This window comes from Tenacibaculum sp. 1_MG-2023 (assembly GCF_030547425.1).
Classification (GTDB): Bacteria; Bacteroidota; Bacteroidia; order Flavobacteriales; family Flavobacteriaceae; genus Polaribacter.
Genome location: NZ_JAUORH010000024.1, coordinates 1 through 40,970, shown reverse-complemented (window position 1 = coordinate 40,970; position 40,970 = coordinate 1). Strand labels below are relative to the sequence as shown.

Sequence of the window (40,970 nt, the reverse complement as noted above, 5' to 3'; positions counted from 1 at the left end):
TAAATTCTTCATCAAATCTGACCTAAATAATAATTATTTATCGAAATTAGAGGTGTCCTAAAAAGGGGAAGCCTACAATGGCACGTTTTTAAATAAGGTTAATCTAATACATTGTAGATAAGGAAAAACAAACACTTCACTACTTACTCGGATTGGAATTGATTACCAGTCGTATTTTTTATGGGCATCTAAACGGATGAAAATAAATAGAAGTAGTGTAAACCCCCATAAAGAAGAACCTCCGTAACTAAAAAACGGAAGAGGAATTCCTACAGTAGGCAATAAACCTATTACCATACCAATATTAACAAGAATATGAAAAAAGAAAATGGAAGCTACACTATAGCCATATATTCTTGCAAATTTATTGGTTTGTGTTTCTGATAAATAAATAACTCTGTAAAGAAGCAACATAAATAAAATAATAACAAAAGAGCTGCCTAAAAACCCCCATTCTTCACCTACAGTACTGTATATATAATCTGTGTGTTGTTCAGGAACAAAATTTCCTTGCGTTCTATCTCCTTGTAAAAAGCCTTTTCCAGAAAAACCACCAGAACTAATAGTTTTTTCAGACTGATAAGAGTTGTAGCCAATACCTTTGTTGTCTTGAATCTTTCCTAGTAAAATATCAAATCTATCTTTCTGATGTTGTTTTAAAATGTTGTTATAGGTATAGCTGATTCCTAAAATAAAGAAGATTGCAAAAAGATAGGATCCAATTATTTTTAAAACGTTGAAGCGAAAAAATCGTTTGTCTTTATAAACACCATAAAAAACGACTAATGTGATTATAAGTAAACATGAAATAAGAACCCATTTTGCTTCAAAATAAACTGTTAATAAGAATAAAATAATAGATGTGGTTCCAAATAAAATATAAGCTAACGTAAGTCCTTCTCTGTTTAATACAAAAAAGAAAGCGAAGTATATTAACACAGAACCCATATCAGGTTGTAATGCAATAAAAAAGGCCGGTAAAAAGATAATAATAAAGGCTTTCGCTTGATTCTTTATTAGTTTAAGATTGTATTGCCGATCACTCATTAACTTAGCTAAAGCTAGGGCGGTAAAAGCTTTTGCAAACTCAGAAGGTTGTAGTCCTATTCCTCCAAAGTTGTACCAAGAGGTAGCACCATTAATTTTTTTACCAAATACAAGTACACCAGCTAATAGAACTAGAGAGAGAATGTACATTACACTCGAAAACTGTTTGTAAAACTTGGAATTAAAAAAGAGAATAAAGATGATAACTGGTATGCTAAGCCCTATAAAAATTAGTTGTTTTCCATATTTTGTAGAAAAATCAAAAATTTCTCTGGATTCTTCTGATGAGGATGCAGCATATATATTTACCCATCCAAAACCAACTAATATTACGTAGAGTAAAACAAGTAGCCAGTCAATTCCAGCAAAAATATTATTTCGTTCTTGTCGCAAGAGTATCGCTTTTTTGAATTAATAATTGATTCTCGTATCTTTCTTTAAGGCTCAGGTTAATCATACGGTCTTCAATGTGTTTTCTTGATATTGACTTGTTTAAATACTTTTCAATAAGTAAACTGGTAATGGGGGCAGCAATTGTAGATCCATATCCTCCGTTTTCTACAAAAATAGCGATGGCTATTTTCGGGTTATCTTTTGGAGCAAAAGCTATAAAAATTGAGTGGTCTGTTAATTGAACTTTCTTTTTATTTACTCTAATAAAGTTTTCTACGGTTCCTGTTTTTCCACATATTTCTATACCTTCAATTCTACTACGCCTTGCTGTACCTCTTGTAAAAGTTTCGTGCATTGCTTCAATAGCAATAGGAAAATGTTCTGGTGAAACAGTTGTATTTCTACGAGTTACATAAGTAGAATCGAGATTAGACTTGTCCTGAATCTTCTTAACAATATGAGGGGTGTAAAAATAGCCTTTATTAGCAATAGCTGCGGTCATATTTGCCAACTGAATAGGTGTGGTTTCTACTTCTCCTTGTCCGATAGCGTTTGAAATTGTAGTTGTAGCCCCCCACCTAAAATCATAATTTCTGTCGTAAAAACTTCCATTAGGAATTCTTCCTTTTTGACCAGAGGGAAGATCGTAACCTAAATAATTACCTAATCCAAAACTTTTCGCATGTTCACTCCAAGCATCAGTTCCTATTGTTGGGTTTTCATAGTTGTCTATAATTTTCCTGTAGGTGTTAGCGAAATAAGTATTACAAGATTTAGCAATGGCAGTTTTTAAGCGAACAGGTCGTCCGACAATTCTACAGTGGCACCCCATAAAAGCGTTAGGACGCTTACCGTAACGGTACCCATGTTGACAGTAAAATCCGGTATTTTCATCAATAACTGCTTCTTGTAAACCAATTAAGCCAGTAAGTATTTTAAAAGGTGAACCAGGAGCATACATTGCTTGCAGGCCTCTGTCAAAAGTAGGCATGTTAATGCTGTCGTTAAAAAGTCTTACAGAGTTAGGGGAGCGTTGCCTTCCGACTAGTAAGTTTGGATCGTAAGAAGGAGCAGTGATTAATGCTAAAATTTCACCTGTTTGAGGTTCTATAGCAACAATTCCACCTCTCTTACCAGACATCAATAATTCTCCATATTGTTGTAATTCACTATCAATAGTCAATGTTAAATCCTTACCTGGTACTGCAAGAGTATCGTATTTTCCATTTTTATAAGAACCAGTAATTTTATTTAAGTTATTTCTTTTAAAATATTTTTTTCCTTTAATGCCTCTTAGCTCTTTTTCATATTGCTTTTCAACACCAAGCTTACCGATTAACTCTCCTTGTTCGTAGTAATCGCTATTTTTGGCTATGTATTCGTTAACTTCACTAATAAAACCCAATACATTAGCTGCGGATTTTACGGGGTAATTTCTAATAATACGCTTTTGGATATAAAAACCTTTATATTTGGGTAACTTTTCTTGTAAAAAAGCATAGTCTTCTTTAGCTAATTGCTTTAAAAATACAGATGGAAGCCAACGGGCATAATTTTTCGCTTTTGTAAAGCGTTTTATAAAATCTTCTTTATCAATTTTTAATAGAGAGCAGAATTCTAGAGTGTCTAAAGCCTCAACTTCTTTTGGAATAATCATTACATCGTAGGATAATTGGTTAGCAACCAATAATTTTCCATTACGATCATAAATATAACCACGTTCAGGGTAATCATATTCAATCTTAATTGTGGCACTGTGAGTTAAACTCTGTTCACCTCCGTGCACTACTTGTAATTGAAATAATCTAGAGATATAAACAATTCCAATAAGAGTAATTAAAACTATAAGTAAGAAACTTCGTTTCATGTTAGCTTTTTCCTAAATATAAAACTTCCTAAAAAATACAACAGTAACGTAAAAACACTAGAAAATAGTGTGTTGATAAGTACATTTGAAATGTTATAAAAACTAAAGTTAGTTAAACTAAATAAAATGAAGTGATGAATTAATGTTAAAATTGCTGTATAATTAAATACTTTATCAAAAGATTCATGTCTTAGATTAAAGAGTAGGTAATCTGACGATGTTTTTTTGAATATAGCTTTAAAAGTAAATAAACGTATATAAGCTATGAATACAGTTGAAAAAGCATGAATTCCACCAGAGTTAGAAAACGCATCTACACATAACCCTAAAAGAAAAGCAACTAATAAAAGAGAAAACTTGTTTTCTTTAATAGGGAACAAGAAAATAAAAACGATATAAATGTAGGGGTTTACATAGCCTAAAAATAAAATATTATTTAGAATTAACACTTGTATTAACAAGAGGAAAACGAATAAAAATATTAAGTATACTGTTTTATTCATTATTATTTTCTACAGTTTTTATTTCTTCTTTATTTAAGTTGGTTATTATATAAACATGGCCTAAGTTAGACATATCGTTAAAGAGTTTAATGTTAATACTATTAACCGCAGATAATTCTTCAGGTACTTCTAAGACTGTTCCAATAGGTATCCCGTTTGGAAAAATAGTAGACCTTCCTCCAGTAACTACAGTATCACCTTCTTTAAAAGTTGCTTGACGTGGAATGTCGGTTAGTTGTACAATGTTATAGTTCTTACCGTCCCACGTTAACGTACCGTAGTGATTGTTGTTTTTAAATTTAGCGTTGATATTGCTTTTTGAATTTAAAATAGATTGTACTCTTGCGTATTTATTTGATGCATTATCAGTAATACCAATAATACCTTTACTGTTAATTACTCCCATTTCTTTAGAAACATTATAACTTTTACCTCTGTTAATTGTTATGAAGTTGTCAGCTTTATGAAAAGAGTTTTTAATTATATTTCCAGAAATATAGTTATAATTTTGGTTGAGTTTTAGGGTGTCGATTGTTTGATTACTAGAAATACTATCAAGATACGTAGTGATTTTTTCTAGTTTATTTTTTAGTGCTAAATTTTCTTCAACTAGTACAGCGTTTCTTTCCTTTAAGTTTAGGTACTCTGATATATTTGATGATTTTTGATATAGTCCTCCTGTAATAAAATTGGTAGAACTAATAAATTTACTTTTATGAAAAGAATGGTTGTTAATGATTAATACAACAGCTATAACTTCTAAGAATAGAAAAAATAAGAAATACTTATACTTCTGTAAGAAATAAATAAGCTGTTGCATAAATAGTCATTCAAATTTATTTGATTAATACAGTTTTGTATTTTTCTAAATTTTTAAGCGCAATACCTGTTCCGCGAACTACAGCACGTAACGGATCTTCAGCAACGTATACTGGCAAATCTGTTTTTCTAGATAAACGCTTATCTAAGCCTCTTAGCATAGAACCACCACCAGCTAAATAAATACCAGTGTTGTAAATATCAGCAGCTAATTCAGGAGGTGTCTTTGATAGCGTCTCCATTACTGCATCTTCAATACGTAAAATTGATTTATCTAATGCTTTAGCAATTTCACGATAAGAAACCTGTATTTGCTTAGGTTTTCCACTTAATAAATCACGCCCTTGAACCATCATGTCTTCAGGAGGTGTGTCTAAATCTTCTGTGGCTGAACCTATTTGTAACTTTATCTTTTCAGCAGTAGTTTCTCCAACATATAAATTGTGTTGAGTACGCATGTAATACATAATGTCACTGGTAAATAAATCTCCAGCAACTTTAACGGATTGATCACAAACAATACCAGCTAATGCTATAACAGCAATTTCAGTTGTACCACCACCTATATCAATAATCATATTTCCTTTAGGCTCCATAATATCAACGCCTACACCAATAGCAGCTGCCATTGGTTCATAAATCAAATAGATTTCTTTAGCGTTCATATGACGACCTGAATCTATAACTGCTCGTTTTTCAACTTCAGTAATTCCTGAAGGAATACAAATTACCATACGTAATGATGGTGGAAACAATCTTTTCTTTATGGCAGGAATTTGTTTTACAAATTCCTTTATCATTTCCTCTGAAGCTTGAAAATCAGCAATTACACCGTCTTTTAAAGGACGTATGGTCTTGATGTTTTCATGGGTTTTTCCTTGCATTCTACTAGCTTCATGTCCCGTAGCAATAATTTTACCAGTGAGCCTGTTTCTAGCAACAATAGAGGGGTTGTCAATAACTACCTTACCATTGTGGATTATAAGTGTATTTGCAGTACCTAAATCTACTGCAATATCTTCTGTCATGAAATCGAAAAAACCCATAAAGATTTCGTTATTTATATTTAATTTTAATGTATTCTCACAAATCTAATAAAAATCTGTGGGTATTTTACACTCAGTATAATTAATGTTTAAAATGTCTTGTTCCTGTAAAAACCATAGCTACATTGTTGTCGTTACAATAATCAATACTTAATTGGTCTTTAATAGAACCCCCTGGTTGAATTACACTTTTTATACCTGCTTTATCTGCTATTTCTACACAGTCAGGGAAAGGGAAAAAAGCATCACTAGCCATAACTGCCCCCTTTAAGTTAAAGTTGAAGCTGTTAGCTTTTTCAATTGCTTGCCTCAACGCATCAACTCTACTTGTCTGTCCTGTTCCACCAGCTAATAACTGCTTATCTTTTACTAAGATAATTGTGTTAGATTTGGTGTTTTTACATAATTTAGATGCGAATAACAAATCCTCTAACTCACTTTCTGATGGTTTATTGTTGGTAGGATATGATAAATCATCTAATTTATCAGTAATATAGTCTTTGTCTTGGATTAATACTCCGTTTAAAGCTGTTCTTACTGTTTGTTTAGGTAATTCAACTTTTTTTTGAATTAAAATTACTCTGTTCTTTTTCCCTTTTAAAATATCTAAGGCATCAGTATCATAAGCAGGAGCAATTACAACTTCACAAAATAATTTATGAATTTCTTCAGCAGTAGCTTTATCAATTTTTGTGTTTGATATTAAAATACCTCCAAAAGCAGAGACAGGGTCACCAGCTAAAGAATCAACATAGGCTTGATGAATTGTTTTACGTTGAGCAAAACCACAAGCGTTATTGTGTTTTAAAATGGCAAATGTTGGATCTTCACCTTTAAACTCTTCAATTAAGTTTACTGCGGCATCAACATCTAATAAGTTGTTGTAGCTTAACTCTTTTCCGTGTAACTTATCAAATATAGCTTCTAAATCACCAAAGAAAAATCCTTTCTGGTGCGGGTTTTCTCCGTAGCGTAATACTTTAGAAGTAGTTTCACTAGCTTTATACACAACTTCATCTTCATTAAAATAGTTGAAAATAGCAGTGTCGTAATGAGAAGAAATATTAAAAGCTTTGGCAGCAAACTTTTTTCTATCGTTTAACGAAGTATCTCCGTTATTTTTAGAAATAATATTTAAAAACTCTTCATACTGTTCCATTGAAGAAACAATTACAGTGTCTTTAAAGTTTTTAGCTGCAGCACGGATTAGTGAAATACCACCAATATCAATTTTTTCAATTATGTCTTGTTCAGAAGCACCAGAAGCAACTGTTTTTTCAAAAGGATATAAATCTACAATTACTAAATCTAATTGCGGAATATTGTATTCTTCCATCTCAGCAACATCACCTTCGTGATCTTGTCTATTTAAAATACCTCCAAAAACTTTAGGGTGTAAAGTTTTTACTCTTCCTCCTAAAATAGAAGGGTATGAAGTAACATCTTCTACAGGTACTACATCAATCCCTAAGTCTTTTACGAATTTTTCAGTGCCTCCTGTAGAGTAAATAGTAACACCTAGTTCGTTAAGCTTTTTAACAATAGGTTCTAACCCGTCTTTGTGAAAAACGGATATTAATGCTGATTTAATAGTTTTAGTATTGTTCATTATTGTTGTGTTGTTAAGCTTGCAAAGCTAGTAAAACAGTAGGCGTTACACAATAATTTTTTAAGTTTTTAAGATTGAAAACACCACCAAAAATAAAATAATTTTGGTGGTGTTTTTTTTTACAACAAAATCTTAAAATAAAAAATTATTCTGCAGTTTCTAAAAAGTTACGAAACCAGATAGTGAATTTTTCTACTAAAGATTGTTGAGATTTTGAACGAGCATTAGCATTACCTAATGCCGCATAAGAAGGATGTTCTCTACTGCTCATAATTTAAGGGGATTAATGGGGTTGTTAAAATCAGACCAAATAAAACAAAAAAAAACTTAATAATCAAGTGATTATATAAAAATTATATAAAATTAGCCACTTTTTTACAAATATACTCCAATAAAGCTTCATCATTTTGAGTAAATGGGTTAGCTGTATGAGAATCAATATCTATTTGACCAACGTTTTCTCCATTAACAAAAATAGGAATTACAATTTCAGATTTTACTTTCCATCCACATGATATGTAGTTGTCTTGTTCGCTTACGTCTTGTACTACAAAATTTTCATTGCTAACTGCTACTTGACCGCAAATTCCCTTTCCAAAAGGTATAATTGTATGATCTGTAGGTTCTCCGTTAAATTGTGCTAGCTTTAATTCTTCTTTATCTCCATTCTTAAAGTAGAAGCCAACCCAATCGTAATAAGAAATTTCTGAAGCTAAATAATCACAAATTTGCTGTAACTTTTCTTCTTTTGAAGAATTGTTGTTAACTATTCTATTTATATTGTTCTTTAGTTCTTGTAAATTCATAAAAGTGTTTTTATTTTATTCGTAAAGGGGACTTAAAGCTTACAAAAATAGTTGTATGAATTGTGATAAAAAACAGAATTTCGTTTTTTATAGTTTAAATGGAGTGTTTTAAGAGTTTTTTATGAAAAGGGGAAGGTTTCACGGTATATGTGAGAAAGATTCTTGTAGCTCTATAAAATGGCTTTATAAAAGAAAGCGGAAGTTTTAAATTTAATTTAAAACTTCTGCTTTTATTTTTGTCTTTTTCTATAAAAGAAAATGAATATAATTTAGGATTAAATTATTGTTGAACGTATTCACTGTGCCATACAGCATCTTCAGGTCCATCTCCTTTGTGTCCGTCTAATTGAATAACAAAACTTTTAGCAGGGAAATAAGGAGTGATGTGGATATCTAATAAAACGCGGTCTTTTTGATTTTGGTCTTGTTCTATTTTTATAACCTTGAAACGCTCAATTAACTTAGTAGGTCCTTGAATATCATCTAAGAATTTAACTATTTGGCGACGCAAATCAGCCTCAGTTCTAGAGCTCCAGTTTTCAAATGCACGTCTATTTAAGAAATCAAATAATACTTTTGTTATATGGTCAAATACTCTTACAACAGAGTAAGTCTGTAATCCTAGGTTATCTCCGTTAAATAAAGTTTTAGCAGAAAATGCCATTACTTTACTGTATTCATTTACCATAGGAACAAGTCCCATTTTTTCAATTTCTGAAATTTCACTCTTTTTAAGGTCGAATCGTACGCTTTCTACTTCGTTAATACCACCAAATTTTTTACCTGCTACTACTTGAGACATTAAAGTATGGTATATTTTACCAGCTAAAGCAGATGATGCGGGAACGTATAAGTTATCCTCTTCACCTACAGCATCCTCTTTCTTTCTGCCTAAAAGCCAGTTACAAGTCATTAAAGTGTTTGATTTGTGAACCTCTCCTCCTGAATGATTTGCGTTAGAGAACATGTCAACAATATCGTCGGCTGTTTCTAAATCTTGAAAATCGGTTAATAAAACAGCTTTGTTGTCATAGGCTATTTTAGACCATTTGTCTAACACTACGTTAGAGCCTAAATATCCAGGAACTACTAAAATAGAATAGTTGTCTTTTAAGTCTAATCTATCAAAGTTTTGTTTAAACTCATTTGATACATAATCTATAAAAAGAGGGTTTTCTAAATCTTTTAGTTGACTTAAATCGGCATTTAAGATAGTGATGTTTTTTACTTTATCTTTTTCAGTGTTTTTGTAGAATAAAGCTACAGATCTATATGAAGTTTCTAATTCCTTAGTTCTTTCTAAGGTTTTCTTAAGATTGTAATTTAAAACTCCTTCTATACTGGTAGACTTTTCTTTTGCCGTATCACACATCGATTCGATGTTTTCACTGCTTTTAAGAATTTCTAACCAAACAGAAAGTCTGTTTTTTAAGTTTTTTCTTTCTCCTTTCCACTGCTCGTCATTTAAAAATAGACTTTTTCTAGCTTTTCTTTTAGGGTTTAAGTTAGAGTATCCATCAACGATGTTTTCAATAAAAGAGAAACCTCCGTACTCTTTTATACCATCAATAGCGCTCGCTACTTCTTGACTAGGGGATTGTTGTTTAACCGCTTCTGACTGTTGCGTTTTTACTTTTGTAGACATAGCTAATTATGTTTTTTGTTTTTATTGTTCAGCTTGATCGATTTCTTTAATAGATTCTTCTAAAATCTTAATAAATGTATCTTTTGTTTCGGGGTTACTAAGAGCTTTCATTAGTGCTCTGTTAGAAGATAATTGTCTTGAAATTCTTAAGTACTGATCCTTTTCTATATCAAGTTTATTTAGAAAAGAGCTATTAGCCTTAATGTTCTCAACGTTAAAATCACTTAAATTATTGAAGTTTAAAGATTCTTTAACATCAGCGCCATTTTCATCGGTGTGTTCAAGTTTTACAGAAGGTGAAAACTTTTCAAATACAGCCTCGATAGTGTCTAAACCATAAGTAGCTTCAGGGGTTGCCGGAGCTTCGTCGGTAAGTTTTTGGATTAATAGGGTTTTGTTGGAAGAAATGTTTGCGATTGACTCATTAGCATCAACTTTAACTTCATTACCTCCAATTCCGTAATTGTACATTGCCATAATAATTTTTTTTATTCTGCTACGAATCTATTAAATATTTGATAAAAAAAATTATTTTTACAGAAAAAAATTAAGGAAAAATGAATTATTTGAAGATCCCCCTAGACTTTTCCAGTATAACAAAAACAAATAAAGAGAATAATAGATTGGGCTGTACGCTTGAAGAATCCATAGCTCAGCACCTCATGATAATTGCTACTTCAAAACAAGGTGAGGTTTTTGGAAGACCTAATTATGGTTCCGATATTTGGGATTTAGAGTTTAATCAGTTGGTTAAAATTAATAAATGGGAAGAAAAAGTTAAAGATTCTTTATATTACGCCTTTATTGAATATGAACCAAGACTTAAAGATATTAGAGTTAGTGTAAGATTGTCTGAAATAGATGATGATGCAGAGACTACTGATGTTCATGTAAGAAGAAAAGCAGAAATAAAAGTATTCGGAATAATTATTGAAACCGAAGCTCCATTTAATTTTGCTACACTTTTTTACATCAGTCCTTTATCTCAGTAAAAAAATAAAAAAAACGCAATGAGAGACGAATATTTTATGAAAATTAAAAATCGAATGCTGCTGCGTTCGATGGAACTATGGGGTATTAAAGACAAAAGAAGTGTTGACCCTATTTTAGATTTGTTACTACATACTTTTGCTTATGAAATATCAAAATTACATCAACAAGTAGACGTATCGGATAAAGAGTTGTTAGATAGACTATCTAGGATACTGGTGAGTAACAAATGGTCTTTACCATCACCTTCACATGCTTTGTTGAAAGCACAGCCAGAAGACGATACAACACAACTTTATGTTTCTGATCATTTTTATTGTTCTAAAAGACGATTCGGAGAAGAAAAGCTAGATGTCTTCTTTACACCTATTATAGCAAAAGAACTTATAAATGCTTCTGTTAAATATTTAGGTTATGACGATAAATTGTTAATAAGTGAAAATCAATTTGGTAATATAGAAGACGCTCTTTACTTGCCTCAAGAGAATAAAATTAAAGACTATGAGCTTTGGTTTGGAGTGGAAATTTCAAATGAGTTATTAGAGGATACAAATAACTTATCACTATGTTTTATTTTAAATGATAGTTCACTTTTACCTTTTTTAAAAACAATGAAGGTTTATGATGCTGCAGGGAATGAAATGTTTTTAGATAAAGAAAGCTTGGTGAATAAGAATAATGAAGTTCATTATTTTGAAGACGTTGTTTCGTTTTATGAAGATTGTTTTTACACATTAAATTTAAATGAATCTTGTAAGGTCAAAAAGACGATTAATGAGTTGTTTGGAGAACAAGATGACTTTTTTATTGAGCCAGAAGATTTAAATCAAAAACTGTTGTGGTTTAAAGTTAAACTCCCAGAAGTTTTTTCTAAAGATAAGCTGAAAGGAATTGAAGTAAGCTTAAATACCTTTCCTATCGTTAATAGAAAGTTAGAATATAAGCAGCATAATTTTAGAAAAAATGGAAGAATTTTATCTGTACTTAGTGAAGGAGTAGATTATTTTTTAAACATTGAAAGTTTAAATGATGATAAAGGAAATAGTTATGCTAACGTTATAGGGAATTCTACCGAAAGCCTTGAAGGAGGTTACTCATTATATTTTGGAGATATAGGAAGGTTTGATACGAGAAGTGCTAAAATGATGTTGAGTAAAACTTCTCAAACAGTAAGAGAAGAAGGAAGTGCTTTTTCTTCCATAGGTTATGATATTATACAAGCATATTTAGACGACCTGCATGAGAAATTAGACGAAATTGATAAGAAGATTCATTTAGAGTTTGGAGAGGTAAATGCAAATAATGATAAAACTTTCTTATTAACCTACCCACATAAAGAAGCTTTTAATTATGAATTTCAGTATTGGTTGACTAATGCTAGTCAAGCAAATGGCATTACTACTAGTTATACTTTTAATCAATATAGAACAGGTAAGTTTATTGATAGTAAGATTAAACTAAAAACGGAAACGATAGGAGGTTATATTAGAAAAGAAGAGCATGACAAAATAAATGGTTTACGCTATGGATTACTTACAAGGGAAAGAATTGTAACAAAAGAAGATGTAAAAAGCTTTGTAAATAGTAAAATAGGACGTTTTGTTGAAGATGTTTCTATAAAAGATGGTGTTGCCATATCAAAAGAAAAGAAAAAAGGGTTAATAAGAACCACTGATATACATATAAAAACTAAAAAAGAGTTAATTTCTGTAGAGAAACAAAACCTTTTCAGTTATTATCTAGAAAAGGAGTTAGAAAAAAAATCTATATCAAATATAACTTATAAAGTATTTTTTATTTAAAAATGATGGAAAAAGATTACAGTTCAAGCGCTTTATCAAGTATAAAAAGAGCTAAAAGTATTGCCTACAAAGAAAAACAAAGTACTTACGGTGTCAGCCACTTAGTAACATCATTAATTAATGAGCCTACTGGTTTAGAGGAGATTATTGATGGTATGGGGAAGGATGCTAATTACATCTTAGAATGGTTTGAAGTAATGAAAGAGATGTACAAGTCAACTCCGCTACAAGCTTCTGGGGATGTACATCCAGATAGTGAGGTTGCTAAGGTTTTTGAAGAGTCTGAACGTTCAAAAATCAAATTAGGAACAGAAAATATTGATGCGTTATGCATTTTTACAGCGGTAGTAAGAGAAGGTGTTGTATATTCTGGTCAACAAATAGAAACACTTGGAATAACAGAGCAAGAAATACTAAAGCAGTACAATGCAAATACCCCTACTTTTTTAGAGTCAAATACCAAAGAAAATATTTCTACTATAAGTTCATATATTGAAGATCTTCAGACACAAGAAGTAATTCAAAAAGGAAATTTAATTTTAGGAAGAGAAAAGGAAGTACGATTAATTTTAGAGAATTTTGAAAGATCTGAAAGCAAAGGTGTTATTCTAGTAGGAGAATCTGGAATTGGTAAAACAGCGACAGTAAATTATTTTGTAAGAGAATTAAGTAATAGTACTGATGAGTATTTAAAAAGTCATTTGGTGTTTAAGCTTAATGTTCCAAAATTATTGGCTGCAGCAAGTTCAGAAAATGATGTAAATAAAAAGATATCAGAGTTATTTGAGAAGTTAGAATCTATTGATACTCCATCCATATTGGTGATAGATGATCTTCATGTATTACTTGAAAATTCTTCTGGTAAAACAAATGCTATTGTTAACATTTTAAATGCTCAATTAAGTGGAGGACGAATTAATATGATTTTTACAATTAATTCAGATTCTTACCGAAAAAGTCTTGAAAGACACCCTGTAAATGGCAAGTTGGAAATCTTGAAATTAGAGGAGTTAGGAGACTTGGAAATGTTGAAATGCTTGCATAGACATAAAAAAAGACTTGAAGTACATTTCGATATTAAAATTTCAGATAAGGCAATTGAGGAATCTATACATCTTTCAAAAAGATATTTTAAAGAAAAGAAGTTACCTTATGGTGCAATAGATTTAATAGATAAAACTGTAGCAGCTGTAAAGATGAGCAACGCTACGGTATTGACAGAGGTTAGAAAAATAGAAAAAGAGTTTAATGAAGTTAAGGACTCAGAAAAATTTGATTTTTCAGATTTACAACTAATATACAATACTATTTACAGAAAAGTTAGTGTTATTCAAACCTCAAAAGTTACCAAGTCATTTAATTTAGTGTCTGATAATCCAGATTTACAAGAAGAAATATCTAAGGTTGATGAATTCTTATCAATGTTAAAAGAGTTAGCTAAGACGCCTATTGATATTGTAAGTGAAATGAATATTGAAGCTGTTGTATCAGAAATTACAGGCATTCCTTTAGGAAAAATTCAAACAGAAGAAAAAGAACGTCTTTTAAATATAGATAAAAAGTTACAAGAAAGAGTTAAAGGGCAGTCAAATGCTATTCAAACACTCTCTGACGCTATTATTGAATCACGAAGTGGACTTAGTAATCCGAAACAACCAATAGGTTCTTTTTTCTTTTTAGGCCCTACTGGAACAGGGAAAACTGAATTAACTAAATCATTAGCAGAGTTGCTTTTTGATGATGAAACTGCAATGATTCGTTTTGATATGTCTGAATTTAAAGAGGAGCACTCAGCAGCATTACTTTATGGAGCGCCTCCTGGTTATGTAGGTTATGAAGAAGGAGGAATGCTAGTAACTAAAATTAGACAACGCCCATATTCAGTAGTTTTATTTGATGAAATTGAAAAAGCACATACTTCTGTTTACGATGTTTTTCTTCAGTTAATGGATGAAGGTGTGATTCATGATAAATTAGGAAGAGAAGGGGATTTCTCTAATGCTATTGTCATTTTTACATCTAACATAGGTAGTCAATGGATTGCTGAACAAATAACAGAAGGAAAAACTCCAACTTCAAATGAGTTAATAGAGGTGATGGCACAACATTTTAGACCCGAATTTTTAGGAAGGTTAACAGAAGTAGTTCCATTCGCTCCAATTAACCAAAAAGTAGCACAAGATATTTTAGTAATACACTTTAATAAGCTTAGAAAGCAATTGGAGCAACAAAAACAAATAGTGTTAGATATTTCTGACGAAGCTTTAGAGTTCTTATCAAAAAAAGGATTTTCTCAAAAGTATGGAGCTAGACCTATTGCTGGAGTTGTAAGAACATATGTGAAAAAGATAATATCTAAAATGATAGTTTCTGAACAAGTGAATAAAGGAGATCATGTATTATTAGATTATAAAAACAATAATCTTGTATGGGAGCTAGTGTAAAAGAAAGCGATGTCGTTGTTGGTGAACTTGTTCGCAATATGGCATCTAATTTTATTGGAGAAGTTTTTGTAGAAGAGCTAGAGTTTTTACTAGATAAAGATGTTTCTGAGAGGCTAATTGTAAGAAACCATGGAATGAATAGTAGAGCTCAATCTAAAGATATTTTATCTGTTGACTCAAATTTTATAGCTAAAGATACAGGTTTCGAGGAAAATTTAGTTGTTAACCTGAGTAGAAATAGTATATATCATCAACTACCAGAAATTTTGTTTTATCCACTTTCTTTAGGAGTTAATTCAGATAACAAAAAAGAAGTGATTGATACTATTCGAAAGAATAGAGAAAAAGAAAAAGGAGATATTAACTTTTTTACTCTTTTTGATACTGAAATATTTAAAGAAAGAGTTAGGATTAATAATAGAAGTTTAAATTTTTTCTCAGACAAAAAATCAAAACAGAATCTATTAAATATCTTCAAGCAAATTATAGGTTCTGATTTGCTAGTTTCAGACGAGTCTTTATATAAGCTATTCCTTAACTTATGTAAATCTGAGTTCTTTAAAGAAAACTTAGCGGAGTTGGAAAAATTAATACAGGTAGTTTTAGGCTTAAAAGTAAAGCTTAATTATGTGCCATGTGTTATAAAAGAGTCACCTTTTTTAAGTTTAGGAGACGCAGTTTTAGGGGTTGATTTAGGCTTGAGCGGTGAGATTTATAGTGAGATAGATGATGTTAAAGTAGTTGTAGTGTTAGAAAAAGAAGTAGAGAACTTTAACGTTTTAGAAAAAAGTGTTCTACAAATAAAAGAAGTGTTGAGCTTCTTTTTAATTTCCTCAAGAAAAATTCATATCACCTATCAAACAAACTCTGATCAATCTTTTGTTTTATCAGAGAGGTTCTTAGGATATGATTCGTATTTAACTAATTAAGAAAAGAAAAAGTTATGAACATAATAATAGTATATTTTTTAAAATTCCTTTTAGCACCTTTAATAGCCATAATTTCTTTAATGGTGTTAAACAATGTAGTAAAAGCTAAAAAGTCTTTTAATATAAAAAAGGCAATTGTTTTAGTATTATTACTTACCCTTATTTTAATAGCTCCAGTTTTTTTAAGTCTGTTAAAGTATGAGTTTGTGTGGGTAGGATTAATACTTACAGTTTTGTGTTACCTTTTTATAGGTGTGTTTTTTATATTTTTTCAAAACACAAAGTTTTACAAATCTATAGGGTTAGATAATAAATTTCACACACTGTTTTTTGTCTTTATAGTAATGGTTCTTTCAGGGTGGTTGTATTACCTAATTTTTGAAAAAATAAGCAATTTACCTTATGCACTTTGGGCAATGTTGTCAATAATTTGGTTTGTGTTACCATTGTTGTACACTATGTCTTTAGGTTATTTTTTAAATATCTCAAAATCATTTTATAAAGCTTGGAATGTTTCAGATAATGGAGCTACAGATATGTATTGGGATAATGTAGATGTTTTTAAGTTAATACAAGTTACCGTAAAGATTAAAAGAAACCCTGATGATAAAAACTACAGTTCCTTTTCAGTGAAATTACCTATGGAGGTATCAGTAGGTATGTGGTTTAATCGTTTTATTGAAGATCAAAATTTTAGATTCCCTGATAGAATGATTGATACTTACTTAGATGGAGAGCCTATTGGTTGGATATTCTATACTAATAAATGGTTTAATTTCCCTCTATTCACAAAAGTTTTAGACGCTGAAAAAGACGGTAAATTTAACAGAATAAGAAATAAACAAACTATATACATAAGAAGAACTGCTTTAAATACTATTGATGATGAATAAGAAAAATAATAAAATGAATTATTTACCAATAAATTGGACTGACGGAGTAAAAATATCTGCTGAACATTTTTTTAAAAACTATAATAATACAATTGAAACAGTAAAGGATTATAATTCTGTTTCTCTCAAAAATTATGAATATGGTTTAATTGAAAGTAGTGCTGATTTTGAAAACTTACAACTAGATGTTTTAAGTGATGGAGATAACTCTTTAGTAATAAAACTCAAGTCATGTAATGCGATTACAGAAAAAGGATACAGAATTATGTATCACCGCGATTTGTATGGAGCAAACTCACCATCAGTAACTCTAAAAACATCTGATTTTGATAAAACAGAAAGTGAAGAGTTTTATATAATGTTGTCTTTATCTCCTTTTGAATATTTACCAGTAGGTGTGCCAGATCCTGAAGTAGTACCCTTACATCATCCTAATGTATTACCAAAATTAGAGTTACATACGCTTCCTGTTTCAAAAATTAATACCAGTTTTTTAAAAGAGCACTTTTTAGTTATAGGAAAGGTTTTATGGACGAATGGATTGTTTTCAATTGATGAAGGTTATGTTCCGCCAGTAGTTAACTTAGCGTCTAATGAAAGGTTAGAAGGCTTTGGTAAAGGGTTATTACAAGTACTTATCAAGTCTAAAAATTATTCTATTAAAATTTTCAAAAAGAACAACGGACAAAAAAGTAGTAATAAGTTAGTTTCTAATACTTTTTTAATCTGTGAAAAGCTGCAAGAGTATTACAGTGATAATATCTTTAATTTAGAAAATATTTCTGTTAATAGCTCTCCTATGTATTTGGTAGATAGGTTAGTTGTGCTAGCAAATAAACTTTCTATTTGTTTAAGTATAATGGATGATAAAGAAAAAGAACAGTTACTACAGTATTATTATCAATGGACAGATATAAAACCTTCTGATTTTCTAGATTCTATAGTAGATGCTGTTAATGTGAAATACAATCATATGGAAATATCTGAAACGTTTGATGTGTTAAATAGGTTTGTAGCTATGTTAGAGCGTGTATTTAAAAAGATGAGTGAATTAGAGTATATAGGACAAAGAAAAGACAATATTGTAATTAACGAAGAGTCTAAATCGCAGTTCAACAGAAATAGAGGAGGAAACAGTTCTTGGAGTATAATTGATTAATATAAATTTCTTATGAAGGCTTTAAATCACAAAGAAAGGAAAAAACAAATTCTTAAGTTTTTTGCGTCATTCTCTTTAACAGCAGTAGTTGTGTTTTTCTGTTTATATGTTACCTTAATTATAGCAGAAAAAGGAGTTGTTTTAATAGAGAGTAAGCAATCTCATTATAATGAAGTTTTTAAAAAACAAGCAATGTTAAATTTTAAAATGGAAGAGCTTTTTAAAAATTTATATAGCTTAAAAAATAAAAGAAGAAATATAGGAGAGTATAGGCAAATGCAAAAAATTATTACCAATACTAGGGTTGAAATAAGACAGAGTATTGATAGTACAAAAAAAGAAAATAACTACTATAAAATTTACGGTGAGTTTTTATCGGAAATAAGGAACATACAGTCACTTCTTGAAAACTATAATAAAGAAGTTAATACAAGGGAGGCTAATAAAGAGCAGCTAGAAAAATGTAGAGAAAAGTATAAAGACATAAATAAAGACTTAAAAAAAGAATAAGCTATGGATAATCATGAAGTTTTTTGGGAAAAAATAAGGTTCTCGCTCTTATTTATTATAATTTCTACAATAGTATTTATAATTTTAACCAAACTTGTGTTTAAAGTTCCTGTAATAGAAAGCAAAGAGCTGTTAAATAGTATTGATGCTTCAGAAGAAATTTTTGATGTTCAAGAAGAGTACACAAAGAGAATAAAAAGCACGCACAAAAAAATTCAAGAAATACCTTTTGATGTTATTCAAATTCAGGTATTAGATGAATTAGATAAAGAAATACAACAATACAAAAGAATCTACAGAGATAACGATATGAATAATAGATATATTTTTGGAGTTCAATCATCAAAAACGCTTAAAATGTTTTTCGATTTGAGTGAAGAATACAATGCTTTAAAAAGAAATAATAAAGTTTTGAAAGAGAATTTAGAAGAGTGTAAAGCTAACATTTAAATAAAAGAGTATGTCTAATAAATTTAAATTGTCAGTTTTAATTTTCATAGCCTTATTGGTATTAATCCTAGCAATATTCGCACCCTATAAATCAAGGCTTAGTAACTTAGATTTTTATGTATCTGAGTCTAATAGCAATTATCAATTTGAAGTTAACGAAAAACTGTTTTTCCTTTTAAACGATACGAGTTTAGTTGAGGGGAGAAAAGTAGTATGGCATATGGGTAATGGAGATTCCATTGTAAAACCAGGTAATACAGATTATAAATATCGTAAAGAAGGAAAGTACTTGGTGTCCATTAAGATAAATGATAAGTTTATAGTATCAAAACAAATAGGAGTGGTTTCCTTACCTAAACTTTCACCTAGAGACTCTTTGGTAACATTACATGGAGTAGATGAAGGTTATGTAGGAGAAGAATTAGTGTTTTTTACCGAAGGAAAAGGAATAAATACTTGGTATTGGGAGTTTGGAGAAACAGGAACTGTTGATGCCTATGAAGAACAAGTGATTTATAGGTATAGTAAACCAGGGGATTATAGAGTGAAACTTCAAACAAATACATTAAAGTACCCTATATTTCATAATATAAGAATCTTACCACGATTTGAAAAAGTAGAAGAACTAGAAAAAGTAGACTCTTTAGGAGTCGTTCAAAATGACATTAGAAAAAGACTTCAAGCAATAGCAGATAGTAAGGTTACAGACAGGGGAACTTTTTATAAAAACTTAAATTATATAAAAAATAACTATACATGTAATCAAGCAGAAGATATACTCGTAATTGTTAATGGAGGAAGGTATAATGACTTTTTTAGTTACTGCCAAGGTTTACACTATTTAGAGAATAAGAAAAGAAGCAAAATAATTATAAATAAAGTTGAAATAGATACAATTAAATGTTTCAAAAGATTAAACGTAACACAAAGTTTACTAAGATAATAATGCAAAAAAAAATAACACTTTTTATTTTTTTGCTGTCGCTATATTCCTTTTCTATTGTATCACAAACGATAGGGAAATATGAAAAAGTAAAAGAAGTAAAAACGGATAGGTTTAACTATCTAAAAAAAGCAAAAACGAAGCACGACGCTTCGTTAAAAATGGTTTTTTCTGATAGAGATGAAAACTCTTTTTATAAAGGGCCATATGTACAAGAAAAATTTAAGAAAAAAGGACTACTTACCCCGCTGTATGTAATTGATGAAAAAGAAAATTCATATGAAGTAGTAGTAGCCAACCCAGATCAAATAGGGAAACCTAAAGGATTGTTTTCTATGTTTTATGGAGATAAATTTAACTTTAAAGATACAGAGAAAGTAGAATATTTAGGATGGATTCCTGCAAGTAATGTAATAGAGTATAATCATTCATTTTTAGAAACGTGTAATAATAAACCTATAAAATATAAAGTAGGAACAGATAAAACACTAAGACTTTTCGATTTAAAGCCTTACATGGAAGTAGACTCTGTAAATGTGTTTAAAGATCCTTTTTTTAGAACAAAATCAAATAAAAAGTTGGTGTCTAATCAAATCGTGTACCCTTATAAGTATGATGAAAAAGGGAAAGCAGTGTTTGTGTCTGATAAACCTGTTTTAAAAGATTCTATTTCTCAAACAGTAGGTTGGATACCATCAAACTTAATTACACGTATTGGACAAAATCAAGTATATGTTATAAATGACACTGATAGTTTGTTGGCAGTTAGTAATAAAGATACAATTCAACTTACAGGCGAAGATGTATTGTCTAAATACTTATATACAGGATATAAAAACTTAAAAACAGATGTTACTAAAGACTTAATAGCTCCGGTACATGTTTGGAACCATGATAAAAATAAACTTATTAACGTAAAAGGAAACAGCTTTTATACAAAAGAAATAAAGTTTATGAAAAAGGAGTCGAAGGTCGTAAACTTCCACTTTATTTCTAAAAACGAAGAAAGTGAACACCTAAAAAAAATATTAAACTCTCTACAAAGTTTATACATAACCTTATTTCAAGAATCTACCGAAGCTCAATACAGCTTTTCAGCAATTTTAGTCGATAAAAAGGGAACAGCAATCTTAGAAAAAACAAGCTCCTTTTCAGAGTGGATTAGCTTTGTTGAATCTTTTATAGAAAGTAATCAAAACAATTTAGCTGTAGAATATGTAGAAAAAACAATGTCTATTCCCAAAGCAGTTAATTATGCAATAGATAATTTTTCAGATGAAAATAAACGTTTTGAAAACAATTTCTTCATCATTGCTTCAAGTAAAGAAAACACAAATGATATTAAAAGACAAAAAGATGCTTTTTTTGAAAAAATAGCTAAAAAATCACCTAAAATTATTTTTGCGCAATTAGACAATAATAAAAGTGTAAGATCTCAGAATTATATATTAGGAAGCAAAGAGTTTTTGTATAAAACAGGGAAATATTATAATGAATTTATCAAGAATTTTATTGTAGATAATGAAATTATTGTAGAAAACAATATCCTAAAAAAAATACCTGCAGACGAAGATAATATTTATGTGTACGATGCTCCAGATAATAGTTTGTTTAATGGAGGCGTTATTTTTCCAAGAATAGAAAGTTCATTAACTCCCTTGTCTTTAGAAAAAGCGATAGATACTGTTTTAAAAAGATCTACGTTGACCAATCATAAACTTATATCCTCTTTAAATTACTTCAATAAAAAACTAGGAGTTTTAAGAAGCGAACCAAGTGCGACGATAAAAACAAGATACAAAGAGCTAAATACAGACAGTTTACGTCTTTTTCAATTAAGCAGAAACAATTTACACGAAGTATTATACCAAAAAGTATCATTGCTTAACGATAGTATTATAAAAAAAGGCTATGTTTTTGATAAGGATGAAATTATAGAATTAATAGAAAATTATCGCAGTACGTTTCCTCAAATGGCAAAACCCATTACAAGAAAAAAGCGAAGAATAATAAAACGTTTGTACCAAAAACAGATAAAAATACTAAACAAAACAGCGTATAGATATGTTTTAAGTAGAAAAGCAACAATCGCGGACTTATTTTACTTTAAATCAGGAATTCCCTTGAATCATAAAGGTTATTACTGTTTAGGAATATATAAATTACCAAGAAAAAGAGTAGGGAAAAATGGTTTTGAAAAATTTTATTTTCAACAGTATGAAAAAATAGATAAATTAGAGGAATTATTTTTAAAAAATAAGTTGCAAAAAGTAGAAGAAGGTTATAAAAGTGAAGTGTACTTTATACCTTTAGAACTATTGCCCTAGTTAATAGTTAGAAAGAACCCCGAAAATTGCCCAAAAATGAATGTAAAAGCAAAGTTGTTTGTGTGTGGAGAAGAACGAGAGTTACTCACTACAAACTTAAACTACAATCGACTTATTGATTGGAACGGAAAACCTACCTCTGCCTTAATGGGAGGAATCATCTCAGTTACATTTGAATCGCAAATGTACGATGATAGTTTTTTAGAATGGATTATTGCCGACAGAACCGAGAACAAAAAAATACCATATCCTTTTGACTTATATCAGTTAAGAGACGGTAAAATTGTTTTTTATCAAGATGATTATGACGGATTAGAAATTTTTGAATACAACTTTCAAGATGGTACACTCATCAATTACCATGAAAAGTTTTGTAATCAGTCAGGTATGCAGGTAACTCTAACCATATCTCCAGCAATGCAAGACTATCGATTTTTTAATAACTCTAGCTGGAGTAAAAAAAGTACCACACGCTATATAAAACACTGGCAAGAAAGTTTTATACCAATAAAAGAAGCTGCACCATACAAAGCTAAAGAAGATACAACACCGCGCTTTACCTGTTATTATACCGACCTTGAAGGTAATAAACAAGCAGAACCACATACAGGAGATGAAGTGTACTTAGTATTGAAAACAGAAAATGCTATAGGACAAACAATAGATATTGATTTAAGTAACCATACAAAAGATTTTGTATATAACGATAAGGTTATAGAAAACGATATTATAAAAGATTTTAAGGTAACTAGTAGTGAACATAAATTGAAGTTAAAAATTGTAGCACAACAACCAGAGCCTATAAATATTGAATAAAAATAGCTAAGAAAATGATTATCAAACCTAGTAATACATTAAAAATAAGACATCATAAAGTTTTAGATGCTTATTTTGCTGAGAGAATAGATACTCCACAATATAAAAAGAGTGATAAAAAAGAACCTGTTAAGTATAAAATAGTTTCAGGAGATACATTAAGTAAAATAGCAAAAAAACATAATACTACAGTAGCAAAAATAAAAGCAGACAATGGTTTAACCAGCGATACTATTTATGTAGGAAAAACTCTAAACATTGGTTCACAACCTAAAAAAGAAAAAATAGGAGATAAAGTGACTTTTAAAAAGTTAAAGTCAGCAAATTTAGGTGATGAAGTTTATGTAGTTGTAAAAACATCAAACTTAGCAAATAAAAAAGTTAGGCTAAATGTAAAGCAAGGAAAAGTTGAGAAGACAAAACTAGAAACTAAAGAAAAAGGTTTAATGTTACAGCATGATAAAGGTACAACTACAGAAGCCGAAGCAGTAGTTGGAGCTTATGCAAAAGATAACAAAATAACCAACAAAACTGACTTTAAAGATTGGGCAATTTTTAAAATAATCTTAGGGGATAAAGATACCAAAAGAGAAAAAGAAGAGTTAGATAAGCTTAAGGATAAAAAGGCATTTATGTACTTATTAGTTGATGCCCACACTCCTAATGATATAAAGGTAGTATATAATGGAAGAAATCCTGATAAAAACGGAGAACCAGATAAAAGAACTACTCCTAATCAATGGTTAGATATAGACGGGAAGTGGTTTGAGTTGGGGAAAGCGCCTTGTTATTGTCTAAAAATGGGGTTAGTAAAAGTATCTTGTAACGGAAAAGGAAAATCAATAACTGAGGGTAATTATGAAAAGCTATCTAAAGATATGGGAGTAGAAAAAAATGTATTTAAAGCAGTGGCAAAAGTAGAGAGTGGTGGTAGAAGTTCATTTATATCTAAAAATCCTAATAAATCTAAAATTTTATATGAAAGGCATAAAGCTTTTAAGCATACAGAGAAGAAATATGGGAAATCAAAGGCAAATGAATTAAAATTAAAGAACTCTAATTTGTTTAATACTTCATGGGGAGGGTATAAAGGAGGAGAAGCAGAACATAAAAGATTAAATGACGCAGAAAAGTTATTAGGAGAGAGAAGTATTCCAATTATGAGCAGTTCGTGGGGGAAATTTCAAGTTCTAGGAGAGTATTATGATTATTTATATGATAGTCCTGAAGAATTAGAAAAAGCTCAAAATTTGTGCGAAATACAACAGTTTAGGTTTTTTAAAACTTATTTAGTTGATGTTGCGCCTAGTATAAAAAGTGCAATGAAGAAAAAGGATTGGAGAAAAATAGCTAAACTATATAATGGTCCTAAATACGAAGAAAATAACTATCACACTAAAATGAAAGAAGCTTATGAAAACTATAATAAAGAGTAAAGACCTATTTTTTTTCTTACTTGTTTGCTTTTTTATTTGTTGCAAATCAGGTAATAAGAAGCAGGAGAGGAATGTTAAAGATAGCTCAGGTAATATGATTGAGTTAAAAGAAGTGTCAGGTGTAAATTATCATTATAACATCTTATATATAAAAAATGACTTATGTGAATATCAAGATACCATTTTAAAAACACCTATAGATGAAGTTAACTTTCATCATTTTGAAATTTTAAGAGAGGATAATTTTAATACATTATTTTATGAATATTCTAGTGTCAGACCTATGTTCTATAAAACAATTTATTTTAACAAAAATAATACTAAAATAGACTCTTTGAAAAAAGGAAGTTTCAATATAGAAACATCTGATTTTAATTCTACTTCTCTTAAAATTGATAAATCTATTTGTGAGGATAAAATAGAAGAATTAAACTTTGAAAACTAATTTGCTCCTTTCTATACTCAATACTTTATATATGTAGAGCAAATGCAGAAGCTCCTAACAAGGAGAGGAGCTAGATTTTTAAATACTATTTTATATGGGGCTAAAAAGTTATAAATTCTAATATGAAATATACTAAAGTAATAATAATTCTATTTCTTTTTTTTAGTTGTAAAACAGCAATAAAACGGGATAACGATATTATAATAGCGGTCACAAAAAATGAAGGTAAATTAGATTCTGTTCAATCATATGATAGTGAAATTTTATCTGCTAGTGCAATACAAAAAACTATAAATATAAAAGGAGAAGGAGAAGAATAACCAAAACAAGTTAATAAATTCAAAAAGAAGTTTCCTGAAAAGTTTAAAGAATACTTTTTAGATTGTAGATGGGATATAGAAAACGAAAAAAAAATGTTCTATAAATCTCCAAATACCAATAAAAAGTTAGAAGGTAAAGAGCTCAAAAAGAAATTAAAGGCAAAAAAAACAGGAGAAACTGAAAGTTATACTTTCAAAGGGAGCAATAATACAAGTACAAAAGCTCGTAAGGAAAAGATAGCAACAATTATTTATAAAAACATTAAGGGAGGTTTACAAAAAAAGCAACAGCAGACAACAGTTGCTCACATAGTAGAGGTACTTAAAAAAGACTCATATACAAAAGGAGATTGTATTGATATTCCTTTAATTCTGCCAAAAATAGAGTTTACAAAACTAGCTAATGCTAATTTAGGAGATGAGGTGTATATGGTGGTTGAAACTGAAAATATGGCTAATAAACGTATAAAGTTAAGTTTAAAACAAGCCGAAAAAGATTGTTTGGTAGCAAAAGATAGTTCTATAGTTTTACAACAGGATAGCAAAAAAACTAGTGTTGTAGAAACGTATGTAAGCAGATTTACAGAGCAAAATAAAAAGAACATATCAAATGCCGAAGATTTTAGAAACTTCGCAATAGACGCAGTTACACTATCACCTAAAGATGAGAAAGATCAGAAAAAATACAGAGAAGCTCTAAATAAAACAACAGATAAAAAAACGAAGCTGTTTATGGTTGTAGATGCAGAGCCTGAAAATCAAAATTGGTTTGAAGTAAAATACGAAGAGTTTTTTGATAACCGTCCTAATCTTTGGTATTATGGGGAAGGTAAATGGTTTGAGTTAATAAATCAAAATATCATAAATATTTATCATACGGGAGAAATAAGTAAACTAGATTTTAAAGGATTGAAAGAAGTGAGTTATATCTATCATGATAAAGAAGGAGGCAAACATAGTTTAGGGAACTTTGATGTTATTGAAGTAGATAAACTTAAAAAGGGGAAAACATTATCATCTAATAGATTTAGAGAAGATGAGGAAAAGGAGGAAGATAAACAGACAGCTGTAAAGACTATAACATATGATAAAGAAGGGGTTGATGCAGAAGAAACAAGGATTTATTCAGATGGAGATATAATAACAAAAGGGAGCTTTAGAATTAAGTATAGAATATATGAGAAAGGCACAGGGAAAGTAAAATTAGTCAAAATGAAAGAGGTGAACTATTCAAAAGGAAATACAAAAATAAAATTTACTTTTCATGAAACATTAAGAGTTTACTCTAATCCAGAACTATTTGCAGGATTTCTTGGAGCTCTTGCGAAATGTGGATTTAATGATGTTAAATCCACTGGGTCATCTTATGAAGATTCTAGCTGTTATCCTAGTACAACTCATGTTAATGGACAAAGTATTGACACATGTTATTTAAGCAAAAAAACGGATGAACAAAAATTTATTAATGCTTTATGGGACTTTGGGTTTAAGTTACACTATGTAGGTAGTAGTATGAGTTATACACATGGAACCAAAGATAAATATCATAACGATCATCTACATTCAGGTAGCTTTACTCCAAATTATAAGAAATAATGAAAAGGATAATAATTTTTCTGCTTGTTTTGACTGTTTCTTGTAAACAACAAAATAACAACAAAAGAAACCAAAAACTGATTGCTAAAAATGAGCAATCAAAAACCCCCAAGGTTAATAATTTACCTTTTGGAAATGAAGATTTAATTAAATATGAATACAATGACCTAGGTTGGTTTGATGAATTGCATTTCGGAAAAGCAATTTTAGGGTATAGAAAATTAAAAGAGCTAAACCCTAAAATAGAGGGAGAAGGATTAGAAATCCCAGATATAAAAAAAACATTTTATTTACCAAATAATATTAAAATAGAGTATATTGAAAGGAATACTGTGAATTATCCATATGGGGTGTTATATAGAACAGGAAACTATTCACTTTGTTATGTAACCACGATAGGAAAGGACATGTCTGAAAAAGTATTCAATGCTGAAAGTGAAGAAGCCAATAGAGGATATTTAGTAACAATAGATTCTCAAAATAATATAATAGCAGAAATAGAAGTTTTAAATACTACTGAGTATTTTACACAAAGCTATAAGGGTGAATATTTAGGGGCTATGTATATACAGAATGAAAAAGTATTTTTTGTTGATGAAAACTTACACATATATGTATATGATTTTCTAGTTAAAGGACATGACTTAAGCTCTGAATATAAATTGTTAAGTTCAGAAGAGTTTACAGTAAATGATACAGGTTCTTTTATAAAGAAGAATGATTTTCAAAAATGTATTGAGAGTATATCTAACTATAGTAAAATTAAACTAGAAAAAAGTATAAGAAATTATACAAGAGAGGATGATTCAGGGTACTTTATAAAAAAAGATAGCTTAAATATTTATGATAAATGTGTTCATTCTTTTTTTAATAGTAATAAAACAGAACATGATAACGGTAACTTTTTTTATAATATAACAGAGAAAAAGTACTATCCTTTCTTTAAACAGGTAAAAGATGATTACATTACTATAGGAAGTTTTGTTCAATATTATGGAGAAAATGATATTCCAGGGGTTAGTTTTCAGTTAAACATATTTAACCACAATGGAGAACAAATAGATTATTTAATTGTTTATAATCGTTTTGGTTTTGAATTGGTTTTAAAGTACGATTTTATATTTAATGATAAATTATCTGAGATAATAATAGATAAAATAGAAGAAGATTGGCTGTTATTAGATGAAGAAGGAGAAATAATAGGTGAAAGAGATACTCCAAAAGTAAAAAAAGAAAAAGAAACTTATAAAATTAGTAGTTCAGGATTCATTAAGAAATAGATAATCTATAAATTCTATGTGATTAAAAAGGACTTAAAAAAGTTTGAGATTCATGATTGTGGGGAGTTTGAAGGATAAGTTTTTTATAAAATCAAAAAAAGATATAACGAATGAAATTATTTAAGGTTTTAATTATTAGTTTACTGTCTGTTGTACTGTTAAATTGTAGGAATTCAGAAACAAAGGAAGGAAGTATTGACAAAGAAGATGTTGAGTTAAATAAACAAAGTGATGTAAAAGTAGAAGATACGTCTATTCAACAACAAGGTACGTCAGAACAATTGCCATATTTTCAAATTAACAATGATGATGCAATTCCATTAGATGAGGATAAAATAAAAATAGAATTGGAGGATTACCATTCTGATAATGATTTTAAGATCATTGTTAAAAGCAATGAATTTTCTGTACTTGTTTTATTTTCATATTATGATTTTGGAAATTATGATGAATATATAGTAACGTTAGATAATCAAGGTAAGCAACTTTCTAAGTTATTAGTGTATTACAATACTGCTCCTGATGGTAATGTAGAGAAGTATGAGTATTCTGATTATTATTTGTTTAAAAAATCTCTGGATTTAGATGTATTTAAAGTTTCAGTAGTAGAAAATTTAGAAACTCAGCAAGTTTTGAAAAAAGATACTATAAAGACTTCTTACAAAATAAATAAAAAAGGAGTAATAGAAAAAAAATAGATATTTAATTGTTTATAATCGTTTTAGTTTTGAATTGGTTTTAAAGTACGATTTTATATTTAATGATAAATTATCTGAGATAATAATAGATAAAATAAAAGAAAATTGGCTATTATTAGATGAAGAAGGAGAAATAATAGGAGAAAGAGATACTCCAAAAGTAAAAAAAGAAACTTATAAAATTAGTAGTTCAGGATTCATTAAGTAAAATAGCAAAAATAAAAGCAGACAATGGCTTAACCAACGACACCATTTATGTAGGAAAAACTCTAAACATTGGCTCACAGCCTAAAAAAGAAAAAATAGGAGATAAAGTGACTTTTAAGAGTTTAAAGTCAGCAAATTTAGGAGATGAAGTTTATGTAGTTGTAAAAACATCAAACTTGTCAAATAAAAAAGTTCGGTTAAATGTTAAACAAGGAAAGGTCGATAAGGTAAGGTTAGAAACTGAAGAAAAAGGTTTAATGTTACAATCTGATAAGGGTATAAACACAGAAGCAGAAGCAGTCGTAGGAGCTTATGCGAAAGATGATAAAATAACCAATAAAACTGATTTTAAAGATTGGGCAATTTTTAAAATAATCTTAGGGGATAAAGATACCAGAAGAGAAAAAGAAGAGTTAGATAAGCTTAAGGATAAAAAGGCATTTATGTACTTATTAGTTGATGCCCACACTCCTAATGATATAAAGGTAGTGTATAATGGAAGAAATCCTGATAAAAACGGAGAACCAGATAAAAGAACTACTCCTAAGTATTGGCTTGATATAGATGGTAAATGGTTTGAGTTGGGGAAACAACAAAGAGCTCCCTGGATGGAGTTTGCAGAACAAGAATATGAAACCTTTAAAGGTATAAATGAAAATAAATCACCATTAAAAGAACGAATCAAAGATTATTATCATAAAAGTACAACATTAGGGAAGTCGCATTACGGAAAGAAAACAGAATGGACAGATGTAGTATCATGGTGTGCTTCTTTTGTAAATTGGTGCTTTGAACAAACTAAAGACTATAAAGGAACTAATGAAAGTAAAGGGGGAAGTTACAATTCATTAGCCTTTGATTGGACACCAAAAAATTGGGAGAATGGAGAAAAATGCGAAGCTTTTTATGGAGCAGTAATAACATTAAAGTATTCCCATACAGCTTTTATAGTTGGTAAAAACACAAAAAAGAATAAGTATGTTTATTTAGGAGGGAATCAAGGAGGTAAGAGTTCAGGAGAACAACAGATTAGGTATGGTACTGTGACTATTGGTAAAGAAAAATCGATATCAAAACCCAAAAATTATAAAGTCACAGATGAAGAAAAAAAGCTTAAAGAAATGACTGTAAATGCAGATGGTTCATTTAAAACTACAAGATAAATATATTATGAAACACCTATTGTTAATTTTAATTTTTACATTTTTTTCTTGTGGAAAGAAAGGAAAAGAGAGTATAGAAGTTAAAACTTCAAAACAAGTTGAAATAGAAAGTTCTATTGAAAGAAAAACAAATAAGAATAATTCAGATTGTTTTCAAAGTAAGGATAGTGTAAAAATATCTTCTCTTTTACAAAAAATTAGTAAAGAATATTTAAAAAAGGATATGTCTGAGTACTTATCTGAAAATTATATAGAAACATTTGAAAAGTTTCCCAATGAACTTTTTGAACAGGCTTTAAAAAATGATGCTAAGCCAATCTTTGAAATAAAAGAAGATGATGTTGACTGCAACCTATTGCCTGTTTATTATAATTATATGGTTAAGATTATAGATGATGGAGAAGAATATTCTAGTGAAAGCACATTGATTTTTTATTTTATTAAAACAAAAGAGGGAGAGATTTTATTGGAAGGTATGGGGGCAGCTGGTTAATTAATAGTATGTATCTGTGTATAATAAAAACAGAAATATATGAGTTTTTTAAAAAAAAGAAAATGAGAAATAAAAATATTTACTCTAATTCTATTAGTTTTTATAATTAGTTGTAAAAAGAACATATCAAATGCCGAAGATTTTAGAAACTTCGCAATAGACGCAGTTACACTATCACCTAAAGAAGAGAAAGATCAGAAAAAATACAGAGAAGCTTTAAATAAAACAACTGACAAAAAAACAAAGTTGTTTATGGTCGTTGATGCAGAGCCTGAAAATCAAAATTGGTTAGAAGTAAAATATGAGGAAATTTTTGATAACCGTCCAAACTTTTGGCATTATGGTGATGGTAATTGGTTTGAGTTAAATAATGGTAAAGATCCAAATATTATTTATATCAATAGAAAATGGGAGAAGTGGGTTACTCAAAATTCTAAAAGTGCAACTTTTGGAGAATTTACATTTGATAACCTTTCAGGTTTTATTTGCGAACCATATGGAGAGGAAACTATTAAAAGTGGATTAGACAAAAGAATTCCTGTTGGTAAGTATAATATTAAATGGCATAACACAACTAAGTACAATAAAAAATTATACACTAAAGATGGAAAATATGGTAAAAAATTTAATTTAGATTTTCCAGAGTTAAGTAAGGGTTTTATATGTTTATATAATGATAAGGTTTCTAAATCGAGAGGGATTTTAATGCATGCAGGGACAGATGGTAGATGGTCTGTAGGTTGTCTATTACCAGGTACATCATTAGACCGGAGTAAGAGTACTAAAAATATTAGTATAGAAGATTCTGTAAGTACATTGTATAAAATCCTTAATAAAATTGAAGAAAAAGGAATAGATAATGTTAAAATAGTTATTACCGATGAAATTAATTAAGATACTTATATTACTTTTTTTATTTTCTTGCTGCTCAAATGCTCAAAATCATTGTAAATTGAATGATGTTATTGATGATTTTTTGAATACAGAGGTGCCTTATTCTGAAGATGAAACAAGTGTTGATTTAACAGATGTGTTTACAAATAGCACAGTACCATATATAGGTTTTATTGGAGAAAGTAAGAGAAAAATAGATTTTTTTATTACTTTGATTAAGCGTGATACAATCAATAATAATCGCTATCTAATAGAAGGGCAAACAAAGGTTTACTCTGAAAGTACAAGGAATTTTAAAGGAGAACTCTTATTAGAAAAACAATACAAATTTTCTAAAAAACTAGACGAGGAAGTATCTTATTCTGATATAATTTTAAAACAAGGTTTTTCAATATTGACTTATGAATTGAAAGAAGATAATAGAGGTGTTTTTAAGGGGAAGCTAATGGTTTTATGGTATCAAGACACTGATAATAATATAAATTATGATGATACTTTAGATTATATACCAAGTTATGCTAACTGTTATTTTTTTGGAAGTTGGATAAATAAAGATAAAAATGAAAAGATATTAACAGCATGGAGTCATTACAGAATACCATGCTCGGGAGATTTAGATATTGGAGCAGCCGAGTTTTCACCTAACCCAAAATATTACAATCAAGGGTGGAAATTGTATTCTTCAGAAGAGGGAACTATAAATCCAAATAGTGAGTTTGCTAAAATTGTAGATAAAGACGGTTATGTAAATATGCGTGAAAAAAGTAATACTACTTCTAAAATACTTTCTCAAATCCAGTCTGGTAAATTAGTTGAAATTTTAGAACAAAAAGATGAATGGTGGCTTGTTCTTTATGATAACAAAAAAGGTTATATTCATAAAAGCAGGTTGCGTTTGGTTAAGTAAAAAACGAAAAATAACTTACAGATTATTAGTTGTTCATTGCTTAAATTAAATTCAATATATCCTTAGGAAGAAGAAAAACAAAAAAAATACAGAGAAGCTTTAAATAAAACAACCGATAAAAAAACGAAGTTGTTTATGGTTGTAGATGCAGAGCCTGAAAATCAAAATTGGTTTGAAGTAAAATACGAAGAGTTTTTTGATAACCGTCCTAATCTTTGGTATTATGGGGAAGGTAAATGGTTTGAGTTAATAAATCAAAATATCATAAATATTTATCATACGGGAGAAATAAGTAAACTAGATTTTAAAGGATTGAAAGAAGTGAGTTATATCTATCATGATAAAGAAGGAGGCAAACATAGTTTAGGGAACTTTGATGTTATTGAGTCTCAAAGGTGGGTTGATGGGACAAAACATGAGTGGAAAACAAAGAAAGGAGGAGAATGGAAAAAAGTGACAATAGGGGCAAGAACTCGTTATTATAAAAAAGATGGAAATTTAAAAAATCCATTAATAACCCCTTTTAAAGGTAGCCCGAAGGTTTTTAAATATTCAGATTCAAAAAATATCAATTTTGCTTTATATGAAGATACTTCAAGAGAGTATTTCAATCCAGAGGCTTTTGCTACTTTAATTGGAGCGTTGGCAGATGTTAATTATGTAGATGTTGTTTCTAATGGTTCAGTTGCAACAGATGGTACGGGAGCTTATAGTGTTAGCCACTTTAATGGGTTTAATATGGATTTTAAATATTTAAGAAAAGATAAGAAAAGGGCTAAAATAGATAAAGATTCAAAAGGGAATAAAATTCCAGTAATTTATGTAAATAATAAAGATTTAGATATTGAAAGACAAAATACTTTTTTAGATGCTTTACATAAGTTTGGATGGGGGGATACCATTAAAAATCTATCAAATAAAACACATGAAAATAAAGATTTGAATCATTGTAAGTCAGATAAACATCATAAAGATCACTTACATATTCAAGGGCTTAAAATAAAATATAAAAAATGATGAAAAGTATATTTATTCTTTCGCTTCTTTTTTTAACACAATGTACTACCAATGTAAATAAAAAAGAAGATAAAGGGAACGCTAATAAAGAGGAAGTAAAGAAAAGTGGTAATAAAAGTTTTGCTTATAAAGTAAAGTTTATAGAAAATAAAATTTTTGAAAATAACTGTGATAAAGATATTGTAGAAGAGCAAAATACTATTAAAAATATTGAATACTATATTCAATTAAATACTGATAGTTTAAATGTTTTAAGTCCTGATGAAGATAGATTATTATATAAAACAACAATAGAAAAAATTAATAGTTCAACTAAAAAGTATCAGCCTTCTTATTATTATTTTTTGTTAGAAAATAAAGATGAAGACATTAAAAGGACTTTTTTTTCAGAGAACTATCTATATGAAAGAGTAAAATCTAATTATAAAGAGATTGACTTTTTTATACTGTTAAATAAAATATTTGATGAAACTATAGAAGGAGATATTAGCCCTATAGGTTACAATTTAGAATTACTCACTTATAATAACATTCAGAATAAATTAATAGATAGAGTAAGGTTAGTTACGTCTGGAATTGGATTAGAAGATGTTTCTTATCACGAATGTTTTACAATAAACTCTGACAATATTATTGTTTATAGTTATAATTCAATAGAAGATGAATCTATATTTATAAGAAGAGAAATAAGCTTAAAAGCTAATGGAACGTTTCATGAGAATGAAGCAAAGGTGGAAGTTTCTGATTAGGGGAGAAAGGAGTTAGGACTTTGAGTACTATAGACGTTAATATGGAATATACTAAAGTAATAATAATTCTATTTCTTTTTTTTAGTTGTAAAACAGCAATAAAACGGGATACTGATATAGTACAAGAAAAAAAAGAGATAGAATCAGTAAATGTAGAGGAAGATAATCATAAAAGTAATACAGAAAAAGATACTTTAACAAAAGTAGAAAGCCAAAAAATACTAGAGTTTGATGTTAAAGAGGTCTTGGAAGAAGATATGATAGGACTATCTTTTAATGAAGAAGAGAAAGAGGTGTTGAAAAGATATACGTATGATGTTTCTGGAGCATGTTATTCATGTGATATAGCTAATGTTAAATTTAATCATAAGGAAGTAATCTTAACTAATGTTTGTGAAGATTCGGAGAAAAGAGTTTTTAAGATAGAGAGTATAGTTAAAAAAGAAAAAACTTATGAAATACTCTTTACTCAAGAAAACCAAAAAGTAAAATTATTTATAGCTAAAGTAGAAGAAGTCCCGATTTATAGAGTTCAGTTAGATGCAAGTTTCCAAGAAGTAGATAACTTTCAAATCAATAAATTTTATATGATTAAAAGGGACTTAAAAAAGTTAGAGGTTCATGATTGTGGAGACTTTGAAGGGTAAGTAGAAGATTTATTATTTAATTGTTTCGTATAAAAAAAAGTGACAAAAAAGAACCTGTTAAGTATAAAATAGTTTCAGGAGATACATTAAGTAAAATAGCAAAAAAGCACAATACTACAGTAGCAAAAATAAAAGCAGACAATGGCTTAACCAGCGATACTATTTATGTAGGAAAAACCCTAAATATTGGTTCACAACCTAAAAAAGAAAAAACAGGAGATAAAGTGACTTTTAAAAAGTTAAAGTCAGCAAATTTAGGTGATGAAGTTTATGTAGTTGTAAAAACATCAAACTTAACAAATAAGAAGGTTAGGTTAAATGTAAAGCAAGGAAAGGCTGAGGAAATGAAGTTAGAAACTGAAGAAAAAGGTTTAATGTTACAATCTGATAAGGGTATAAACACAGAAGCAGAAGCAGTCGTAGGAGCTTATGCGAAAGATGATAAAATAACCAACAAAACTGATTTTAAAGATTGGGTAATTTTTAAAATTACGTTAGGAGGTAAAGATACCAAAAGAGAAAAAGAAGAGTTAGATAAGCTTAAGGATAAAAAGGTATTTATGTACTTATTAGTTGATGCCCACACTCCTAATGATATAAAGGTAGTGTATAATGGAAGAAATCCTGATAAAAACGGAGAACCAGATAAAAGAACTACTCCTAACTATTGGCTTGATATAGATGGTAAATGGTTTGAGTTGTTTTGTAGAAATGGAGTTTTAGATGAAATAAAAAAACTCGTTGATAGACATATAAAATATGGTCAAACAGGAGTAAGAAATTCTCTTTCTGAAGAAGGGTTGAAAAACTTAGATTGCTCTGAAACGGTAGCAATATATTTATATAAGTTAGGAGTTATGCCAAAGCTTAAAACTCTATATACTGGAATTATGACAAGCGAAGATGATTTTAGAAAAGCTGTTGGTAGTAATAAAATAAAACATGTAGAAAAAAGTAAAGAGAATAATTTTAAACCTCAAAGAGGAGATATTTTTGTTTGGAGAAAATCCAATGGAGTTGGACATACTGGGATTGTATACAAATATGATAAAGAAAAGGATTTAGTGACTATTTTAGAAGCAATAGGAAAAGTTGGTAGTGCTGATGAAAAAACGAATAAAAAGAATGGAGGGCATGCTGGGACAGGTTGCTCAAGAACAGCTGTATATAAGAGAACAGGTAAGGCTCTTAGTTCTCACTCTGGCTGGAAAGGATATTTTAGACCAATCAATTATACTAAAACATCATAAAATGAAAAACTGTTTACTTTTATTTACAATAATAGCATTATTAATTAGTTGCAAAACAAAAAATAAGAATTTAGAAAGAGAAGTTTTTGATAAAAAAACTCAAAAAGAAATTTCAAAGGCTGAAAATATTATAACTAAGGAAAAGTTTCTAAATTTCATAGATAAAGATATGGGCTTTCAAGAAGATGCTGTCGATAGTTTACGATTGTATGCCTGGTGTTGTAAGATTCAAAATGATAGTGTTCTTTTTTCAGGGAAAATTTACCTGAAACCTCAAAAAGGAAACTTAAAATATTGGAGAACATCTGAGAGTAGAGATAGTATAATTGAGTTGATTAATGAAAATTTAGATGAAAGCCTATTTTCAAAGTTTAATTTATGGGCAGAGATAACTCATAAGAACTTTTTTTTACCACTTAATAAAACTATAGATAATCCATGTGAATATTATAAAAAGGATAGAGTAATTTCCATTTATTCTGCTACTACAGATGGCAAATGGAAATTATTAAAAAAAACTAAAAAAGAAGAAGAAATAGAAAATGTAATAAATTAAATCGACAAATGAAGGCTTTGAGTCACTTTCTTCTACTTGTTAATGTTTTTGTGTTTCTGCTTTCATGTAATGTAAGTAAGGAGAATAAAAAAAAGAATTAAAAGTAACAGATTCACAATATAATTCTCAGGAAGTGAAAGAACAGGAGGTAGTATATGATGAAAATAATGTGGTTAAAAAACTAATAATTGATCAAGAACAATCAGTTGTTTTTACTATAGATAAAGAAGGAGAATTAGGAGATGGAAATTTTGAGAAATATATAGATGTTTTTATTTAAAAAAAGGAAAAAGTAATTGACAAAATAGAGTTCTCAAACCAAAGTATTTTATGTGATATAGAACTTATAAATCCAAAAATAGTTAATAATAGTTTAATATTTAGTATTCTGGATAGTTGTGATGGAGAAGAGCCTGAAGACCTAAAAATATTTTTTTGGAAGAATTTAAAAAATGAGGATACTCAAATTAGCATACCTAAATTTTTTGAAAATGATGCTGAGAAAGAAGAACTAATAAATGATGTACTAAATCGTGAAGTAAAAGAAGCTACAAAAGAAAGATATTTTATTGAGACTTTAAGTTTGCTTTTAAAGGACAGGTAGATGTTAATAGTTTTTTAGAATGTCCATTGATTCAGAAAAGCAAAGTGTATTATGAAGCACCTATTACTAATTTTAATTTTTACATTTTTTTCTTGTGGAAAGAAAGGAAAAGAGACTATAGAAGTTAAAACTTCAAAAGAAGTTGAAATAGAAAGCTCTATTGAAAGAAAAACAAATAAGAATAATTCAGATTGTTTTCAAAGTAAGGATAGTGTAAAAATATCTTCTCTTTTACAAAAAATTAGTAAAGAATATTTTAAAAAGGATATGTCTGAATACTTATCTGAAAATTACATAGAAACATTTGAAAAGTTTCCCGATGAACTTTTTGAACAGGCTTTAAAAAATGATGCTAAGCCAAACTTTGAAATAAAAGAAGATGATGTTGACTGTAACCTATTGCCCGTTTATTATAATTATATGGTTAAGATTATAGATGATGGAGAAGAATACTCTAGTGAAAGCACATTGATTTTTTATTTTATTAAAACAAAAGAAGGAGAGATTTTATTGGAAGGTATGGGGGCAGCTGGTTAATTAATAGTATGTATCTGTGTATAATAAAAACAGAAATATATGAGTTTTGAAAAAAAGAAAATAAGAAATAAAACACTTACTCTAATTCTATTAGTTTTTATAGTAAGTTGTAAAAAACAAGAAAAAAAAACAATAAAGAAAATTTGTAATGTTAGTGGGAGTAATGTTGAAATATCGTTATTAGAAGATGATAATGATAAAATATATTTGAGTGTTAAAACAGATGATTCTAATTTAGAGAAAAAAAATGACTTAGATGAATATGGAGAATTAAACACTATAGATGTAGAGTGTGGCAAAGAAAGTTTTAAGGTAATTTTTATAGAAGAGATAGGAAATAGTTATCAAAAAATAATTCATCTTTTTGAAAAAGATTCACTTTCAAAATTTAGTATAGATAAAGTATATATTCAAACTTCTTCAAGGAATGAGCTAGGGCTTTTTTATTATTCATTTCCACACCTAAATTTGTCAAATTATAATGGAATTTTACCACAAAAAGATGAATATAACGAAATTTATAAGTTTTTAGGTTTTCAAGAGTATAAGACTCCAAATATAGAAGAGTATTATGAAAAAATAAAAAAAGCTAGAAATGAAAAAAATACTCTGAGTAGTATATCAAATGAAATAGTTTTAGCCTTTATTATAAACAATATTGATGTGTCTAAGGGAAATTTATCTAAATATAATGATATAGGTTATTTTCTTGAGCAATCTGGCCTATATGAAGAAGCCGTTTATATTCTTGAAGTAATTATAAAAGAGTTTCCAAATAGGACAGTTGCATATATTAATTTAGGAGATGCATATTGGGGCTTAGGTAAAAAAGAGGAAGCTAAACAAGCATATAAAGTTTATATTGAACAAATGAAAGCTAAAAACAAAGAAAATAAAATACCAAGTCAAGTCTTAGAAAGAATAAGTTAGTTATATCTTTTCAGAATATATAAAAGTTAAATTCTCTTAGCTAAGTTTAAGGCTTTCAAATTAATTGAAATATATCTATTAATGTTATTATTTTGAGCAGCGGAAATTTTGATTATAAGATCTATTAGGTTTAATGGTGCTAATTGAGATGATGATATATGGTAATAGAGACTAAAAAAATGATAAAAAACGAAGCCTACAATTTAATAATATTTTTTACATCTATTTTATTTTTAATAAGTTGTAAAATGTCTAAGGATAACGAAAAAAAGCATGTTCAAGTTCCTCCAGTAGAAAATATACAAACATTTAATTGGGATACTATTTCTATTAAAAAGGTACCTTATACGTATTCTTATAATTATAAGAATGATTTTTTATTTGCTCTTATGGATAGCCTAAAACAGAAAAATGAAATAAAAGAGAAATCTGAGTTGAATTTTTTATTCTCGGATAAAACTGAGTTTAAATTAAAAGAGGATTTATACGCTAAAGAGGAAGATAGTTATCCTTATAAAGGAAAAGGATATTTTTATAAGAGGTTTCCAGATAAAAATAAGTATAAAGTACTTTTCTTTATTTATTCAAATAAAGAACAAGATTATTATTTGCCATATTTTGAGTTACAGACTATAGGTAATAATAACAAAACTCTTGATAAACTTATAGTTGTGGGAGGAAGGAATTATGAATGTGGATGGGATAGAAGCTTTGAAATTGATAAAGATTATACAATTACAACTATTGATGAACAATCTTGTTACGATATAGAAGAAGAAAAAGAAGTTGAAAAAGTAACATATATAAATAAGTATAAAATAGATACCCAAGGTTATTTTAAGAAAATAAAAAAATAAGATTATTTATAGCTAAAACATAAGAAGTTCCGATTTATAATTTTGAGTTAGATATAAATTTCTCAAGAAATAGAAGATTTTCAAATCAATAAATTTTATATAATTAAAAGGGACTTAAAAAAGCTAGAGACTCATGATTGTGGGGATTTTGAAGGATAAGTAGAAATTTATTTTCTAATAGCTTTTGTGAAAAATTACAAAAAAAAGAAGTCTATAGTTTATTTACACAAATCTTACTTTTAATAGGTTGTAAAAACGATAAAACATACTTAGAAGAAATTAATAATAATTCTGTAAAAGTGTATTTTGATGGAATAAAAATCACTTCTGGTTATCTAAAAAATCTAAGGTAATAATATTACAAGATTAGCTACTGCTGAAGTGAACTATTATAATTAGTTGCGAAGCCTTAACGCTCTTTAATTTTGAACAAGTATATTATTAGTAATAACTGTCAGTCAATATAAAAAACTTACTACTTTTGTGTAACTGCTAAAAAAGAATAAATCTAACATTCTTATATTTTGAAGAAGAAAAAGAGTTACTATAAAATTATAGTATGGTAGCAGCCAATTTAAAAGTATAATACAATTCTTTCTTCTTATAACTATAAACGTGTTAGTAGCAGTTTTTAATTAAATTTATATATATGATTTTTAAACTGATATTTAGAAAAAAAATAAAAGAATTAAAAAAGAAAGAGCAAGGAATAGAACTTGAAAGAAACCGTTTAAAAAAAGTTAAGTATTTACTGGACGAACGAGTAGGTGAAGGAATAAAATGTGTAATAGAAACAACCAATAAAGGTATTTCCGTGTTGGTAACTATAAACTCTAAAGAAAATGAAATAGAAGTTTTTGACATCGATACTATGAACACACCTTTAGTAAAAGAATCTGGACTATGGGTAAAAATGTGGGACAAAATTAGAAGTAAAGAAGTTTTTTTACAAGATAGAAATGGAAAAGACAAAGGCTTCGAAGAAATTGCAATGATGTATTTATTTAGTCTTATTGATGAGAATACAAAAGAAAAAGTTAGTTGGAAAGTAAAAGATATTAAAGACTATAATGATAAAGATGAACTCATTACTTTATATGAAAATATGGGATTCAAAATAAAACATTTTTCAAAGACTTAATAAAAAGAAGGTAAAAGTCAACTTAACCAGTACTAGTCTTTGTTTACGAAAGACTGTTGTTTTTTTGAAAAAGAAGATAACAATTTATTTACATAAAAATTTGGAAGTAAGAAAACTATAACATATATTTACATCAGATAAGGCAATATTTGTTATCTTCTTTCTTCTTTATAGAATGGCGCCAAGAAATAAAAAAAGAGAAGGTTTTATATTGTTTAAAGCTTTCTCTTTTTTTTATTGAGAAA

Annotated in this window: 42 protein-coding genes; 32 read left to right on the top strand and 10 right to left on the bottom strand. The window is 28.8% G+C overall.

The features are described from left to right. Positions 1 to 162: 162 nt before the first annotated feature. From rodA to Q4517_RS13770, 10 genes are all read right to left on the bottom strand, one after another. A complete protein-coding gene (gene rodA / locus Q4517_RS13815) occupies positions 163 to 1,440 on the bottom strand; it encodes a rod shape-determining protein RodA (RefSeq protein ID WP_303510540.1) in 1,278 nt (425 codons plus the stop codon). Further along, entirely contained in the window at positions 1,421 to 3,307 is a 1,887-nt protein-coding gene (mrdA, locus tag Q4517_RS13810; RefSeq protein ID WP_303510537.1) for a penicillin-binding protein 2, read from the bottom strand. The genes rodA and mrdA overlap by 20 nt, the downstream gene beginning before the upstream one ends. Then, complete coding sequence (mreD, locus tag Q4517_RS13805) at positions 3,304 to 3,810, bottom strand: rod shape-determining protein MreD (RefSeq protein WP_303510534.1); 507 nt, start codon at positions 3,808 to 3,810, stop codon at positions 3,304 to 3,306. Before mreD ends, mrdA begins: the two co-directional genes overlap by 4 nt. Continuing rightward, on the bottom strand, positions 3,803 to 4,630 hold the full coding sequence (gene mreC, locus Q4517_RS13800) for a rod shape-determining protein MreC (protein WP_303510532.1): 828 nt from the start codon (positions 4,628 to 4,630) through the stop codon (positions 3,803 to 3,805). Before mreC ends, mreD begins: the two co-directional genes overlap by 8 nt. 16 nt (positions 4,631 to 4,646) lie before the next feature. Then, positions 4,647 to 5,675 (bottom strand): rod shape-determining protein, encoded by a 1,029-nt coding sequence (locus tag Q4517_RS13795; RefSeq protein ID WP_047790403.1) that lies wholly within the window; start codon positions 5,673 to 5,675, stop codon positions 4,647 to 4,649. Positions 5,676 to 5,757: 82 nt separating this feature from the next. Next, entirely contained in the window at positions 5,758 to 7,284 is a 1,527-nt protein-coding gene (purH, locus tag Q4517_RS13790; RefSeq protein WP_303510527.1) for a bifunctional phosphoribosylaminoimidazolecarboxamide formyltransferase/IMP cyclohydrolase, read from the bottom strand. Between the two features lie 145 nt (positions 7,285 to 7,429). Beyond that, a complete protein-coding gene (locus tag Q4517_RS13785) occupies positions 7,430 to 7,555 on the bottom strand; it encodes a hypothetical protein (protein WP_262510991.1) in 126 nt (41 codons plus the stop codon). A gap of 82 nt (positions 7,556 to 7,637) precedes the next feature. Then, complete coding sequence (locus tag Q4517_RS13780; RefSeq protein WP_303510520.1) at positions 7,638 to 8,090, bottom strand: GAF domain-containing protein; 453 nt, start codon at positions 8,088 to 8,090, stop codon at positions 7,638 to 7,640. Positions 8,091 to 8,370: 280 nt separating this feature from the next. Next, positions 8,371 to 9,735 carry a DUF5458 family protein gene (locus Q4517_RS13775; RefSeq protein WP_303510518.1) on the bottom strand — a complete coding sequence of 455 codons (1,365 nt, stop codon included), beginning with the start codon at positions 9,733 to 9,735 and terminating at the stop codon, positions 8,371 to 8,373. 21 nt (positions 9,736 to 9,756) lie between these two features. Next, positions 9,757 to 10,212: a hypothetical protein gene (locus Q4517_RS13770; RefSeq protein ID WP_099215504.1), complete on the bottom strand. Its 456-nt coding sequence runs from the start codon at positions 10,210 to 10,212 to the stop codon at positions 9,757 to 9,759. A gap of 89 nt (positions 10,213 to 10,301) precedes the next feature. Between Q4517_RS13770 and Q4517_RS13765 the strand changes: the two genes are divergently transcribed. From Q4517_RS13765 to Q4517_RS13610, 32 genes are all read left to right on the top strand, one after another. After that, positions 10,302 to 10,727, top strand: a complete 426-nt coding sequence (locus Q4517_RS13765; protein WP_303510515.1) for a GPW/gp25 family protein — start codon at positions 10,302 to 10,304, stop codon at positions 10,725 to 10,727. 18 nt (positions 10,728 to 10,745) lie between these two features. Continuing rightward, positions 10,746 to 12,527: a hypothetical protein gene (locus Q4517_RS13760; protein WP_303510512.1), complete on the top strand. Its 1,782-nt coding sequence runs from the start codon at positions 10,746 to 10,748 to the stop codon at positions 12,525 to 12,527. Positions 12,528 to 12,529: 2 nt separating this feature from the next. Then, positions 12,530 to 14,971 (top strand): AAA family ATPase, encoded by a 2,442-nt coding sequence (locus Q4517_RS13755; protein ID WP_303510508.1) that lies wholly within the window; start codon positions 12,530 to 12,532, stop codon positions 14,969 to 14,971. Beyond that, positions 14,956 to 15,900 carry a hypothetical protein gene (locus tag Q4517_RS13750; RefSeq protein ID WP_303510506.1) on the top strand — a complete coding sequence of 315 codons (945 nt, stop codon included), beginning with the start codon at positions 14,956 to 14,958 and terminating at the stop codon, positions 15,898 to 15,900. The genes Q4517_RS13755 and Q4517_RS13750 overlap by 16 nt, the downstream gene beginning before the upstream one ends. A 14-nt stretch (positions 15,901 to 15,914) precedes the next feature. Continuing rightward, positions 15,915 to 16,793 (top strand): TssN family type VI secretion system protein, encoded by an 879-nt coding sequence (locus Q4517_RS13745; RefSeq protein WP_303510504.1) that lies wholly within the window; start codon positions 15,915 to 15,917, stop codon positions 16,791 to 16,793. After that, the gene (locus tag Q4517_RS13740) at positions 16,783 to 17,952 is read left to right on the top strand and encodes a hypothetical protein (RefSeq protein ID WP_303510502.1); all 1,170 of its coding nucleotides are present in this window, start codon (positions 16,783 to 16,785) and stop codon (positions 17,950 to 17,952) included. The genes Q4517_RS13745 and Q4517_RS13740 overlap by 11 nt, the downstream gene beginning before the upstream one ends. Positions 17,953 to 17,964: 12 nt before the next feature. Beyond that, positions 17,965 to 18,462: a type VI secretion system TssO gene (gene tssO / locus Q4517_RS13735; protein ID WP_115901750.1), complete on the top strand. Its 498-nt coding sequence runs from the start codon at positions 17,965 to 17,967 to the stop codon at positions 18,460 to 18,462. Positions 18,463 to 18,465: 3 nt separating this feature from the next. Continuing rightward, entirely contained in the window at positions 18,466 to 18,912 is a 447-nt protein-coding gene (gene tssO, locus Q4517_RS13730; protein WP_303510496.1) for a type VI secretion system TssO, read from the top strand. Between the two features lie 10 nt (positions 18,913 to 18,922). After that, on the top strand, positions 18,923 to 19,855 hold the full coding sequence (locus Q4517_RS13725) for a PKD domain-containing protein (RefSeq protein ID WP_303510493.1): 933 nt from the start codon (positions 18,923 to 18,925) through the stop codon (positions 19,853 to 19,855). A 2-nt stretch (positions 19,856 to 19,857) separates the two neighbouring features. Further along, entirely contained in the window at positions 19,858 to 22,182 is a 2,325-nt protein-coding gene (gene tssR, locus Q4517_RS13720) for a type VI secretion system protein TssR domain-containing protein (RefSeq protein WP_303510490.1), read from the top strand. A gap of 36 nt (positions 22,183 to 22,218) precedes the next feature. Further along, the gene (gene tssD, locus Q4517_RS13715) at positions 22,219 to 22,998 is read left to right on the top strand and encodes a type VI secretion system tube protein TssD (protein ID WP_303510488.1); all 780 of its coding nucleotides are present in this window, start codon (positions 22,219 to 22,221) and stop codon (positions 22,996 to 22,998) included. Positions 22,999 to 23,012: 14 nt separating this feature from the next. Beyond that, positions 23,013 to 24,434, top strand: coding sequence for an N-acetylmuramidase domain-containing protein (locus Q4517_RS13710; protein WP_303510486.1), 1,422 nt, complete (start codon positions 23,013 to 23,015; stop codon positions 24,432 to 24,434). Then, positions 24,412 to 24,879, top strand: coding sequence for a hypothetical protein (locus tag Q4517_RS13705; protein WP_303510484.1), 468 nt, complete (start codon positions 24,412 to 24,414; stop codon positions 24,877 to 24,879). Before Q4517_RS13710 ends, Q4517_RS13705 begins: the two co-directional genes overlap by 23 nt. A gap of 122 nt (positions 24,880 to 25,001) precedes the next feature. Then, positions 25,002 to 25,199 (top strand): hypothetical protein, encoded by a 198-nt coding sequence (locus Q4517_RS13700; protein ID WP_303510483.1) that lies wholly within the window; start codon positions 25,002 to 25,004, stop codon positions 25,197 to 25,199. Positions 25,200 to 25,292: 93 nt separating this feature from the next. Next, complete coding sequence (locus tag Q4517_RS13695; protein ID WP_303510482.1) at positions 25,293 to 26,795, top strand: hypothetical protein; 1,503 nt, start codon at positions 25,293 to 25,295, stop codon at positions 26,793 to 26,795. After that, complete coding sequence (locus tag Q4517_RS13690; protein WP_303510480.1) at positions 26,795 to 28,075, top strand: hypothetical protein; 1,281 nt, start codon at positions 26,795 to 26,797, stop codon at positions 28,073 to 28,075. The genes Q4517_RS13695 and Q4517_RS13690 overlap by 1 nt, the downstream gene beginning before the upstream one ends. A 110-nt stretch (positions 28,076 to 28,185) precedes the next feature. Next, positions 28,186 to 28,773, top strand: coding sequence for a hypothetical protein (locus tag Q4517_RS13685; RefSeq protein WP_047790424.1), 588 nt, complete (start codon positions 28,186 to 28,188; stop codon positions 28,771 to 28,773). A 34-nt stretch (positions 28,774 to 28,807) separates the two neighbouring features. Beyond that, entirely contained in the window at positions 28,808 to 28,981 is a 174-nt protein-coding gene (locus Q4517_RS13680; RefSeq protein ID WP_274635272.1) for a hypothetical protein, read from the top strand. A 106-nt stretch (positions 28,982 to 29,087) separates the two neighbouring features. Further along, a complete protein-coding gene (locus tag Q4517_RS13675; protein ID WP_303510471.1) occupies positions 29,088 to 30,143 on the top strand; it encodes a hypothetical protein in 1,056 nt (351 codons plus the stop codon). A 7-nt stretch (positions 30,144 to 30,150) separates the two neighbouring features. Continuing rightward, positions 30,151 to 30,636 carry a hypothetical protein gene (locus Q4517_RS13670; RefSeq protein ID WP_303510468.1) on the top strand — a complete coding sequence of 162 codons (486 nt, stop codon included), beginning with the start codon at positions 30,151 to 30,153 and terminating at the stop codon, positions 30,634 to 30,636. Positions 30,637 to 30,888: 252 nt separating this feature from the next. After that, entirely contained in the window at positions 30,889 to 31,530 is a 642-nt protein-coding gene (locus Q4517_RS13665; RefSeq protein WP_303510466.1) for a DUF5675 family protein, read from the top strand. Continuing rightward, complete coding sequence (locus Q4517_RS13660) at positions 31,517 to 32,437, top strand: SH3 domain-containing protein (RefSeq protein WP_303510463.1); 921 nt, start codon at positions 31,517 to 31,519, stop codon at positions 32,435 to 32,437. The genes Q4517_RS13665 and Q4517_RS13660 overlap by 14 nt, the downstream gene beginning before the upstream one ends. Before the next feature lie 135 nt (positions 32,438 to 32,572). After that, positions 32,573 to 33,454, top strand: a complete 882-nt coding sequence (locus Q4517_RS13655) for a hypothetical protein (protein ID WP_303510460.1) — start codon at positions 32,573 to 32,575, stop codon at positions 33,452 to 33,454. After that, positions 33,451 to 34,203 carry a hypothetical protein gene (locus Q4517_RS13650; protein ID WP_303510458.1) on the top strand — a complete coding sequence of 251 codons (753 nt, stop codon included), beginning with the start codon at positions 33,451 to 33,453 and terminating at the stop codon, positions 34,201 to 34,203. Before Q4517_RS13655 ends, Q4517_RS13650 begins: the two co-directional genes overlap by 4 nt. 41 nt (positions 34,204 to 34,244) lie before the next feature. After that, entirely contained in the window at positions 34,245 to 34,850 is a 606-nt protein-coding gene (locus Q4517_RS13645; protein ID WP_303510457.1) for a hypothetical protein, read from the top strand. 20 nt (positions 34,851 to 34,870) lie between these two features. Next, a complete protein-coding gene (locus Q4517_RS13640) occupies positions 34,871 to 36,100 on the top strand; it encodes a LysM peptidoglycan-binding domain-containing protein (protein ID WP_303510454.1) in 1,230 nt (409 codons plus the stop codon). A gap of 1 nt (position 36,101) precedes the next feature. Next, entirely contained in the window at positions 36,102 to 36,656 is a 555-nt protein-coding gene (locus Q4517_RS13635; protein WP_303510451.1) for a hypothetical protein, read from the top strand. A gap of 133 nt (positions 36,657 to 36,789) precedes the next feature. Further along, positions 36,790 to 36,936, top strand: coding sequence for a hypothetical protein (locus Q4517_RS13630; RefSeq protein ID WP_303510450.1), 147 nt, complete (start codon positions 36,790 to 36,792; stop codon positions 36,934 to 36,936). 375 nt (positions 36,937 to 37,311) lie between these two features. Next, entirely contained in the window at positions 37,312 to 37,797 is a 486-nt protein-coding gene (locus tag Q4517_RS13625; protein ID WP_303510449.1) for a hypothetical protein, read from the top strand. 39 nt (positions 37,798 to 37,836) lie between these two features. Beyond that, the gene (locus Q4517_RS13620) at positions 37,837 to 38,727 is read left to right on the top strand and encodes a tetratricopeptide repeat protein (RefSeq protein ID WP_303510446.1); all 891 of its coding nucleotides are present in this window, start codon (positions 37,837 to 37,839) and stop codon (positions 38,725 to 38,727) included. Between the two features lie 248 nt (positions 38,728 to 38,975). Next, positions 38,976 to 39,584 (top strand): hypothetical protein, encoded by a 609-nt coding sequence (locus tag Q4517_RS13615; protein ID WP_303510444.1) that lies wholly within the window; start codon positions 38,976 to 38,978, stop codon positions 39,582 to 39,584. A 649-nt stretch (positions 39,585 to 40,233) separates the two neighbouring features. After that, positions 40,234 to 40,725 (top strand): hypothetical protein, encoded by a 492-nt coding sequence (locus Q4517_RS13610; RefSeq protein ID WP_303510441.1) that lies wholly within the window; start codon positions 40,234 to 40,236, stop codon positions 40,723 to 40,725. Positions 40,726 to 40,970 lie beyond the last annotated feature (245 nt).

Bases quoted from the DNA above. Each gene is read 5' to 3' on its own strand.
- Q4517_RS13615 (WP_303510444.1), top strand. From the start codon at position 38,976: ATGTCTAAGGATAACGAAAAAAAGCATGTTCAAGTTCCTCCAGTAGAA.
- Q4517_RS13710 (WP_303510486.1), top strand. From the start codon at position 23,013: ATGATTATCAAACCTAGTAATACATTAAAAATAAGACATCATAAAGTT.
- Q4517_RS13685 (WP_047790424.1), top strand. From the start codon at position 28,186: ATGAAATTATTTAAGGTTTTAATTATTAGTTTACTGTCTGTTGTACTG.
- Q4517_RS13700 (WP_303510483.1), top strand. From the start codon at position 25,002: ATGAAATATACTAAAGTAATAATAATTCTATTTCTTTTTTTTAGTTGT.
- Q4517_RS13665 (WP_303510466.1), top strand. From the start codon at position 30,889: ATGGTCGTTGATGCAGAGCCTGAAAATCAAAATTGGTTAGAAGTAAAA.
- tssD (WP_303510488.1), top strand. From the start codon at position 22,219: ATGAATGTAAAAGCAAAGTTGTTTGTGTGTGGAGAAGAACGAGAGTTA.
- tssR (WP_303510490.1), top strand. From the start codon at position 19,858: ATGCAAAAAAAAATAACACTTTTTATTTTTTTGCTGTCGCTATATTCC.
- Q4517_RS13725 (WP_303510493.1), top strand. From the start codon at position 18,923: ATGTCTAATAAATTTAAATTGTCAGTTTTAATTTTCATAGCCTTATTG.
- tssO (WP_303510496.1), top strand. From the start codon at position 18,466: ATGGATAATCATGAAGTTTTTTGGGAAAAAATAAGGTTCTCGCTCTTA.
- Q4517_RS13645 (WP_303510457.1), top strand. From the start codon at position 34,245: ATGGAATATACTAAAGTAATAATAATTCTATTTCTTTTTTTTAGTTGT.
- Q4517_RS13610 (WP_303510441.1), top strand. From the start codon at position 40,234: ATGATTTTTAAACTGATATTTAGAAAAAAAATAAAAGAATTAAAAAAG.
- Q4517_RS13635 (WP_303510451.1), top strand. From the start codon at position 36,102: ATGAAAAACTGTTTACTTTTATTTACAATAATAGCATTATTAATTAGT.
- purH (WP_303510527.1), bottom strand. From the start codon at position 7,284: ATGAACAATACTAAAACTATTAAATCAGCATTAATATCCGTTTTTCAC.
- mreC (WP_303510532.1), bottom strand. From the start codon at position 4,630: ATGCAACAGCTTATTTATTTCTTACAGAAGTATAAGTATTTCTTATTT.
- Q4517_RS13780 (WP_303510520.1), bottom strand. From the start codon at position 8,090: ATGAATTTACAAGAACTAAAGAACAATATAAATAGAATAGTTAACAAC.
- Q4517_RS13745 (WP_303510504.1), top strand. From the start codon at position 15,915: ATGAACATAATAATAGTATATTTTTTAAAATTCCTTTTAGCACCTTTA.
- Q4517_RS13620 (WP_303510446.1), top strand. From the start codon at position 37,837: ATGAGTTTTGAAAAAAAGAAAATAAGAAATAAAACACTTACTCTAATT.
- Q4517_RS13650 (WP_303510458.1), top strand. From the start codon at position 33,451: ATGATGAAAAGTATATTTATTCTTTCGCTTCTTTTTTTAACACAATGT.
- Q4517_RS13660 (WP_303510463.1), top strand. From the start codon at position 31,517: ATGAAATTAATTAAGATACTTATATTACTTTTTTTATTTTCTTGCTGC.
- Q4517_RS13775 (WP_303510518.1), bottom strand. From the start codon at position 9,735: ATGTCTACAAAAGTAAAAACGCAACAGTCAGAAGCGGTTAAACAACAA.
- mreD (WP_303510534.1), bottom strand. From the start codon at position 3,810: ATGAATAAAACAGTATACTTAATATTTTTATTCGTTTTCCTCTTGTTA.
- Q4517_RS13785 (WP_262510991.1), bottom strand. From the start codon at position 7,555: ATGAGCAGTAGAGAACATCCTTCTTATGCGGCATTAGGTAATGCTAAT.
- Q4517_RS13625 (WP_303510449.1), top strand. From the start codon at position 37,312: ATGAAGCACCTATTACTAATTTTAATTTTTACATTTTTTTCTTGTGGA.
- Q4517_RS13705 (WP_303510484.1), top strand. From the start codon at position 24,412: ATGAAAACTATAATAAAGAGTAAAGACCTATTTTTTTTCTTACTTGTT.
- Q4517_RS13740 (WP_303510502.1), top strand. From the start codon at position 16,783: ATGATGAATAAGAAAAATAATAAAATGAATTATTTACCAATAAATTGG.
- Q4517_RS13655 (WP_303510460.1), top strand. From the start codon at position 32,573: ATGGTTGTAGATGCAGAGCCTGAAAATCAAAATTGGTTTGAAGTAAAA.
- Q4517_RS13760 (WP_303510512.1), top strand. From the start codon at position 10,746: ATGAGAGACGAATATTTTATGAAAATTAAAAATCGAATGCTGCTGCGT.
- Q4517_RS13670 (WP_303510468.1), top strand. From the start codon at position 30,151: ATGAAACACCTATTGTTAATTTTAATTTTTACATTTTTTTCTTGTGGA.
- Q4517_RS13755 (WP_303510508.1), top strand. From the start codon at position 12,530: ATGATGGAAAAAGATTACAGTTCAAGCGCTTTATCAAGTATAAAAAGA.
- Q4517_RS13695 (WP_303510482.1), top strand. From the start codon at position 25,293: ATGTTCTATAAATCTCCAAATACCAATAAAAAGTTAGAAGGTAAAGAG.
- Q4517_RS13750 (WP_303510506.1), top strand. From the start codon at position 14,956: ATGGGAGCTAGTGTAAAAGAAAGCGATGTCGTTGTTGGTGAACTTGTT.
- Q4517_RS13795 (WP_047790403.1), bottom strand. From the start codon at position 5,675: ATGGGTTTTTTCGATTTCATGACAGAAGATATTGCAGTAGATTTAGGT.
- mrdA (WP_303510537.1), bottom strand. From the start codon at position 3,307: ATGAAACGAAGTTTCTTACTTATAGTTTTAATTACTCTTATTGGAATT.
- Q4517_RS13770 (WP_099215504.1), bottom strand. From the start codon at position 10,212: ATGGCAATGTACAATTACGGAATTGGAGGTAATGAAGTTAAAGTTGAT.
- tssO (WP_115901750.1), top strand. From the start codon at position 17,965: ATGAAGGCTTTAAATCACAAAGAAAGGAAAAAACAAATTCTTAAGTTT.
- Q4517_RS13690 (WP_303510480.1), top strand. From the start codon at position 26,795: ATGAAAAGGATAATAATTTTTCTGCTTGTTTTGACTGTTTCTTGTAAA.